At 60.6% G+C, this 57,671-nt stretch carries 53 protein-coding genes; 12 read left to right on the top strand and 41 right to left on the bottom strand.

All coding sequences use genetic code 11. The annotated features are described in order from the left end of the window. Positions 1-75: 75 nt before the first annotated feature. On the bottom strand, positions 76-2,028 hold the full coding sequence (locus ACPYOP_RS23400; protein WP_481412667.1) for an acetoacetate--CoA ligase: 1,953 nt from the start codon (positions 2,026-2,028) through the stop codon (positions 76-78). A gap of 165 nt (positions 2,029-2,193) precedes the next feature. On the opposite strand from ACPYOP_RS23400, the gene ACPYOP_RS23395 reads away from it, so the two are divergent. Beyond that, complete coding sequence (locus tag ACPYOP_RS23395; protein WP_481412666.1) at positions 2,194-4,098, top strand: AsmA family protein; 1,905 nt, start codon at positions 2,194-2,196, stop codon at positions 4,096-4,098. A gap of 30 nt (positions 4,099-4,128) precedes the next feature. Here the strand turns inward: ACPYOP_RS23395 and ACPYOP_RS23390 are convergent, their stop codons facing one another. The 5 genes from ACPYOP_RS23390 to ACPYOP_RS23370 all read right to left on the bottom strand — a co-directional run bounded on the left by ACPYOP_RS23390 (position 4,129) and on the right by ACPYOP_RS23370 (position 9,337). Further along, the gene (locus ACPYOP_RS23390; protein ID WP_481412665.1) at positions 4,129-4,944 is read right to left on the bottom strand and encodes an ABC transporter permease subunit; all 816 of its coding nucleotides are present in this window, start codon (positions 4,942-4,944) and stop codon (positions 4,129-4,131) included. A gap of 3 nt (positions 4,945-4,947) precedes the next feature. Next, positions 4,948-5,859, bottom strand: a complete 912-nt coding sequence (locus ACPYOP_RS23385; protein ID WP_481412664.1) for an ABC transporter permease subunit — start codon at positions 5,857-5,859, stop codon at positions 4,948-4,950. A 2-nt stretch (positions 5,860-5,861) separates the two neighbouring features. Next, positions 5,862-7,004, bottom strand: a complete 1,143-nt coding sequence (locus tag ACPYOP_RS23380; RefSeq protein ID WP_481412663.1) for an ABC transporter ATP-binding protein — start codon at positions 7,002-7,004, stop codon at positions 5,862-5,864. A gap of 178 nt (positions 7,005-7,182) precedes the next feature. Further along, entirely contained in the window at positions 7,183-8,271 is a 1,089-nt protein-coding gene (locus tag ACPYOP_RS23375) for a polyamine ABC transporter substrate-binding protein (protein ID WP_481412678.1), read from the bottom strand. A gap of 193 nt (positions 8,272-8,464) precedes the next feature. Further along, positions 8,465-9,337 (bottom strand): LysR family transcriptional regulator, encoded by an 873-nt coding sequence (locus ACPYOP_RS23370; RefSeq protein WP_481412662.1) that lies wholly within the window; start codon positions 9,335-9,337, stop codon positions 8,465-8,467. 88 nt (positions 9,338-9,425) lie between these two features. Here ACPYOP_RS23370 and ACPYOP_RS23365 point away from each other — a divergent pair, with 88 nt between their 5' ends. Then, on the top strand, positions 9,426-9,683 hold the full coding sequence (locus ACPYOP_RS23365) for a hypothetical protein (RefSeq protein ID WP_481412661.1): 258 nt from the start codon (positions 9,426-9,428) through the stop codon (positions 9,681-9,683). Here ACPYOP_RS23365 and ACPYOP_RS23360 read toward each other — a convergent pair. From ACPYOP_RS23360 to ACPYOP_RS23345, 4 genes are all read right to left on the bottom strand, one after another. After that, positions 9,659-12,196, bottom strand: coding sequence for a methyl-accepting chemotaxis protein (locus ACPYOP_RS23360; RefSeq protein WP_481412660.1), 2,538 nt, complete (start codon positions 12,194-12,196; stop codon positions 9,659-9,661). The genes ACPYOP_RS23365 and ACPYOP_RS23360 overlap by 25 nt on opposite strands. Before the next feature lie 328 nt (positions 12,197-12,524). Beyond that, positions 12,525-12,668 carry a hypothetical protein gene (locus ACPYOP_RS23355; protein WP_188112474.1) on the bottom strand — a complete coding sequence of 48 codons (144 nt, stop codon included), beginning with the start codon at positions 12,666-12,668 and terminating at the stop codon, positions 12,525-12,527. 168 nt (positions 12,669-12,836) lie between these two features. Beyond that, positions 12,837-13,349 (bottom strand): ankyrin repeat domain-containing protein, encoded by a 513-nt coding sequence (locus ACPYOP_RS23350; RefSeq protein ID WP_481412659.1) that lies wholly within the window; start codon positions 13,347-13,349, stop codon positions 12,837-12,839. A gap of 72 nt (positions 13,350-13,421) precedes the next feature. Continuing rightward, positions 13,422-14,603 carry a BaiN/RdsA family NAD(P)/FAD-dependent oxidoreductase gene (locus tag ACPYOP_RS23345; RefSeq protein WP_481412658.1) on the bottom strand — a complete coding sequence of 394 codons (1,182 nt, stop codon included), beginning with the start codon at positions 14,601-14,603 and terminating at the stop codon, positions 13,422-13,424. A gap of 137 nt (positions 14,604-14,740) precedes the next feature. Between ACPYOP_RS23345 and ACPYOP_RS23340 the strand changes: the two genes are divergently transcribed. The 5 genes from ACPYOP_RS23340 to edd all read left to right on the top strand — a co-directional run bounded on the left by ACPYOP_RS23340 (position 14,741) and on the right by edd (position 21,811). Further along, complete coding sequence (locus tag ACPYOP_RS23340) at positions 14,741-16,177, top strand: glutamine synthetase family protein (RefSeq protein ID WP_481412657.1); 1,437 nt, start codon at positions 14,741-14,743, stop codon at positions 16,175-16,177. Positions 16,178-16,189: 12 nt separating this feature from the next. Then, entirely contained in the window at positions 16,190-17,488 is a 1,299-nt protein-coding gene (locus ACPYOP_RS23335; RefSeq protein ID WP_481412656.1) for an NAD(P)/FAD-dependent oxidoreductase, read from the top strand. 131 nt (positions 17,489-17,619) lie between these two features. Continuing rightward, positions 17,620-19,095 carry a glucose-6-phosphate dehydrogenase gene (gene zwf, locus ACPYOP_RS23330; protein ID WP_481412655.1) on the top strand — a complete coding sequence of 492 codons (1,476 nt, stop codon included), beginning with the start codon at positions 17,620-17,622 and terminating at the stop codon, positions 19,093-19,095. Between the two features lie 15 nt (positions 19,096-19,110). Beyond that, positions 19,111-19,809 carry a 6-phosphogluconolactonase gene (gene pgl, locus ACPYOP_RS23325; protein WP_481412654.1) on the top strand — a complete coding sequence of 233 codons (699 nt, stop codon included), beginning with the start codon at positions 19,111-19,113 and terminating at the stop codon, positions 19,807-19,809. A gap of 178 nt (positions 19,810-19,987) precedes the next feature. After that, entirely contained in the window at positions 19,988-21,811 is a 1,824-nt protein-coding gene (gene edd / locus ACPYOP_RS23320) for a phosphogluconate dehydratase (protein ID WP_481412653.1), read from the top strand. A 41-nt stretch (positions 21,812-21,852) separates the two neighbouring features. Here edd and ACPYOP_RS23315 read toward each other — a convergent pair whose 3' ends face one another. Beyond that, a complete protein-coding gene (locus ACPYOP_RS23315; RefSeq protein ID WP_481412652.1) occupies positions 21,853-22,773 on the bottom strand; it encodes a DUF3313 domain-containing protein in 921 nt (306 codons plus the stop codon). Between the two features lie 206 nt (positions 22,774-22,979). Here ACPYOP_RS23315 and ACPYOP_RS23310 point away from each other — a divergent pair, with 206 nt between their 5' ends. Next, on the top strand, positions 22,980-23,576 hold the full coding sequence (locus ACPYOP_RS23310; RefSeq protein ID WP_481412651.1) for a TetR/AcrR family transcriptional regulator: 597 nt from the start codon (positions 22,980-22,982) through the stop codon (positions 23,574-23,576). 53 nt (positions 23,577-23,629) lie between these two features. Here the strand turns inward: ACPYOP_RS23310 and ACPYOP_RS23305 are convergent, their stop codons facing one another. From ACPYOP_RS23305 to ACPYOP_RS23280, 6 genes are all read right to left on the bottom strand, one after another. Next, positions 23,630-23,983, bottom strand: coding sequence for a hypothetical protein (locus ACPYOP_RS23305; RefSeq protein WP_481412650.1), 354 nt, complete (start codon positions 23,981-23,983; stop codon positions 23,630-23,632). Between the two features lie 188 nt (positions 23,984-24,171). Next, positions 24,172-25,260 carry an ABC transporter ATP-binding protein gene (locus ACPYOP_RS23300; protein ID WP_481412649.1) on the bottom strand — a complete coding sequence of 363 codons (1,089 nt, stop codon included), beginning with the start codon at positions 25,258-25,260 and terminating at the stop codon, positions 24,172-24,174. Between the two features lie 21 nt (positions 25,261-25,281). Further along, positions 25,282-26,934, bottom strand: a complete 1,653-nt coding sequence (bglA, locus tag ACPYOP_RS23295; RefSeq protein WP_481412648.1) for a beta-galactosidase BglA — start codon at positions 26,932-26,934, stop codon at positions 25,282-25,284. A gap of 34 nt (positions 26,935-26,968) precedes the next feature. After that, complete coding sequence (locus ACPYOP_RS23290; RefSeq protein WP_481412647.1) at positions 26,969-28,132, bottom strand: carbohydrate ABC transporter permease; 1,164 nt, start codon at positions 28,130-28,132, stop codon at positions 26,969-26,971. Position 28,133: 1 nt separating this feature from the next. After that, the gene (locus tag ACPYOP_RS23285) at positions 28,134-29,150 is read right to left on the bottom strand and encodes a carbohydrate ABC transporter permease (protein WP_481412646.1); all 1,017 of its coding nucleotides are present in this window, start codon (positions 29,148-29,150) and stop codon (positions 28,134-28,136) included. A 125-nt stretch (positions 29,151-29,275) separates the two neighbouring features. Next, on the bottom strand, positions 29,276-30,637 hold the full coding sequence (locus ACPYOP_RS23280) for an ABC transporter substrate-binding protein (RefSeq protein ID WP_481412645.1): 1,362 nt from the start codon (positions 30,635-30,637) through the stop codon (positions 29,276-29,278). 308 nt (positions 30,638-30,945) lie between these two features. On the opposite strand from ACPYOP_RS23280, the gene ACPYOP_RS23275 reads away from it, so the two are divergent. Continuing rightward, entirely contained in the window at positions 30,946-31,977 is a 1,032-nt protein-coding gene (locus tag ACPYOP_RS23275; protein WP_481412644.1) for a substrate-binding domain-containing protein, read from the top strand. A gap of 6 nt (positions 31,978-31,983) precedes the next feature. Here the strand turns inward: ACPYOP_RS23275 and folD are convergent, their stop codons facing one another. From folD to ACPYOP_RS23165, 22 genes are all read right to left on the bottom strand, one after another. Further along, entirely contained in the window at positions 31,984-32,883 is a 900-nt protein-coding gene (gene folD, locus ACPYOP_RS23270) for a bifunctional methylenetetrahydrofolate dehydrogenase/methenyltetrahydrofolate cyclohydrolase FolD (protein ID WP_481412643.1), read from the bottom strand. 117 nt (positions 32,884-33,000) lie between these two features. Beyond that, entirely contained in the window at positions 33,001-34,929 is a 1,929-nt protein-coding gene (locus ACPYOP_RS23265; protein ID WP_481412642.1) for a GumC family protein, read from the bottom strand. 131 nt (positions 34,930-35,060) lie between these two features. Beyond that, complete coding sequence (locus ACPYOP_RS23260; protein WP_481412677.1) at positions 35,061-35,900, bottom strand: WecB/TagA/CpsF family glycosyltransferase; 840 nt, start codon at positions 35,898-35,900, stop codon at positions 35,061-35,063. Between the two features lie 253 nt (positions 35,901-36,153). Beyond that, on the bottom strand, positions 36,154-36,681 hold the full coding sequence (locus ACPYOP_RS23255; protein ID WP_481412641.1) for a hypothetical protein: 528 nt from the start codon (positions 36,679-36,681) through the stop codon (positions 36,154-36,156). Further along, on the bottom strand, positions 36,678-37,046 hold the full coding sequence (locus ACPYOP_RS23250; protein WP_149633148.1) for a hypothetical protein: 369 nt from the start codon (positions 37,044-37,046) through the stop codon (positions 36,678-36,680). The genes ACPYOP_RS23255 and ACPYOP_RS23250 overlap by 4 nt, the downstream gene beginning before the upstream one ends. 14 nt (positions 37,047-37,060) lie before the next feature. After that, positions 37,061-37,657: a rod-binding protein gene (locus ACPYOP_RS23245; protein ID WP_481412640.1), complete on the bottom strand. Its 597-nt coding sequence runs from the start codon at positions 37,655-37,657 to the stop codon at positions 37,061-37,063. A gap of 129 nt (positions 37,658-37,786) precedes the next feature. After that, positions 37,787-38,209, bottom strand: a complete 423-nt coding sequence (locus ACPYOP_RS23240) for a hypothetical protein (RefSeq protein WP_481412639.1) — start codon at positions 38,207-38,209, stop codon at positions 37,787-37,789. Between the two features lie 101 nt (positions 38,210-38,310). Next, complete coding sequence (gene fliR / locus ACPYOP_RS23235) at positions 38,311-39,063, bottom strand: flagellar biosynthetic protein FliR (protein ID WP_481412638.1); 753 nt, start codon at positions 39,061-39,063, stop codon at positions 38,311-38,313. Then, positions 39,060-41,147, bottom strand: a complete 2,088-nt coding sequence (gene flhA / locus ACPYOP_RS23230; protein WP_481412637.1) for a flagellar biosynthesis protein FlhA — start codon at positions 41,145-41,147, stop codon at positions 39,060-39,062. Before flhA ends, fliR begins: the two co-directional genes overlap by 4 nt. Before the next feature lie 150 nt (positions 41,148-41,297). Continuing rightward, a complete protein-coding gene (gene fliQ / locus ACPYOP_RS23225) occupies positions 41,298-41,564 on the bottom strand; it encodes a flagellar biosynthesis protein FliQ (protein WP_481412636.1) in 267 nt (88 codons plus the stop codon). A 29-nt stretch (positions 41,565-41,593) separates the two neighbouring features. Further along, entirely contained in the window at positions 41,594-42,097 is a 504-nt protein-coding gene (gene flgD, locus ACPYOP_RS23220; protein WP_481412635.1) for a flagellar hook assembly protein FlgD, read from the bottom strand. Beyond that, positions 42,085-42,537, bottom strand: a complete 453-nt coding sequence (flbT, locus tag ACPYOP_RS23215; RefSeq protein ID WP_481412634.1) for a flagellar biosynthesis repressor FlbT — start codon at positions 42,535-42,537, stop codon at positions 42,085-42,087. Before flbT ends, flgD begins: the two co-directional genes overlap by 13 nt. Next, entirely contained in the window at positions 42,534-42,881 is a 348-nt protein-coding gene (gene flaF / locus ACPYOP_RS23210) for a flagellar biosynthesis regulator FlaF (protein ID WP_481412633.1), read from the bottom strand. Before flaF ends, flbT begins: the two co-directional genes overlap by 4 nt. 37 nt (positions 42,882-42,918) lie before the next feature. Next, positions 42,919-43,971 carry a flagellar hook-associated family protein gene (locus ACPYOP_RS23205; protein ID WP_481412632.1) on the bottom strand — a complete coding sequence of 351 codons (1,053 nt, stop codon included), beginning with the start codon at positions 43,969-43,971 and terminating at the stop codon, positions 42,919-42,921. Positions 43,972-43,974: 3 nt separating this feature from the next. After that, complete coding sequence (gene flgK, locus ACPYOP_RS23200) at positions 43,975-45,465, bottom strand: flagellar hook-associated protein FlgK (protein ID WP_481412631.1); 1,491 nt, start codon at positions 45,463-45,465, stop codon at positions 43,975-43,977. A 24-nt stretch (positions 45,466-45,489) separates the two neighbouring features. Next, positions 45,490-45,708, bottom strand: a complete 219-nt coding sequence (locus ACPYOP_RS23195) for a hypothetical protein (RefSeq protein ID WP_481412630.1) — start codon at positions 45,706-45,708, stop codon at positions 45,490-45,492. Between the two features lie 288 nt (positions 45,709-45,996). Next, entirely contained in the window at positions 45,997-46,668 is a 672-nt protein-coding gene (gene rem, locus ACPYOP_RS23190) for a transcriptional activator Rem (protein ID WP_149633066.1), read from the bottom strand. A gap of 280 nt (positions 46,669-46,948) precedes the next feature. Continuing rightward, the gene (locus ACPYOP_RS23185; RefSeq protein ID WP_481412676.1) at positions 46,949-47,542 is read right to left on the bottom strand and encodes a transglycosylase SLT domain-containing protein; all 594 of its coding nucleotides are present in this window, start codon (positions 47,540-47,542) and stop codon (positions 46,949-46,951) included. Further along, complete coding sequence (gene fliK, locus ACPYOP_RS23180; RefSeq protein WP_481412629.1) at positions 47,484-49,070, bottom strand: flagellar hook-length control protein FliK; 1,587 nt, start codon at positions 49,068-49,070, stop codon at positions 47,484-47,486. Before fliK ends, ACPYOP_RS23185 begins: the two co-directional genes overlap by 59 nt. 2 nt (positions 49,071-49,072) lie before the next feature. Next, positions 49,073-50,380: a chemotaxis protein MotC gene (motC, locus tag ACPYOP_RS23175; protein ID WP_481412628.1), complete on the bottom strand. Its 1,308-nt coding sequence runs from the start codon at positions 50,378-50,380 to the stop codon at positions 49,073-49,075. Between the two features lie 3 nt (positions 50,381-50,383). Continuing rightward, positions 50,384-51,814 (bottom strand): MotB family protein, encoded by a 1,431-nt coding sequence (locus ACPYOP_RS23170; protein WP_481412627.1) that lies wholly within the window; start codon positions 51,812-51,814, stop codon positions 50,384-50,386. After that, positions 51,811-52,443: a hypothetical protein gene (locus ACPYOP_RS23165; RefSeq protein WP_481412626.1), complete on the bottom strand. Its 633-nt coding sequence runs from the start codon at positions 52,441-52,443 to the stop codon at positions 51,811-51,813. The genes ACPYOP_RS23170 and ACPYOP_RS23165 overlap by 4 nt, the downstream gene beginning before the upstream one ends. Before the next feature lie 36 nt (positions 52,444-52,479). On the opposite strand from ACPYOP_RS23165, the gene ACPYOP_RS23160 reads away from it, so the two are divergent. Next, the gene (locus ACPYOP_RS23160; protein WP_481412625.1) at positions 52,480-52,713 is read left to right on the top strand and encodes a hypothetical protein; all 234 of its coding nucleotides are present in this window, start codon (positions 52,480-52,482) and stop codon (positions 52,711-52,713) included. On the opposite strand, the gene ACPYOP_RS23155 is transcribed toward ACPYOP_RS23160, so the two are convergent. Both ACPYOP_RS23155 and ACPYOP_RS23150 read right to left on the bottom strand, forming a co-directional pair. Further along, positions 52,701-53,675 (bottom strand): flagellin N-terminal helical domain-containing protein, encoded by a 975-nt coding sequence (locus tag ACPYOP_RS23155; RefSeq protein WP_481412624.1) that lies wholly within the window; start codon positions 53,673-53,675, stop codon positions 52,701-52,703. The two genes, ACPYOP_RS23160 and ACPYOP_RS23155, sit on opposite strands and share 13 nt — an antisense overlap. Before the next feature lie 256 nt (positions 53,676-53,931). After that, positions 53,932-54,849 carry a flagellin N-terminal helical domain-containing protein gene (locus ACPYOP_RS23150; protein ID WP_481412623.1) on the bottom strand — a complete coding sequence of 306 codons (918 nt, stop codon included), beginning with the start codon at positions 54,847-54,849 and terminating at the stop codon, positions 53,932-53,934. Positions 54,850-55,188: 339 nt separating this feature from the next. Between ACPYOP_RS23150 and ACPYOP_RS23145 the strand changes: the two genes are divergently transcribed. Together ACPYOP_RS23145 and ACPYOP_RS23140 are read left to right on the top strand one after the other, a co-directional pair. Beyond that, entirely contained in the window at positions 55,189-56,676 is a 1,488-nt protein-coding gene (locus ACPYOP_RS23145) for a pyridoxal phosphate-dependent decarboxylase family protein (RefSeq protein WP_481412622.1), read from the top strand. Beyond that, on the top strand, positions 56,670-57,671 hold a 1,002-nt coding region (locus ACPYOP_RS23140), incomplete at its 3' end, for an ATP-grasp domain-containing protein (protein WP_481412621.1). The genes ACPYOP_RS23145 and ACPYOP_RS23140, both read left to right, overlap by 7 nt.

The following is a 57,671-nucleotide window of genomic DNA, read 5'->3' as shown; positions in this document are numbered from 1 at the left end:
ACCTTTGACCAAGCTTTCTTAACGCGGGGTTACCAAAGAGGGGTCATCGTTTGCCCCTCAGTTTTAGGGACGGCCTCAGCTTTTAAGCTCTTCCAGCCCTGCAAAGAGATCCAGCGCCTCCGGATTGGCGAGCGCCTCCTTGTTCTTGACAGGCCGGCCATGCACCACCTCACGCACCGCAAGCTCGACGATCTTGCCGGATTTCGTGCGCGGAATATCCGTAACGGCGATGATCTTGGCTGGCACGTGACGCGGCGAAGCGCCGGTGCGGATACGGGTCTTCATCACCTTGACGAGATCCTCCGTCAGGGAAACGCCCGCGGCAAGACGGACGAAGAGCACGACGCGGACATCGTCGTCCCAATCCTGGCCAATGCAGAGCGCTTCCAGAACCTCGGGGATCTGCTCGACCTGATTGTAGATCTCGGCGGTGCCGATGCGCACGCCGCCAGGATTGAGCGTCGCATCCGAGCGGCCATGGATGATGAGGCCGCTATGCTCTGTCCATTCGGCGAAATCGCCGTGGCACCAGATATTGTCGAAGCGCTCGAAATAGGCCGCGCGATATTTGGCGCGATCCGGATCGTTCCAGAACATGACCGGCATGGAAGGGAAGGCCTTGGTGCAGACGAGTTCGCCCTTCTCGCGGCGCACCGGCTTGCCCTCGTCGTTCCAGACATCGACAGCAAGGCCGAGACCCGCCCCCTGGATCTCGCCGCGCCAGACTGGCTGCAGCGGATTGCCAAGTACGAAGCAGGAGACGATATCGGTGCCGCCGGAAATCGAGGCCAGCTGGATATCGTCCTTGATACCCTCATAGACGAAGGTGAAGCCCTCGGGCGACAGCGGCGAGCCGGTGGAGGTCATCAGCCTCAGGCTCGAAAGGTCGTGGGAGGTCTTCGGCGTCAGGCCGCTCTTGTGAACCGCGTCGATATATTTGGCAGACGTGCCGAAGACGGCGAATTTCTCTTCCTGCGCATAGTCGAACAGGATGTTGCCATCGGGCGCGAAGGGCGATCCATCGTAAAGGCAGAGCGTCGCACCGGCGGCAAGGCCCGTCACCAGCCAGTTCCACATCATCCAGCCGCAAGTGGTGAAGTAGAAGACCTTTTCGCCGGGCACGACGCCGCAATGCAGGCGGTGCTCCTTGATCAGCTGCAGCAAGGCACCGCCGGTGGAATGCACGATGCATTTCGGAACGCCCGTCGTGCCGGAGGAAAACAGGATGAACAGCGGATGGGAGAAGGATACGGGCTCGAACTCGACCGATTTCGCCGCGAAAGGCGTGACCAGATCATCAAGAGTTCGGGCATTCGGGGTGGCCGCCACGACCGCCTCGGCACTGCCGGCATAGGGCACGATGACAGTAGGCGCATTCAGGCGCTGTGCGATGGCGCTTACCTTCGCGGTGACGTCCTGCAGCTTGCCGCCATACCAATAGCCGCTGCAGGCGATGAAGAGCTTCGGCTCGATCTGGCCGAAACGATCCATGACGCCCTGCTCGCCGAAATCCGGAGAACAGGAAGACCAGATGGCGCCGATCGATGCGGCCGCCAGCATGCAGGCGATGGTTTCGGGCATGTTCGGCATCATGGCCGCCACGCGATCTCCCTTGCCGATGCCCAGGGCACGATAGGCCTGCTGCAGGCGCGATACCATCGAGGCCAGCCGGTCCCACGACCAGCGATCACGCACCTTATCCTCGCCCCAGAACACCAGCGCAACGCCCTCGCCGCTCTTCGACAGCAGGTTTTCGGCGAAATTCAGCTCGGCATCGGGAAAGAAGCGCGCCTCGAGCATAAGGTCGCCGTTGATCAGCGCCCTCTCCCCGCGCTTGCCCTTCAGGCCGCAGAAATCCCAGACTTCGGTCCAGAAGCTTTCGCGCTCGGCGATGGACCAGGCGTGAAGCCCGGGAAAATCCGACATCGAAAGGCCAAAACGCCGGTTGCATTGCTCAATGAAGACAAACATCGGGCTCTGGCGACGAAACTCCTCCGACGGCGTCCAGAGCGGCTGCTGATCCTGCATATTTCTCCTCCCGCTTTTTGCTCTTTATAGCGATGCTGCAGCGCATTATAAAATCACGGTGCTGCGGGTATTGCCAGTGTGTGATGTTTGCATCCGACAAACATTTCCTATATCCGGCAAACGCAGGCAGATTATCCCTATCAGTTCGCGAGTCCCCACGGGATCATGAGAGCTTCGAAAAACAATAAATGGTGGTTGACGATGCGATCGGCTTCTCGCTGGCTGCCTGCCGTCGTCCGCACGACCGGCATTATTCTTCTCACGATTCTCATTGTGTTCGCTGTCTTCAGAGCGACCGCGCCTTTCCTGATTTCCAGCGGGCTGGTGCGTTCCGGCATAGAGAAGGCGCTGTCGGAATGGACGGGATACCGGGCCCAGATCGACGGCGATCCGACGCTGGAATTCTGGCCGACGGCGCGCGTCACGCTCAACGGCGTGACCATCCGCGAGCCGACGCGAAACGGCAAGGTTCTGGGGCATGTCGACAGTCTTTCCGCTGATTTCTCGCTCTGGTCGGCCATTCGCGGCCATGCGCGCTTTCATGAATTTCATTTCCTGCGCCCGATCCTCTATATCCGCCGTGACGATAACGGCCTGATCGATTGGACGAATGAAGGACGTCTTTCCAAGGCGATCGCCCAGGCGGAAGCTTCTTCCGGCCAGGGCATATCGATGCGGAAGGACCAGGATGCAGCCATCGGCATGCTGACCATCGAGGATGGCAGCGTCGAAATGACCGACGCGCGCAGCGGCAACATCTATAGGCTGAATGGCGTCAATGCCGACATTTCATGGCCGCGGCTCTCGCAGGCGATGGCCGCCGTCATCCTCGCGCGCTTCAACGGCCAGGACATCAAGCTTAATTTCGATTCCTCGCAGCCGCTGCTGTTCTTCGCCGGCAAGAATGTCGACGCGAGGACGAGCTTCGCCTCGTCGCTGATCAGCGGGACCTATTCCGGCGTCACGAGCCTGTCTGACTTTTCAGCCTTTGCGGGCAATCTGGAGCTCAGCGTCCCGAATGTGCCCTCGTTCCTGGCCTGGAGCGGACAACACCTGCCGGCCGCCGATGCCCTCAAGAATGTTTCGCTCAGCGCCGATATTGCCGCGATCGAAAAAGGCCTGCGCTTCAACAATCTCAGTTTCAAGGTCAATGATTCCACGGCGTCAGGCATCATGGATCTGAATTATACGACGGCAGGCAAGCCGAAGATTTCCGGCACGCTCGCCTTCGACCAGATGAACCTCAATCCGTTCCTGGCCGCCTTCTCCATGCGCCTTGCCGCCGAGACCGCCATTGATGCGTTGCTCAACGGCAATCCGCTGCAGCGACTCGACCTCGACATGCGCCTGTCGTCGAACAAGGCGGCGCTCGGTCCCTTCCAGTTCGAAAATATCGGTGCCAGCCTGCTGGTGGCAGGCGGCAAGGCGAAGTTCGATATCGGCGACAGCGGCTTCGAGAGCGGTTCGCTGACCGCGCATCTGGAGGTCGCCCCTGGAGACTTCGACGGCGGCGGCAAATTGCAGATTTCAATCCGAAACGCGGATTTCGGCGGTCTCTTCACCCGCCTGAAGCTGATAGGCCCGCTGCCGATGCCGTCGTCGGGCTCGCTGGATCTCTCACTCAGCACCTCCAAGCCGATCTGGGTTGCAACGCTCAGCGATGTGGCCGGCACGCTGCATTTCAGTTCGTCGGCGGGCACGTTCCGCGAATTCGACATTTCCGACTTCCGGACGCTTGCAGCCGAAAAAACCTTTTTCCGGATGAGCGACATCGCCGACGCATCCTTCGACTTCGACAGCATCAATGTCGACGCAAGCTTTGCGAAGGGATCCGCTGAAGTGAAGAATGCCTCGATCGCCGGTCGCAATGAAACGATCTCGTTCAACGGTGTCGTTCCCTTCCGCACCAATGGCCTGGCACTTTCTGGCGCGATCGAAGCGACATCGCCCTCGGACGCGGACGAATTGCCGATGCTGCCTTTCTTCATCGGAGGCAGCTGGCCAAACCCGGTCGTGTCTCCGGTTGCGACGCTGCTGCAGAAGCCGGCACAGCCGCTGCAGCAGCAATAATCTCCAGGATTGTTTTTCGACCGTCGCGCCTCAGGCAGCGGCGGCTGCCTGCTCGTCCCTCTGACGCTGCACTTCACGGCGCTTCGTGACGATGGAGGCGCAGATGACGCCGACGGCGACGACACCAATCAGGATGGTGCAGATGGCGTTGATCTCAGGCGTGACACCGAGCTTGACCTGGCTATAGATCAACATCGGCAACGTCTTGGCGCCGGCACCGGATGCGAAGGTCGCGATCACCAGATCATCGAGCGAGAGCGTCAAGGCCAGCACCCAGCCCGAAAAGACGGCCGGAGCGATGATCGGTAGCGTTACCTCGAAGAAGGTGCGCACCGGCGGCGCGCCCAGATCCAGCGCCGCCTCCTCGATCGATCGATCGAAAGTCAGCAGGCGCGACTGCACGACGACGGCGACGAAGCACATGGTCAGCGTCGTATGCGCCATGACGATCGTCCAGAAGCCGCGATCGACACCAGATGTGACGAAGAGCAGCAGCAGCGACAAGCCGGTGATGACATCGGGCATGACCAGCGGCGCATAGATCATGCCGGAAAACAGAATGCGGCCGCGGAAGCGCGTATAGCGCACCAGCGTGATCGCCGCGAAGGTGCCGAGCACGGTGGCAATCGTTGCCGACAGGAGCGCGATGCGCACCGTCAGCCAGGCGGCATTCAGCATGGTGTCGTTGCTGAAGAGATGCACGTACCATTGCGTCGAGAAGCCGCCCCAGACCGTGACCAGCCGGGAGCTGTTGAAGGAATAGATGACCAGCAGCAGGATCGGCAGGTAGAGGAAGGCGAGGCCGAGCGTGACGGAGACGATGTTGAAGCGGGACCAGCGGATCATTTATTATCTCCCCTTCTCGTCGGCCTTGGCCTGGAAATGCTGGAAGAAGACGATGGGCACCACCAGCACCAGAAGCAGGATGGTCGCCACCGCCGAGGCCAGCGGCCAGTCGGTATTGCTGTAGAATTCCGTCCAGAGCACCTTGCCGATCATCAGGGTCTCGGAGCCACCGAGTAGGTCGGGAATGACGAACTCGCCGACGGCGGGGATGAAGACCAGCATGCAGCCGGCGACAACACCGGGAAGCGAGAGCGGAAAGGTGACGCGCCAGAAAGCACCGATCGGCGCGCAGCCGAGATCCTGCGCCGCCTCGATCAACGTGCCGTCCATCTTCTCCAGCGCGGCATAGAGCGGCAAAATCATGAAGGGCAGATAGGAATAGACCATGCCGATATAGACGGCGGTGTTGGTGTTGAGGATGACAAGCGGCTGGTGGATGATGCCGAGACCCATCAGCAGCTGGTTCAGGAGACCCGTCGTGCTGAGGATCGACATCCAGGAATAGACGCGGATCAGGAAGCTCGTCCAGAAGGGCAGGATGACCAGCATCAGAAGTGTCGGCCGAAGCGTGCGCGGCGCCTGCGCCATGCCATAGGCGATGGGATAGGCAATGATCAGCGTCAACAGCGTCGAAATGCCGGCGATCTGAAGGCTCTGAATGTAGGCATTCATGTAGAGCGGATCGCCGGTCAGCCATAGGTAGTTGTCGAACGACATGGTCTGCAGCTTGTCCCACCAGTCGCCGAAGCTGTCGCTCCAGGCAAACGATGGATCATAGGGCGGAACCGACAGCGCCTTCGTCGACAGCGAGATGCGGAAGACGATGAGGAAGGGCGCAAGGAAAAAGATCAGCAACCAGGCATAGGGAACGACGATGACGAGGCGCTGATAGATTAGGGAACCGAGCGCTCTCATGATCAATCCTTCAGCAAGACGCCGGCATTTTCGTCGAAGGAGACCCAGACGTTCTGGTCGTAGGCGAAAGGCTCTTCCACTGCGCGCACGGCGTTCAGTGACGAGGCCTTGACCACTTGCCCGTTCTTCAGCTTGACGTGGAAAACTGTCATGTCGCCGAGATAGGCGATATCCCATATCTCGCCTTCGGCGGCATTGAGGGATGCGTTGGCGGGCGGGCGCGGCGACACCCGAAGCTTTTCCGGACGAATGGCGAGGCTGGCGCGGCTTCCGGCCGACGGCATATCGCCGGCGGCGGTGCGCACCGCAAAGCCCGAATCGACCGATATCTCGACGATGCCTGATTGCGCCGAGGTGACGTTGCCGTCGAGGATGTTCACATCACCGATGAAGTCGGCGACGAAGCGGCAATTGGGCGCCTCGTAGATCTCGGCGGGGGTTGCCACCTGCACCACCTTGCCATGGCTCATGACCGCGATGCGGTCGGCCATGGTCATTGCTTCTTCCTGATCGTGGGTCACGACGACGAAGGTCAACCCCAGGCTCTGCTGCAGATCCATCAGTTCGAACTGGGTCTCTTCGCGCAGCTTCTTGTCGAGCGCGCCGAGCGGTTCGTCGAGCAGCAGCACCTTCGGGCGCTTGGCAAGCGAGCGGGCCAAGGCCACGCGCTGGCGCTGGCCGCCGGACAGCTGGTTGGGCTTGCGCTTGGCGAATTGCTCCAGCTTGACGAGCTTCAGCATCTGCGCGACGCGATCGTCGATCTCGGCCTTCGGCATGCCGTCCTGCCTAAGGCCGAAGGCTATGTTCTTCTCCACCGACATATGCGGAAAAAGCGCATAGGACTGGAACATCATGTTGACGGGGCGGCGATAGGGCGGCGTGCCGGCAAGATCTTGACCGTCGAGTACGATCTCGCCCGTCGTCGGCTGCTCGAAGCCAGCGAGCATGCGCAGCAGCGTGGACTTGCCGCAGCCGGAGGCGCCCAAAAGAGCAAAAAATTCACGGTTGTAGATATTCAGGGAGAGATTATCGACGGCGATGAAATCACCGAACTTCTTGGTCACGTTCTTGAAGGAAATATATGGCTTTGCCGAAGGGTCGATCCATGGAGCAAAGGAACGCCGGATATTACCGAGTGACTTCATATTTATCCCCAAATGAATGCCGGGCGGGCTTTCCTAAAGTATTTCCGCATTCCGGACGGAAAACCGCTGCGCACTTTTCCTGAAAATGCGTTGGCGCCGGCTCTTCCCCACCCCGGCACGCTCATCATTTTTGTCTTATAAGAAAAGGCCCGGACGTTGCCGTCCGGGCCGCTTCGATTTATTGGCCTGTCGTGACCTTTGTCCACAAGCGCGTCGCCACGCGCTGCGTTTTAGAGTCCCAAGGGGTCAGCGTGTACAGTTTCTCGCGAACCGCGTCGGTCGGATAAACGGACGGATCTTCCAGCACGTCCTTGCTCACGAACTGCTGCGATGCCTTGTTGCCGTTGGCATAGGCGGTGAAGTTGCTGGCCTTGGCGATGACTTCCGGCTTCATGATATAGTCGAGGAAGATATGCGCCTCTTCGACATGCGGCGCATCCGCGGGGATCGCCATGACGTCGAACCACATCTGCGCACCCTTCTTGGGGATTGCATAGCTGATATTCACGCCGTTCTTGGCCTCCGTAGCGCGGTTGCGTGCCTGCAGCACATCGCCGGAATAGCCAAACGCCAGGCAGATATCGCCGTTGGCGAGCGCGTTGATATATTCGGAAGAGTGAAACTTGCGCACGAAGGGCCGGATCGAGGTCAAAAGCGCTTCGGCCTTCTTGAAGTCTTCCTGCTTGGTCGAATTCGGATCGAGACCCAGATAGCGCAAGGCTGCCGGAATAACGTCGGTCGGAGAGTCCAGCACATAGATGCCGCAATCCTTGAACTTGGCGGCAAGTTTGGGATCGAAGATCACGTCGATGTCGGGCGCCTCGTCGGTGCCGAGGATCTGCTTCACCTTGTCGACATTGTAGCCGACGCCGCTCGTGCCCCACATATAGTCGATGGCGTACTGGTTGCCGGGGTCGTAGGTGGCGATGCGCTGCTGCACCGTATCCCACATGTTGGAGATATTAGGCAGTTTGGACTTGTCGAGCTTCTGGAAGACGCCGGCCTTGATCTGGCGCTGCAGGAAGTAGGCCGTCGGCACGACGATGTCGTAGCCTGTCTTGCCGGCAAGCAGCTTGGTTTCCAAGGTCTCGTTCTGATCGAAGGTGTCGTAGACGACCTTGATGCCGGTTTCCTTAGTGAAATCCGCGAGGATCGAATTATCTATGTAATCCGACCAGTTGTAGATATTGACGACTTTGTCTTCCGCCTGAGCGACCGTTGCCAGCGAAACGACCGCGAACGCCGTTGCTGCAAGCCGTGCGAACATGGACTTCATAGTCTCTCCTGTTTTGTTCAAGGGCATCCAGGCGACACCCAACCCTCTGTTTTTCCCGTTAGACTAGAAAGGAAATCAGAAGGCGACAAGGGGAAAAGCGTGAGCTTACACTCTTTCGCCTTTTTGCCGTCCATCGTCCGCAAGGCACGTCCGGGCACGGGAAAGCGGAGGTCGAGGCGGGCCGTCACGCATAGGTCGGGCGCTTGCCTGCAAACAGCTCAGCATGACTTTTCAAGAGCTTGGCCATCCGGTCGACCACGGTGCGGATTTCCCTGCGATGGCGGTCGGCATTGTTAATGACGATCCATTGCCGGTGACGGAGAGACGGGATTTCTTCGCCAACCCGCTCCAGCCTCGGCTCCTGATCACCGACGAAGCAGGGTAGAACCGCAATACCCGACCCCGCAAGTACGAGATCATGAAGCGAGCGCGGGCGGCTGACCGTGAAGGCGATCTCCTCCCGCCTGTTTTGATAGGGCCAGCGCAGATAGGCCGACACCGCCGCCTCCTCCGCCACCGCAATCCAGCGCTGCGGGCCGGCAAAGCGCATATTGCGGGCCTGATAGGCGGCATAGGCGACGTCACCGATCTTGATGGCGGCGAGATTGGCCTCCTCCGGCTCGAAGGCGCGGATGCCGATATCGCTTTCGCGATGGGCAAGGCTGGCGCGGCGTTCGCCGAGATGCAGATCGATGCGGAATCCGTCCCGCTCCGAACAGATCGTCGGCATGTTCTGACTGAGCAGCCAGCCGACCCATGTGCCGGCGGCGATGCGGACGACGGACATGCCCTGAGCATCACGCTGCCAGCTGTCGACCTTGCGGGCGGCGGCCTCCATCTCCAGCAGCTGATCGAACAGCGCCCGACCATCGCCGGTCAGCGTGTAGCCGGCCTGGCTGCGTTCGAAGAGCGGCCGGCCGATCTTCCCCTCCAACTCCAGCATCCGCCGGCCGATCGTTGCGGGGCTGAGGCCGCTCGAAGCGACCGCTCCCGTCAGTCCGCCGCCGCGGGCAACATCGAGAAAGAGCTGATAGGAATCCCATGTGGTGTTTTTCATAATTGAAAAACATAGGGTGAAAACGGCTCTTTATGAAGCAAATTCTCATGTGTAGTTAAGGAGATGCTCAAATCCATGGAGACATCTCATGCTTGACAGCATCGCTTTGGCCAAGGCCATCGAAATACAAAGCCGGGCACGCGAAGAGCAATGGCGCCGGAAGGAGGATCTCTTCTACCTCGACTACGGGCGCGAGACGCCGCGCCTCTTCCTGTGGATCGAACGGATGATTGCCACTTTAAGCGCCCGTCACAAACCAATAGAAAAGGCGGACCGGCCGAAAATTGGCCGATCCGCCCGTGATGGCAACAGTTGCAGCGGTCAGGCTGCCTGCTCCCGAATATAGCCGACGCTGTATCCGGCCTCGATCTTGAACTGCTGGATCAGGTGCAGCAGGGCGTCGGCTTCGGAGGCCAGCTCGCGGCTTGCTGCCGTGGTTTCCTCCACCATGCCGGCATTCTGCTGCGTCATCTGGTCCATGTGATTGACCGAGGAATTGACCTCCTGCAGGGCGCTTGCCTGATCGTGGCTGGCATGGGCGATCATTTCCACATGCTGGCTGATCGTCACGATCTGGCTGCTGATCTGCGCGAGCACCGAACCGGCCTCCTGCACGAACTGCGAACCGGAGGCGACCTCTTCGGTTGACTTGTTGATCAGCCCCTTGATTTCCTTGGCGGCAGCGGCTGAGCGCTGTGCCAGCTCGCGCACTTCCATGGCGACAACGGCGAAACCTTTGCCGGCGTCGCCAGCGCGGGCGGCTTCGATGCCGGCATTGAGCGCCAGAAGGTTGGTCTGAAAGGCGATCTCGTCGATGACGCCGATGATCTGCTCGATCCGGCGTGAAGCGTCCTCGATGCGAGACATCGCATCGATGGCGTTGCCGACGACGACGGAGCTGTCATCGGCGCTGCGCTTGGCCTCGCGCACGATCGCATCCGCATCCTTGGCGCGCTCGGCGGAGGAGCGGACCGTGTTGGTGATTTGGTCGACGGCGGCGGCGGTCTGCTCCAGCGAGGCAGCCTGCTGCTCTGTACGCTTTGACAGATCCTCGGCGGAAGCGGCCATCTGGTTGCCGTTGCTCTGGATCATCTCGACATTGTCGCGCACCTGGCTCAGCGTTTCCTGCAGACGCGAGAGCGAGCTGTTGAAGTCCTGACGGAGCTGTTCGAGACGGCCGATGAAGGGCGTTTCGATGGCCGAGGAGATATCGCCCTGGGCGAGGCGGCCGAGGCCCGCCGCAAGCTCGCTGACGGCGTAGTCGATCTGGCGGTCGAGCTCGCGCTTCTCGGCGTCGTTGCGCTGGCGCTCGTGTTCCGCGGCGGTACGCTCCTCGTCGCTCTGCTCCTCGATGCGGATCTTCGAGATGGCATTGTCCTTGAAGATGCCAAGCGCCCGGGCCATGTCGCCGATTTCGTCGCGGCGCTGCTCACCGGAAATCGCGGTCTCCAGCATGCCGTCGGCGATGCGGCGCATGGCGGCGGTGATCTGGCCGATCGGGCGCTGCAGCGTCAGGACGAGCGCGATGCCGCCGGCAACCGAAAGGATGATGCCGAGGGCGGTTGCCAGGATGGAAATGTAATTCGCCTGATTGCGTTCGGTGCCCGCGCTCTGCTTCTGCGTTTCGGCGAAGGCGGTGAGCTGGCTCCAGACCTGATCGAGCTGCTGGCGGGCGCTCGCATATTCGCCGATGCGCCGCGTGATGGTGTCGACCAGCTTGCCGCTGGCTTCGTCCATAGACTTGATCGCCGGGCGAATGGCTGCATCGATGTCGCTGGCGAAATCCATGCTCTTGGCGCTCTGGTTCAGCGTATCGATATCGCCGCCGAGCTTGGAGATTTCCTGGCGCAGGCGGACGAGATTGTCTTTATTCGTGTTGGCGTTGAAATCCGCCAGAACGAGCTGCAGCGAATAGACCGAGTCCTCGAGGCGGCGCGTGTCCTGCAGGACCGAATTGGTCTGCGCGACGCGGGCGTCGAGCGATACGAAGGTCGTGGTGGCCTGGCGCATCATCTGCGTTGCCGCCAGCTGCGTATAGGTCGAAGTCTGACGGAAGCGCGACAGCAGCCGGCTGATGCCCGCGATGGTGTCGTCTGTCGGCACATCGGTGCTTTCCGTGAAAGCAGCAAGTTCCTTGATCGTGCTCACCAGCGACTGAACCACGCTCTTCTGGTTCTGCGGCAAGGCAAGATCGATGGAGCGCTGTGCCTTGTTCAGGTCCGGCAGCCGGTCCTTCAGGAGTTTGACCTTGTCGGCCGACGTCGCCGCCTTGTTGAAGTCTTCGGCAACGGAGGCCAGCATATCGCCGCCCTTCAGCAGACGGTCGGCGGAACGCAGCGTGGAGGTCGCGTCCGCCTGGTCCTGGCGCATCCGGTCTTCCAGCTGCTGGCTGTTGAAATTGACGTTGAAGCGGGCACTGATCAATGCCCTCTGCGCATCGTCGATCGTCTTGCGCAGCGAGACTTCCTGCTCATGCAGCGTCCATAGCCGGCCGACGAGATTTGCCATATCAGCGGTCTTGGCGGTGGCTTCGGTCAGATTGTCACGGCCATCCGCATCCGCACCGAGCTGGCCGAGAGTGGTATTCAACACGCCCTGCTGCGACTTGATATCCTGGTAGAGTTTGTCGCGCTGCTGCGTATTGGTGATGCGCAGGAAGTCGTCCATGGAGCCGTAGAGATTCTTGAAGCCGGTCAGCGACTGCAACACGCTGTTGGAAATCTCCATGCGCCCCTGGAGCAGTCCCGACGCGTAAAGCCCGGTGAGGCCAACGGCGGAAATGCTGATGACGAACGGCAGGACGAATATGAGGACCTTCGTCTTGATCTTGAAACGCGACAATATCTTATCAATGAACATAGTGGCTCAGACCTCTCACATGCCGCTCCCCCGTCGACGCCACCTCGGCGCTGACCGGATGTATAACCATCGTTCTTGAAATATCCGCAGGCGGGGCTACCGAGTATAATGTCGGGAAGCAATCATTGCTTCGGCTCTATCATGCAGTAGAGCGCCCCATGAAATCGTCGGGAATTGTCGGTCTGATTAATTAATTTTCAGATAAGGGCGTTGTGTGGGCTCGCAACACACAATCAAACGCTGAAAAGCGGATGGTAAAACCTATATTTGTGCGCGAGCATAGGCCGTCGTTCCGGCGACGGCCAAGAATAACGAAGCAGCTAACGGATCAGAAGCCGCGTACCGCGAGGTAGGCGATGCAGGCGGCTGTCACGCCGGTCGCCAACATCAGAAGCCTTGCCGCCAGGAGCTTGGCATTGTCTTGGGTCTGAGCGATTGCAATGGCGCGAGCGCGACGCTTTGTTCTGTTCATGAGTATATTCCCATTTCCGCACTGACACGATAACCGCCAAAACGCCGTTTCCGCAACAGGCAATGTAGAGAATATAAATGTAGGAAAAGAAAACGCTAAAACCAGAGGTTCGTCGCGGGCGTCGCACGCATCGGTTACCGACCCGATATCGTGCGGCCGGCGCGCGCGTTACTTCAGCAATGCCGCGATGGCGGGATCGGTCGCCATTTCGGCTGCGGTCTTGCCGGAGGCGGACTTGATAGTCTTGTCGGCGCCATCCTTCAGCAAGGCCTTGACGAGAGCCGGATCATCCTGCTGGCTCGCCATGTGCAACGGCGTCCAGCCATCGTAATCGCCGCGCGCATTGACGTCGGCGCCCTTGGAAACCAGAAGATCGATCATGTCGGCGGGACCGTAATAGGCGGCGGTATGCAGCGGATACCAGCCCTCCGTCGTCTTCATGTCCAGCTTGGCGCCGCAAGCCAGCATCTTCTTGACGACGTCGCCCTTCTTGTCGCGGATCGCAAGGGCGAAATTCGTATCACCACCCGCATCCTGGCCGTTCGGATCCAGCTTCTTACATTGCGCGGAAGCAGCGCTGGCACTCGATGCCGTGACGGCAAGCATGCTGAGCGACATCGTCATGGCCGCAACGATGCCTGAAAGAACTGCGCCGCGGAATAGCAGGGCCTTAAACGTCATGATTGTCTCCATCGAGTATCTTCGCGTTGGAGATGCTCTTTGCCTGTTTCGCGGCCTGTTGGCAAGGTCGATTCACGCCGCCTCGCCAGCGACATGGCCGGAGGCCCAGGCCCATTGGAAATTATAACCGCCGAGCCAACCCGTCACATCGACGCATTCGCCGATGAAGAAGAGGCCGGGGACGGTTTTCACCTGCATCGTCCGCGAATCGAGGCAGTCCGTATCGATGCCGCCCAGCGTCACCTCCGCCGTGCGATAGCCTTCAGACCCCGACGGCTTGACCGACCAGGACTGGATTGATGATGCGAGCTGCTGTAGGCGCTTGTCGGATTGATCGGCCATATTGCCCGATATGCCTTCGCTCTCGACGAAATGCTGCGCCAGCCGTTTTGGCAGGATTTCGGCAAGGGCCGTCTGCGCGGATTGCCTGCCATTCACCTGCTTGGCCTTCTTGAGAAGCTCGAATAAGTCGATATCGGGCTCGATCACGACGGTAATGTCCTCACCTTCCCGCCAATAGGAGGAAATCTGCAGAATGGCGGGGCCGCTGAGGCCGCGATGGGTGAAGAGAAGAGCCTCGCGGAACGCTGTCTTGCCGTGGCGGATTTCGGCGGGCGCGGCAATGCCCGACAGCGGCGCCAGGTGCTGAAGCAATTGCGGATCGAGCGTCATCGGCACGAGGCCCGGCCGGGTCTCGACAACGGGCAATCCGAATTGCTCGGCGATGCGATAGGCAAAGCCGGTAGCCCCCATTTTGGGGATCGACTTGCCGCCCGTCGCGATGACCAGCGAGGACGCTTCGAGAACGCCTTCGGACGTGCTGATGCGATAGCCGCCAGCTGTTTGCTCGATGCCGCCGATCTCGGTTCGCAACCGGAGCTGCGCGCCAGCCGCCCGCATCTCGTCCGTCAACATGCGGATGACGTCCTTGGCGCTGTTATCGCAGAAGAGCTGGCCGAGCGTTTTCTCATGCCAGGCAATGCCGTGGCGCTCGACCATGGCCAGGAAATCCCTCGGCGTGAAGCGCGCCAACGCCGATTTGGCGAAATGCGGATTGGCGGACAGGAAGTTCCTCGGACCGGCATTGATATTGGTGAAGTTGCAGCGACCGCCGCCGGAAATGCGGATCTTTTCGCCGGGTGCGCCGGCATGATCGAGCACGACGACGGAGCGCCCGCGCTGGCCGGCCCGGATGGCGCACATCATGCCCGCCGCGCCCGCACCGAGGACGATCACATCATATCTGCCAACCACGCTTCAGCCCTTCATTCTTCGCCGCGCTCTCTCGTTTCCTTTTCCATCATACGGCGAAAGTCCGAGCGGTTTCCCCCTCGCCAATTGGCAAACTGCGGTTATGATGCAGTCTCCGACAAACGCAAATACGGTGTTTTATGCCCGCGAGAAAGACCCCGCTGAAAGCTTCCGTGCCTGTCTCGAAAATCCCTACGGTTCCTCCCAGTCTGAGATCGGCACGCGGCGTGGCAAATTGGAAAGAGGCAGCTCAATGGCTGCGGGCACGCGGGATCGAGGACATAGAATGCATCACGCCGGACCTTGCGGGCGTACCGCGCGGCAAGATGATGCCGACTTCGAAATTCACCTCCAATACGTCGCTGGCACTGCCCTCGGCGATCTATCGGCATACGATTTCCGGCGAATATCCGGAGGAGACGGAGAGCTTCCGCTATGAGCCGCGCGACAGCGACCTGAAGCTGGTGCCCGATCTTTCGACGCTTTCTGTCGTGCCCTGGGAGAGCGATCCGACGGCGCAGGTGATCTGCGATATCGTCAATTCCGAAGGGCACGCGGTGTCCTACACGCCGCGCAATCTCTTAAAGCGGATCATGGGCCTCTACCGCGAGCGCGGGTGGAAGCCGGTGGTCGCGCCCGAGATCGAATTCTATCTCGTCGCCAAGAATGATGATCCGGACTATCCGCTGCATCCCCCGAAGGGCCGCTCCGGCCGCTCGATCCTCGGCGGACAGGGCTATTCGATTGCCGGCATCAACGAGTTCGACGAACTGATCGACGATATCTACCATTTCTCGGAGAAGCAGGGTCTCGAGATCGATACGCTGATCCATGAAGAGGGGCCGGCGCAGCTCGAGATCAACCTGCGCCATGGCGACCCGATCGAACTTGCCGACCAGGTATTCATGTTCAAGCGCACCATTCGCGAGGCGGCGCTGAAGCACGGCATCTACGCGACCTTCATGGCCAAGCCGATGCAGAGCCAGGCAGGCTCCGCGATGCATATCCATCAGTCGGTCGTGAACATCGATACCGGCAAGAATGTCTTCACCAATCCGGATGGCAGCCCTTCGCAGGAGTTCTTTCATTTCATCGGCGGCATGCAGCGCTACGTTCCGAATGCGCTCGCCATGCTCGCGCCCTACGTGAATTCCTATCGCCGGCTGGCGCCGAACATGTCCTGTCCGGTCAACAATGCCTGGGGCTACGACAACCGCACCACGGCCTTCCGCGTGCCGGTTTCCGATCCGCAGGCACGGCGCGTCGAAAACAGGCTGCCGAGCTCCGACGCCAACCCCTATCTGGCGCTCGCCGCCTCGCTCGCCTCCGGCCTGCTCGGCATCATGAAAAAGGTGGAGCCGACGGCGCCGACCGAGGATTCGGCCAATGAAGGCTCCATCGACCTGCCGCGCGGGCTTCTCGAAGCCATTGCGCTCCTGGAAGACGAGCCGGCCTTCGAGGAGGTCCTCGGCAAGGACTTCATCGACATCTATGCCGGCGTCAAGCGCGGCGAATTCGAAACCTTCATGCAGGTGATCAGCCCGTGGGAGCGGGAATTCCTTCTGCTCAACGTGTGAGGGGAGCTGCCCATGACGCTGCAGGAAACATGGCAGAGCCCGATTGCGCCGGGCCTTTCCTTCTACCAGGCAACCGTCGGCCCGCGTGCGAGCTATCCAAGGCTCGACGGTTCGCGCCGGGCCGACGTCGCGATCATTGGCGGCGGCTATACCGGCCTGCAGGCCGCCTATTACCTCGCCAAGGGCGGTGTCGACGTCGTTCTGATCGACGCCAACCGCTTCGGCGACGGTGCCTCCGGCCGCAACGGCGGCCAGCTCGGCACCGGCCAGCGCTGGTGGCCGGAAGAGATGGAAGAGAAGATCGGCTACGAACGCTCGAAAGCCCTCTTCGACTTGGCCGAGGACGCCAAGCGCCATCTTCTAGGTTTTGCATCCGAGCACGGCATCGACATCGATTTCCTGCCCGGCCAGATGAATGTCACGCACAAGCGCGGTTACAAGCGCGACTACATGGACAATGCGGAGATCGCAGCGACCCGCTACGGCTATCCGCATGTGAAATTCATGGATCAGGCCGAGACCCAGGAGCGGCTAGGCTCGCAATTCTATCTCTACGGCGTCCGGGACATGGGCACGGGCCATATCCATCCGCTGAAACTGCTGATCGGACTTGCACGCGTCGCCGCCGAAGCCGGCGCTTCCCTCTTCGAAATGACCAAGGCGAAGACCTTCCGGCAAGCGAGCGGCAAGACGATCATCGAAACGGATGGCGGCGCGATCACGGCCGACCGGGTGCTCATCGCCTGCAACGGCTATATCGGCAACCTCGAACCGGTGACCGCGAGTCACGTCATGCCGATCCGCTCCTTTATCGGCGCCACTCAACCGCTCGATCGCTTCCCGCAGGTTCTTCCCGGCAACGAGGCCGTGGCCGATTCGCGGTTCGTCGTGCGCTATTTCCGCAAATCGAAGGATGGGCGCCTGCTGTTCGGCGGGCGCGAAGCCTATACATCGGACAATCCGCGCGACATAACGCAGCACATCCGCAGGCAGATTACGGAAATCTATCCGGCTCTCAGCGATATCAAGATCGATTATGCTTGGGGCGGCTCGGTCGGCATCACCATGCCGCGCCAGCCTTTCGTGCGCGAGGTCATGCCGGGCGTGACTTCGATCGGCGGCTATTCCGGTCATGGGGTGATGCTGTCAAACTATTGCGGTAAACTCTATGCGAAAATGGTTCTCGGGAATGCGGATGAGCTTCATCTCTTCAAGGAGCTGAACATTCCGCCCTTCCCCGGCGGTGCGCGCATGCGGGCGCCTCTGCTGTTCCTGGCGCTCTCGTGGTTTGCGTTGCGCGACAGGTTTTAAAAACCGGAAGATGATTTCTTCCACCGGCAATCCGCTCTAAAAACCGAGTCTGAATTTTGCGATGCACACTGGCCTTTTTAAATCGATTAGATTAAAAGGGGCCTCAACCAAGACCGATTGAGAGATAGCTCATGAGCAGCCAAATCATTCCCGTTGAACCATTTGATTATGTCGTTTTCGGCGGCAGTGGCGACCTTGCGGAGCGCAAGCTCCTGCCCGCCCTTTATCACCGCCAGGTCGAAGGCCAGTTTTCCGAGCCGACCCGCATTATCGGCGCTTCGCGCAGCGCGCTTTCCAATGAAGAATATCGCAAATTCGCCGACGCCGCCCTCAAGGAACACCTGAAGAAGGGCGAATATGACGAAGCCGAAGTCAAGAAGTTCCTGGCTCGCCTGTTCTATGTGCCCGTCGACGCACGCAGCGACGCCGGCTGGGATCAGCTCAAGAAGATTCTCGACGAAGGCAAGGAGCGCGTGCGCGCCTTCTATCTCGCCGTCGCTCCGGGCATCTTCGGCGACATCTCGCAGAAGATCCACGATCACAAGCTGATCACCAAGCAGACCCGCATCGTCGTCGAAAAGCCGATCGGCCGCGACCTCGCTTCCGCCCTGCAGCTGAACGACACGATCGGCAAGGTCTTCAAGGAAGAGCAGATCTTCCGCATCGACCACTATCTCGGCAAGGAAACCGTGCAGAACCTGATGGCGCTGCGCTTTGCCAATGCTCTCTACGAACCGCTGTGGAACGCCAACCATATCGACCATGTGCAGATCACGGTGGCGGAATCGGTCGGTCTCGAAGGCCGCGCCGGCTACTACGACACGGCCGGCGCCCTGCGCGACATGGTGCAGAACCATATCCTGCAGCTCCTCTGCTTGACCGCGATGGAAATCCCCTCCTCCATGGATTCGGAAGCCGTTCGCGACGAGAAGCTGAAGGTCCTGCGTGCGCTGAAGCCGATCGACGCGTCCAACGTCGAGCAGGCGACCGTTCGTGGCCAGTATCGCGCCGGTGCTTCGGCGGGCGGCCCCGTCAAAGGCTATCTCGACGAGCTGGAAGGCGGCGTCTCCAACACCGAAACCTTCGTCGCCATCAAGGCCGAGATCGGCAACTGGCGCTGGGCGGGCGTTCCCTTCTACATCCGCACCGGCAAGCGCCTTGCCGGCCGCATGTCGGAGATCGTCATCACCTTCAAGCACATCCCGCATACCATCTTCGATCAGGCCGCCGGTCGCATTGTTGCCAACCAGCTCATCATCCGCCTGCAGCCGGACGAAGGCGTCAAGCAGTCGCTGATGATCAAGGATCCGGGTCCGGGAGGCATGCGCCTGCGCAACGTCTCGCTCGACATGAGCTTCGCCTCGGCCTTCAACGTCCGCAATCCGGACGCCTACGAGCGTCTGCTGATGGACGTCATCCGCTCCAACCAGACGCTGTTCATGCGCCGCGACGAAGTGGAAGCCGCTTGGAAGTGGGTGGATCCGATCCTCAAGGGTTGGGAAGAAGCCAGCCAGCAGGTGCAGGGCTATACGGCCGGCACCTGGGGTCCGAGCCAGGCCATCGCGCTCATCGAGCGTGACGGCCGCACCTGGCACGACGATATCTAATCCGGGACGATAACGATGACAGCGAACATGCATGCTTTTGCCAATGGTGCCGAACTCGCCGGCAAGCTCGCGGACAAGGTGGCCGAGACCCTTTCGGCCGGCATCGCCGCGCGCGGCTCCGCAAGCATCGCGGTCTCCGGCGGCTCGACGCCGAAGGCCTTCTTTCAGGTGCTGTCGTCGCGCTCGATCGACTGGGACAAGGTGACGGTTACCCTCGTCGACGAACGGTTCGTGCCGGCGGACAATCCACGCTCGAACCATCTGCTCGTTCAGGAAAACCTGCTGAAGGACAAGGCGGCAGCCGCCAGCTTCCTTCCGCTCTATCAGGCCGCGGCCTCCGTCGAGGAGGCCGCCGCCATCGCCACGGAAAAGACCAATGCCGTCGGCCATCCCTTCGATGTTGCCATCCTCGGCATGGGCAATGACGGCCACACGGCTTCTTTCTTTCCGGGCGGCAGCAATCTCGCAACCGCACTTGATCCGAACACCCCGCGCGGCATCATCACGATGGAAGCGGAAGGTGCCGGCGAGCCGCGCCTGACATTCACTTTCTCCAGCCTTCAGGATGCCCGATTGCTGGTGCTCCATATCGAGGGAGAAGGCAAGAAGGATGTCCTTGCCAAGGCGGAGGCAGCAGGCGAGGAAACCGAGATGCCGATCCGCGCCATGCTGCGCCGGGCCGCTTCTCCGGTCGAGATTTATTGGGCTCCTTGATACGGCCGGCAGGCCTCGTCATCGAACCCTGAAAGACACAGCAACATGTGCTGCGCCATGCGCCCGCAAGGGTGCGCCGGCAGAGCATTGACTTATGAACCCGCGCCAAGCCCTCGACCAGGATAGATCGAAGCAGGTCTTACGGGCACCGCGCAGAACAGACGGAGGCAGATCGACCATGGCCGCTGACGCCCGCATATCAGCGATTACCGCACGCATCGTCGAGCGCTCGAAGCCGACGCGCGAGCGCTATCTGGACCGCCTGCGCAATGCCGCAACGAAGGGAGCGCAACGCTCCGTGCTCGGCTGCGCCAATCTTGCGCATGGCTTCGCCATCTGTTCCCCCTCCGAGAAGGAGGCCCTGGCGGGGGACCACGTGCCCAATCTCGGGATCATCACCTCCTACAACGACATGCTCTCGGCGCATCAGCCCTTCGAGACCTATCCGGCCATCATCCGTGAAGCCGCGGCTGAAGCGGGCGGCATCGCGCAGGTTGCCGGCGGAGTGCCGGCCATGTGCGATGGCGTCACGCAGGGCCAGCCGGGCATGGAGCTTTCGCTCTTCTCACGCGACCTGATCGCCATGTCGGCGGCTGTTGGCCTGTCGCACAATATGTTCGACGCGGCCGTCTTCCTCGGCGTCTGCGACAAGATCGTGCCCGGCCTCGTCATCGCCGCCCTTTCCTTCGGCCATCTGCCCGCCGTCTTCATTCCGGCTGGACCGATGACCTCGGGCCTGCCAAACGACGAGAAGTCGCGCGTGCGCCAGCTCTATGCCGAGGGCAAGGTCGGCCGCGCCGAACTTCTCGAAGCGGAATCGAAATCCTATCACGGCCCCGGCACCTGCACCTTCTACGGCACGGCCAATTCCAACCAGATGCTAATGGAAATCATGGGCTTCCATATGCCGGGCGCCTCCTTCGTCAATCCTGGCACGCCGCTGCGTGAAGCCCTGACGCGCGAGGCGACCAAGCGCGCGCTCGCCATCACCGCCATGGGCAACGAATTCACGCCGGCCGGCGAGATGATCGACGAGCGCTCGATCGTCAACGGCGTCGTCGGCCTGCATGCGACCGGCGGCTCGACCAATCACACGATGCACCTCGTCGCCATGGCGCGCGCGGCCGGCATCATGCTCACCTGGCAGGATATTTCAGAGCTTTCCGACATCATCCCGCTGCTCGCCCGCGTCTATCCGAACGGGCTTGCCGATGTGAACCATTTCCATGCCGCCGGCGGCATGGGCTTCCTCATCAAAGAACTCCTGAAGAAGGGGCTGCTGCATGACGACGTGCGCACCGTCTACGGCCAGGGCCTTAATGGTTACTCCATCGACGTCAAGCTCGGCGCCGACGGCAATGTCCTGCGCGAGCCGGCGCCGGAAAAGAGCCACGACCCGAAGGTGCTGGCAAGCATCGACACGCCTTTCCAGAGCAATGGCGGCCTGAAGATGCTGCGCGGCAATATCGGCAAGGCAGTCATCAAGATTTCCGCCGTCAAGCCGGAGCGCCACATCGTCGAAGCGCCGGCCGTGATCTTCCATGATCAGCTGGAGATGCAGCAGGCCTTCAAAGACGGCAAGCTGAACCGCGATTTCGTCGCTGTTGTCCGTTTCCAGGGGCCGAAGGCCAACGGCATGCCGGAACTGCACAAGCTGACACCGGCGCTCGGCGTGCTGCAGGATCGCGGTTTCCACGTAGCGCTTTTGACGGACGGACGCATGTCCGGCGCATCGGGCAAGGTTCCGGCCGCCATCCATGTGACGCCGGAAGCCATCGACGGCGGCCCGATCGCCCGCATCAGGGAAGGCGACATCATCCGCATCGACGCGATCGCCGGCACGCTGGAAGTCCTCGTCGATGCCGCCGATATGGCGGAGCGCGAGCCGGTCGTGGCCGATCTCTCGGAGAATGAATTCGGCATGGGCCGGGAGCTCTTCGTTCCGTTCCGCCATGCCGCGGGACCGGCGGATCAGGGTGCAAGCGTCCTGTTCCGCCACTGAGATTGTCCGCCGGATTTCGGTAAGACGGCGTCGAGGGTTGCTCAGAGAGCTTTCGACGCGGTTTTTTCCGCATTCGCCGGAGCCTTGTCCGTCCATTTGGGCGGCAATCCAATGCGCCCTCCAATAAAGCCGGCGACCCCGGGCGACTTGCCGAATACTTTGCAGGCTTCATACTTGGGTGCGCGGCCGACGAGTGCCGCCAGTTTCGCCCTGGACGGCATCGAAGGCGTTGTTCCGAACGGCGTCTTGCCTTTGACCAGCATCTTGCTGAAATCGCCGCCGAATTTGGCGGCGAGACTATAGGCATCTCCTTCCCTGGCGACCGTTCCCGAATCAAGGAATGCGTTTGCGCCGCGTCCCCAGATCATGACAGCCTTCTGCACGCCCTGGGGGTTGAGAGCTTCCGCCTCAAGGGACAGGCTGCCCATGCCGATCGGTATGCGGGGAACGGGCACAGGCACACCCGGCAGCAGTATGCTCTTGCCCACGGATGCGACTTTCGAGACGCCGACGACAGTCGCATTCGTTGCCTTGACTTGCGTCACGACGGCGCGAACGGTCAGATCCGCCGGCTCGGACAGGCCGACGACGACGAAGCGTTCACCCAATCCGGAGCAAAGCGCTCTGTCGACGGCATTGGTGACGAGGTTGCGTTGCTCGGGCGTGAACGCGGCGCTTTCAGCCCGCATCGAGAAAGCTGTGGGAATGATCCTCACGGTCTTCGCCGCCAGAACATCATCCCTGCTCACGCGAAGAAGCGAGTGAGCGACAAGCCCGTCCGACCGGGTCAGGCCGTCATAGGACCGCAAGGATCCCGCGCGATCCAGTGGCGCGGCGGCGCAGCCCGTCAGCAGGCTCAATAGAAGAGCCGTCGACCAGATATCGGGCCTCCGACGGTTTTCGGCGGCACATGAACCATAGGTCCTATTTCCATCATGATTTGGGATTGCATTGGCTGGCATTGATGTTTGTGCTCCTGCACCCGGTTATGAACATACAGCATCAACATTAAATATCGCACTTGGTGTAAAAATTAATGTTGGCTACTTTGCGGCAATCGGGAGGCGAAGCGAAAGAATTATTTTACCGGTAATTGAGATCTCCGAGGAGGCGTCGGAGGGCATGCCCATGATTTGAGTGGCATTGCGACTCATGCCAAAATGGCCTGATGCAAGATGCACCCCCAAAGCCGGAAGGCCTGCGCGAGCGGAAGCGGCGCCTTACATTTCAACGCATAGCGGAAGCCGGGCTGAAATCCTTTCTTGCGAAGGGATATCAGGAGACAACGATCGAGGAGATTGCGGCAGCGGCCGGTATTTCCCGCCGGACCTTCTTCTATTACTTCAAAAGCAAGGATGAGATTCTTCTGGCGCATCAGCGCCGATACATGGACGCGCTTCGGGTGGGCATCATGGAGAATGCTTCAGCCGGGCGGCCGGTCGAGGTGGTTCATCAAGCAACCCTGGGACTTGTGGCCCGCCTCGAGGCGGAAGCTCCGCAGCTTCTTGAGACGGCCAGGCTTTTACGTCAAAGCGAAATCCTGCGTGCCCGCTCGCGAGGTAACTCTCTGCAGCTCGAACAGATCGCCTATCAGGCCTTGTGCGAATTGTTTCCTACAAGGGACCAGGACGGTCTACGGCTGGTTTCGATGATCGCAGTGAGCCCGCTTCGCCTGTCGGTCGACAAATGGCTGCGGGAAAATGGGAGGCTGCCGCTGATCGATTATCTGGAGGATGCGCTCAGAAAATGGCGAACGGAAATCTGATCCGCCGGCCGCGGGGATTGTTGCTTGCACCTATTCCCGGCGGCGAGATTTGATCAACCCCTGATATCGAGCACGCGGTTCTTATGCGCCGGATGGGTGCTGTAGACGAAGATCTTGTTCATTTCCTTATCCGTGAGGAGCCGCAGGAAACGGACTTCGACCGTATTGTTGGGGAATACCTTCATGAGCACACACCCGACCTTGGTGATGCGGGCGTCGGGAATATCCAGATAGAATTGCTTCGGCAGATTATACTGGGTGAGGATCGCAAGAACCGCGCTGCTCTGCGAGATGCGGATAATATCGCAACGGCGGGACGCAAGGTTCATCACACCTTTTTCGGTGTATTCGAGCCGCGCCGCATTCATCGTGTCTTCCATGCGGAACCGCACTTCGCGGTCATACATGAAGGATTCTTCCTTGTTGAGGAAATGCTGACCTGAATTAGCCCTGCCGAAAGCTGCCATCTTAGTAAATCCCTGGGTATATTACAAAGACGAGACTATCAGCGGGTATTTAACAGAAGGTTTGGACGCGCCAGCCCAAGTTGAATTTTATTGTTCACCTTTGCTTGAGCCGGCGTCGTCCCATGAGCCTACTTGCGATAGGAATGGCCCTCGGCATCGAAGAGATGCAGCTTCTGCCGGTCGGCGGCGAAGCGCATCTTCTGGCCGCGATGGATATCGGCGATACCGGGGATCTTGACGATGATCGGCTCGCCATCGACCAGGCCCTCGATGTAGAGCTGCGTGACTTCGCCGAGCGCCTCGACGATGGAAACCTCGCCTTCGAAGAGATAGTCGTCACCGATGGCGACACGCAGGTCTTCCGGACGCACGCCGAAGCTCGCCGTCTTACCCTTCTCGGAGGCTGCCGTCGGCATGTCGAGCGTCACCGACTTGCCGCCGGTCAGCGTCACGGTCGTCGTCGCTCCGGCGTCGGTCACGGTGGCGGGGATGATGTTCATGGCCGGCGAGCCGATGAACTTGGCGACGAACAGGTTGGCCGGGCGCTCGTAGAGTTCGAGTGGCGCACCGACCTGCTCCACACGGCCGGCCGACAGCACGACGATGCGATCGGCAAGCGTCATGGCCTCCACCTGGTCGTGTGTGACGTAAATCATCGTCGTCTCGGGCATGGAATCGCTGAGCTTGGCGATCTCGATGCGGGTCGCGACACGCAGGGCGGCGTCGAGGTTCGACAGCGGCTCGTCGAACAGGAAGACCTTCGGGTTGCGGCAGATGGCGCGGCCGATGGCGACACGCTGGCGCTGACCGCCCGAAAGCGCCTTCGGCAGACGCGCGAGATACTGCGTGAGCTGCAGGCTTGCTGCCGCAGCACGCACCCGGCGGTCGATCTCCTGCTTGCTTTCGCCGGCAATGCGCATGCCGAAGGCCATGTTGTCATAGACGGTCATATGCGGATAGAGCGCGTAGGACTGGAAGACCATGGCGATGCCGCGCCGGGAGGGCGGTACCTCGTTCACCTTCTGCCCGGCAATCATCATATCGCCCGAGGTGATGCTTTCCAGCCCTGCGATCATGCGCAGCAAGGTGGACTTGCCGCAGCCGGACGGGCCAACGAAGACGATGAACTCGCCCTCGTTGATCTCCAGATCGATGCCGTGCAGCACATGCACGCTGCCGTAGGATTTCTTGATATCCTTCAGAACAAGTCCCGTCATTATGCTCCCTCCTCCCAAAGGTCAGGCAAGACGCGCGAAATAAGCGCCCCAGGCCGGAATATCGATCTTGTTGCCGTAGTTGTTGCTGGTGAAGCCGTGTCCCGTCAACGCCTGCCAGTTCCCGTCAGGCAGAGCCACCATTGCTTCGACAGGGCTCATGTTGAAGGCGCAGAGAATGGTCTCGCCGGCATACATGCGGCTGTAGACGAGCACGTCGCCCTGCGGCTCCCAGAACGCGATCTCGCCCTTGGCGAAGGCCGGATGCTGCTTGCGGAAGGCGAGGAAGCGGCGGTACTGCTCCAGCACCGACGTCTCGTCGCCCTGCTGGACGCTGACGGCGCGCAGGATGTGCTCGACCGGCACCGGCAGCCAGGGCTTGACGGTGGAAAAGCCGCCCTGCGTAACCTGGCTGTCCCAGACCATCGGCGTGCGGCAGCCATCGCGGCCCTTGAACTCCGGCCAGAACTGGATGCCGTAGGGATCCTGCAGGTCCTGATAGGCGAGATCGGCTTCCGTCAGTGCCAGTTCCTCGCCCTGGTAGAGGCAGACGGAACCGCGCAGGGTCAGCAGCAACGCCGCATAGAGCTTGGCGAAGGCATCGCGGTCGGCGACCAGATTGCCCCAGCGGCTGATATGGCGCACGACGTCATGGTTGGAGAAGGCCCAGCAGGCCCAGCCTTCCGGAGCGGCCGCCGCAAAATCCTTCATGACCTCCTCGACGCGATCCGGTGACAGCGAGTCCGGCGACAGGAATTCAAAGGCGTAACACATATGCATCTTGTCGCCGCCGGAGGTATATTCGCCGACGATCTCGAGGCCGCGCTGGCTGTCGCCGACTTCGCCGACAGCGGCAATCGCCGGATATTCATCAAGGACGGCACGGAAGCGCTTCAGGAATTCCAGGTTCTCGGGACGGTTCTTGTCGTAGAGATGCTCCTGGAAATTATAGGGATTGACCGCCGGCGCGGTGGAGGCATTGCGGCGCGCGGGCTCCAGCGCCGGATTGTCGCGCAGTTCCTTGTCGTGGAAGTAGAAGTTGATCGTATCGAGGCGGAAGCCATCGACACCGCGGTCGAGCCAGAAACGCACGACGTCAAGCAACCGCTCCTGCACTTCGGGATTGTGCAGGTTCATATCCGGCTGCGAGGTCAGGAAATTGTGCAGATAATATTGCATGCGGGTCGGATCCCACGCCCAGGCCGAACCGCCGAAGATCGACAGCCAGTTGCTGGGCGGCGTGCCATCCGGTTTGGCATCGGCCCAGACATACCAGTCGGCCTTGGGATTGTTCTTGCTCGAGCGGCTTTCAACGAACCAGGGATGACGGTCCGAACTGTGCGACAGCACCAGATCGATCATCACCTTGATGCCGAGACGATGGGCTTCCATCACCATCGCATCGAAATCGGCCAGCGAGCCGAAGATCGGGTCGACGTCCTCGTAATTGGAGACGTCGTAGCCGAAATCGCGCATCGGCGAGGTGAAGAACGGCGAAATCCAGATCGCATCGACACCGAGTGCTGCGACATGCGGCAGGCGGACGGCGATGCCCTTGAGATCGCCGATGCCGTCACCGTTGGAGTCCTGATAGGAGCGCGGATAGATCTGATAGATCACGGCGCCGCGCCACCAGTCCTTGTCAACTTCTAAAGCCGATTGAAGAGCAATGCTCATGCTGAATGGGTCCTGTGTGAATATGTGTTTTGGATCAGCCCCCCTTCACCGACCCGGCAAGCAGACCGCGCACGAGGTAGCGCTGCAGACCGAAGAAGACGAGGAGCGGAATAATGATGGTGACGAAGGCCGATGCGGTCAGGATTTCCCAATTGCCGCCGCGCGAGCCGAGCAGCGCGTTGAGAGCGGCCGTCAGGACCAGGTGGTCCTTGTCGGTGCCGAGGAACACCATCGCGATCAAGAGGTCGTTCCATACCCAGAGGAACTGGAAGATCGCGAAGGAGGCCAGCGCCGGGAACGACAGCGGCAGGATGATCTTGACGAAGATATCGAAATCGCTGGCGCCGTCGACGCGGGCGGATTCGATGATCTCCTTGGGCAGGCCGGAAATATAATTGCGCAGCAGATAGATGGCGAGCGGCAGGCCGAAGGCCGTATGCGCCATCCAGATACCTGGATAGGTCTTCGACGGCACACCGAAGATCTGGCCGATCTCGTTGTAGATGCGCAGGAGCGGGATCAGCGACATCTGCAGCGGCACGACGATGAGACCGACCACGAGCGCGATCAGGATAGCGCGTCCGGGAAACTCCATCCAGGCCAGCGCGTAGGCGGCAAAGGCGGCGATCAGGATCGGAATGACGGTCGCCGGGATGGTCACCGTCAGCGAATTGATGAAGGACTGGCCGATGCCCTCGCCGCCCAAAACGGAACGATAGTTATCGAAGGTGAATTGCGGCGGCGTGGCGATGGTCAAGTAGATGCGCTTGCTGCGGCCATCGGCCTCGAAAGGACCAGCCTTCTGGTAGCGATAGCTGCCGTCAGCATTGACTGTGAGTGTCTCGCCATTGCCGAGATCGGCTGGCGAGCCGACCTTATAAGCGGCCGGCTCCTGCACGCGCAGGCCGAAGGACTGGATTCTGCCGTTGCCGCTGTTGCCTTCACCGGCAACCGTACCGGCGATGACGTAATTGGCACCGTCCTGCTTTGCCTTGTCCGGGCCGTCGAGACGGACGGCCGCCGTCTGCGACGAGCCGGCAAACGCCGTCCACCAGCCGGAGGCGACGATCTGATCCCTGTCGCGCAGCGCCGTGACGAAGATGCCGAGCGTCGGCAGCAGCCAGAGGAGGACGATGAGAAGCACCGCGGCATGAACGAAGATGCGGGCAGGACCGATGCGACCGAGATTTCCAATCATGTCAGTGCCCCTTCGTTTCTGCGTTCGCACGGCGGATGTTCCAGATCATGATCGGCGTGACGGCGACCATGATGACCAGCGCGATGACGGCGCTTCGGCCGCTGTCGCCGCCGCCGCGGAACATCCAGTTGAACATCAAATTGGCGAGCACCATCGTGTTCCACTGGCCGTTGGTCATTGTGAGAACGATGTCGAAAACCTTGAGGACGAGGATGGTAATGGTGGTCCAGACCGTGGCGATCGTGCCCCAGACCTGCGGCACCATGATCTTCCAGAAGATCTGCCAGCCATTGGCACCGTCGATGACGGCGGCCTCGATGGTTTCCTCCGGAATGCCGCGCAGGGCCGCCGAGAGGATGACCATGGCAAAGCCGGTCTGAATCCAGATCAGCATCACCATCAGGAAGAAATTGTTCCAGAACGGAATGGTGATCCAGACCTCCGGCGTGCCGCCGAAAAGCTTGACGATCGCATTCAGGAGGCCGATCTGCGTGTCGGTGCCGCCACGATATTCGTAGATGAACTTCCAGATGACCGAGGCGCCGACGAAAGAGATCGCCATCGGCATGAAGATGACCGCCTTGGCAATATTGCCCCACCAGATGCGGTCGGTCATGACGGCGATGACCAGGCCGAAGAAGGTGCAGGCGGCCGGCACGACGGCAAGCCAGAGGATGTTGTTGAAGATCGACTGGCGGAATTCGGTGTCGTTGAGCGCCCAAAGATAGTTGGCGCCGCCGACGAATTTGCTGCCGTCCGGTCCATAGAAGGACAGGATGAACGTCGCGACGACGGGATAGACGAGATAAACGACCAGCAGGAACAGCGCCGGCCCCAGGAACAGCCAGGGGCGGATGAGACCGCGGCGTCGAAGGTTGACGGCCGCCTGATGGACCTCGTCCCCTTCCCTTGCCGGGAAGATCAAGTCCAAGAGCTTGTTGGAGAACCAGAAATAAGCGGCGCAAATGGCAACGCCGAATATCATGGCGCCAATCGCCGATACGATCTGCGAAAACATCCATTCCCTCCCCGAATTTACCTGCTTGAGTCCACCAGAGTCCGGCATCGGCCGCGCATGGAGGCGCGCCGTTCTATGTTATTTGGCGCCGCCGGCTTTGACCGGCGGCGCTGGACTATGATGTCTTACTTGATGGCGTCCCAGGACTTCTGAACACCGTCGGCAACATCCTGAGCGGACTTGCCGCCGACGAAGTCGACCATGCCGGTCCAGAACGAACCCGCGCCGATCTTGCCCGGCATCAGGTCGGAGCCGTCGAAGCGGAAGGTGGTCGCCGAAGTCAGGGTCTCGCCTTCCTTGCGCAGCGTGTCGTTGGCGTAAGCCGCGGTATTGACGGCCTTGTATGGCGTCAGGAAGCCGGACTGCGCCATCCAGACCTCCTGGGCGATCGGCGTCTGCAGGAACTGGATGAAGGCGCGGGCAGCCTTCGAATCCTTGGTAACGGCGGCCAGCGTGCCGGCGCCGAGAACCGGCTTGCCGAGTTCCGGATGCGCGGCGAAGGGCGGGAAGTAGAAGAAGTCCGCATCCTGGCCGAGCTTGGTGCCTTCCGGGAAGAAGGATGGGATGAAGGATGCCTGCTTGTGCATGTAGCACTTCGGCGGAACCGTAAAGAGACCCTTCGGGCTATCGCGGAAGTCGGTCGACGCCACGGCCGCGACGCCGCCGGCGACATATTTCGCGTTCTTGGCGAACTTGCCGAATTCCTCGATGACCGAGACGACCTTCGGATCGTTGAACTTCAGCGAGTTGTCGACCCAATGATCATAGTCCTGCGGCGCGTTCATGCGTAGCATCAGGTCTTCGACCCAGTCGGTCGCCGGCCAGCCGGTCGCACCGCCCGAACCGAGACCGATGCACCAGGGCGTTCCGCCGTCCTTGACGATCTGGTCGGAAAGCTTGAGCAGGTCCTCCATCGTTGTCGGAACCTTGTAGCCGGCTTCCTCGAAATTCTCCGGCACATACCAGACCAGCGACTTCAGGTCGGCCTTGTAAGGAAAGGCATAGAAGGCATCCTTGCCGTCCTTGCCCTTGTAAGTGCCGTAGCCGACCCAGCTGTCGCCGGCGCCGTAGTTCGTCTTGACCCAGCTCGCGAGATCATCGCCAAGCGGCGTCAGATAACCCTTGCTGGCGAGGTTGGCGAGAAGGCCGGGCTGCGGGAGGATGGCGACGTTCGGCGGCGAACCGGCCTGCGTGTCGATGACGATCTGCTGCTCGTAGTTTTCCGAGGACGAATATTTGGCGTTCACGCCGGTCGCTTCGGTGAAGTAGCTGAGGACGCTGGTGAAAAGTGCTTCGTCCTCGCCGCGCCACGGACCGAAGATGGTCAGCGTCTCGCCCTTCAGGTCGGCATGGGCCGACTTGAAGTCGTCGTAGCTTTTCCAATTGAACTTGGAGTCCTGACCGGGCTGGAACTTCAGATCGGCCGCCGTCGCCGTACCGGCCACCAAGGCGGCGGCAGCGACGGTCATCAAAAACATCTTTTTCATGCGGTTGTCCTCCCAAATAACGAAACCCATGAGCCCAAACACAATTTTGTGCTGCGCGCCCCATTCCTCAAAGCGCTTTGGCTACCTCTCTCATCCATTGAGAGCGGGAGAAAGTCAAGCGATTTTCAATTTCTGGCTAATATTCACAGCATATCTCGCGTTGCAGCATAAAATAGGCGGCGATATTTTGCTATTTATCTTGTCTCCAGCGCATCGCCTGCTACATATTAAAAGCGCTTTGGATGCTGGCGATATTCAGGAGGTTGTGCCGACAGCCGGGCGGTCGGGAATTGGAGGAGCCGAAATTCGTGAATCTGAAACAGCTATCGCAAATGCTCGGGCTGTCGCAGACGACAGTCAGCCGGGCATTGAACGGATATCCGGAGGTTAATCGCGAGACTCGCGAGCGTGTTCTCAAAGCGGTTCGGGAAACCGGCTATCGACCCAACAAGGCGGCGCAAAGACTTGCGACCGGCAAGGCTGGCTCGATCGGCTTGGTTATGCCGACCTCACCCGGCAACTCCTCGGACGTGCATTTCTCGGAGTTCCTGACCGGCCTCGGCGAAGAGGCCCTGCGGCACGACTTCCATTTCGTGCTGACGCCCGCGGATCCGAATGATGAGGTTGGCGCGCTGCGACGGCTGGCGGCCAGCGGCAATGTCGACGCACTCTTCGTCAATTACATGCGCGGCCACGATCCGCGCCTGGAAATGCTGAAGACGCTGTCCATGCCTTTTCTCGTGCATGGACGCTCGATCGGCTCCGAGCCGGACTATCCCTTTCTCGACCTCGATAACGAAGCCGCTTTCTACGACGCCACGAAACTGCTGCTGCAGCTCGGACATCGGCGCTTTGCCCTGTTGAACGGCCCGATCTATCTCGACTTCGCCATTCGCCGGAAGAACGGCATGGAAGCGGCCCTTGCCGAGCGGGGCCTGGCACTCGACGAGGATTGCACCAGCCACACGCCGATGACCGACGAACAGGGCCTGCTCGTCATGGAGCGCATCCTGCAGATGGAGAAAGATAGGCGTCCGACTGCGGTGCTCTGCTCCAGTACCGTGCTGGCGCTCGGCGCCGTTCGCGCCATCAATCAGGCCGGGCTCAAGCTAGGCGAGGATATCTCGCTCATCGCCCATGACGACGTGCTGACGCTTTTGAAGCCGGAAAGCTTCACCGTGCCGCTGACGACGACCCGCTCGTCGCTACGCGCGGCGGGCGTGCGTATCGCCGAGCGGCTGATCGGCGAAATCAAGCATACAGAGACGTTTCCGGCGCAGGAATTGTGGAAGGCCGAACTGATCGTGCGCTCCTCGACCGGCGTGGCGCCGGCCGACTGATCTGGTTCAAAACTTCGGCGGCGTTCTGCCGGCAGCACGATGGGCCGCGATGACAGTATTGGCCATCAACATGGCGATCGTCATCGGTCCGACACCGCCCGGAACCGGCGTGATCGCTGCGGCAACGTCAGAAGCCTCGGCATAGGCGACATCGCCCACCAGCCGGCTCTTGCCCTCGCCGCGCTCTGGTGCATCGATGCGGTTGATGCCGACATCGATGACCGTCGCGCCGGGCTTCACCCAGCCCGCCTTGACCATCTCCGGACGTCCCACAGCCGCCACCAGAATATCGGCGCCTCGTGCCACCGATGCGAGATCCTTCGTCCGCGAATGCGCCGTCGTGACAGTCGCATTGGCATTGAGCAGCAATTGCGCCATCGGCTTGCCGAACAGGTTGGAACGGCCGATGACCACGGCATTCAGCCCCGACAGATCCTCGCCATGGATGGAGCGCACCAAAAGCATGGCGCCGGCCGGTGTGCAGGAGATCAGCCCGGTTGCGAGATCGCCGGTTGCCAGTTTGCCGGCGTTGACGACGTGCAGACCATCGACATCCTTGTCCGGCCGGATCGACTGGATGATCGCCTCGGAATCCAGGTGCTTCGGCAACGGCAGCTGCACCAGGATGCCGTGAATGGAGGGATCGTCGTTCAGTGACGCCACCAGGCCCGCGAGCTCACCTTGCGTCGTCTCGGCCGGTAGCGTGTGCTGGATAGACTTGAAGCCGCATTCCTTGGCCATCTTGCTCTTGGAGTTCACATAGGCGTGGCTGGCCGGATCATCGCCGACGATGACGACCGCAAGCCCGGTCTTCACACTGGCCTCGGCCTCAAGCCCTGCCGCCGCAGCCTTCACAGCCTCGATCACCGAAGCCGCCGCCTTCTTCCCGTCGATCACTGTCGTCACGCTCGTCTCCCGATCATGAATTCGGTGGCAATCTACAGACCATCGGCCCGACATAATTGCCTGCTAACGCCCTATGGTGTCTGAAAGCGGTAATTGCAAGGGAAAACGATGGGGCGATCAGCCGCGGTCCTGATGCCTGCGCACCGCGTAGATCTCGACCTTGGCACGCAGCGACGCAAGTTCGCGCTGAATGCGGACCCATTCATCCGTAACGTCGGGCCGGCTTCCGATTTCGGGAACAGTCGACGACGGCTCAAGCGCGATAGCGGGCAAAAGCGGAAGCGGCATATCGCCATCCCGATGGAAAGAAGGGATGGCCGGCATGATGCCGTCGTCGGCCGGATGATCTTCCACGGTTTCGCCACCGGCCAGCCACTTGCGCAGGAATACCGCGCCAAATGCCATGCCAAGGGCGGCCAGGAAACCGATTGCCTGATTGCTCGCGAGATGATCATCCAGCGGCAGAGCCGATGCGACGGCTTGCGAAATCACCGTCAGCGGCTGTTTGGCTTCCGGCACTGACCGGGCAGCATTCTGCTGGTCTGCCTCATAGCGGCTCCGGGCGACGGCCACGGCATCCTGCAATTGCGCAAGGCGGATGACGTCGACGTCGATGTTCTTCTGGCTGAGGGCGGTCATCTCGGCCGAAAGGGCCGTTTGCTTCTCGAGAGCCGCCTTCACATCGACGTCGCTGCTGACGACAAGCCGCTGCAGTTGACTGCGGATGCTGGCGGCAAGATCGTCGGCCGTCGCCTGCTGCGCAAGCAAGCGGGGGTGGCGCGGGCCGAGCTGCGCCGAAAGCTGGGAAAGCTGGGCCTTGGCGGCACTATAGCGGCCGCGCAGGTCGTCGAGCCCGGCGGATGCGACATCGCCCGAGAAGGCGCCACTCAGCACGGAGGCCGGCGTGGCCGACCTGACCGAGGCAAGGCGAGACCGGGCCGCGCGCAAGACCAGCTCGGCCGCCTTTATCTCGCCATCCAATTGCTGGCGCTGCTGCTGTAGCGCCAGCGCCGCCGCGATCTTATCCTCGCCATAGTGCGCCTTGAACTCAGCCATGGCCGCCGTTGCACGATCGAACTCCTTGCGGCTGCGATCGGCTGCCGTTTCGACCCCGAGCGACGTGCCAGCCGCCTTTGCGACGGCGGTATCATAGAGGGTGGCGACCGCCAGGCGATTGGCAATATCGGCCGATCTGGCGGGATCGCCGCTGGTCACGCTCAAGCGCAGCAGACCTGTCTGGCCATCGATGCCGACGGCAATGTCCCTGCGAAGGGTCGCCTGGGCGCGCGAGGGCGCATCGGAGGCGTTGCCGCTGCCGGACAGGAGCTCGACGACGACGCCGAGGGCACCTGCGCGACTGCCGGTAAATTCCGGATCGCGATCGAGCTTCATCCTGGCGACGACATCGGACAGCACGGACGGCGCGACAGCACGTTTCGCCGCGACATCGAGCAATGTCTGCCGTCCGCCGCCGCCGCCCTCCACATGCAGGACGGCTTGCGACATATAAAGCGGCGGCGGTGCGAGCATCGTCGGGATGGCCGCCCCCGCCAAGGCGGTTGCAATGACGAAACCGAGAGAGCGGATACCGAGAGACCAGCGGCCGGTGCGATGCCTATGCTCGGCAAGATTGGGGATCGCAATCGGTAGGGGAAGTTCCGTCACGCCTTCAAGCAGGTCGGGCACGAATTCCAGCAGATCGGGCACAGGCTCCGATGCCGGTTCCCGCATCTGTTCGCGCTTCGCGTGGTGGAACGGCGGTGTGCCTTCGATATGCGCCAAGGCGGGCCGATAGTCCAACGGCCCCGCGCCCATCGGTTCCCTTCGCCCCGAGACCGGATAAGGATCGCCGTCCAGCGCCCTGCGCAGAATGGCGCGCAGCTCCGTATCGCGCGGGTCGTCGGAATTGGCGGCTCGCAGATGGGCTGTGCGACGCAAGCCATCTTCGCCCCGACGGGAAGAAACGTGCCCGCCCGGCACGCGCGACACCTCGAAGGTTTCCGCATCGTCTGGGTAAAATCCAGGCTTGGCTTTGCTTTCAAACATAGCGGGCAATCTCGCGCACATGGTCGGAGACCAATGCAATGGTTAACCCACTCTAAACTTTCATGCCAAAGAAAGAGTTAACGCCGCACCCGCGAATACCAGAGCGGCTCGGCATTTTTCCTGAAATTGCTCTAACTTGCCAGTTTATCGGGAGAGGCGATACGCCGCTGCGGCAGCTGTTGCAGTTCCGCGCGAAGGACACGCTCCTTGCGGCCGAACTGATGCCTGATGACCTGATAGAGGAAGAGCGGTACGCCCAGGATATAGCGCCGCCACAGCCTGCCCGGCTCAAGAGCCAGGCGGAACAACCACTCGCTGCGCATCGCACGCACGAGCCTGGGAGCCCGCGACACCGTTCCGGACGCGAAATCGAACAGGGCGCCGACGGTCAGCACCAATCGTGCATGCTGCGGCCCGACATGCTCGGCGACCCATTTCTCCTGCAGAGGCGTTCCCATGCCGACGATCAGCACATCGATCTTCTGCCGGCCGATTTCCGCGGCAACGGCGCTGCTTCTCGCGGGATCGAAGAAACCATCGGAAACGACAATGTACTCGTGCCATGGCGCATGCCGGCGAAATTTCTCCGCCGCATTTTCGACAACCGAGCGCTTGCCGCCCAGCAAGCCGATCCGCTTCGTCCGCTCCATGAAAGTCAAAAGTGCGGGCACGAAATCCGTGCCGTTCAAGTTCGCCGGAAACGGCTCGCCATGAGCGACACGCGAGGCAATATCGAGGCCAACGCCATCGGGAAGCACCAGATTTTGCTCGAGAACATTGCGATAGTTGTCGTCGCGCAGCATGACAAGCATATTATGGGCGTTGACGAAGGAGATCGAGGTCTGGCCGACCGGCAGGGATGCGAGCTCATTGACGAAGGTCAGGGCACCATCCCAATCGAGATCGCAGACCGGCAGATCGAAGATCATGCGGCGCGACGCAACGACGGCAAAATCGGCAACCTGGTTCAATCCAACAACCTCCTGCCCGAGATCGCACATGCGCATGATGCCGGGAATAACAAGCTCATGCGCCCCACCGTTCATCGATGCGGCGACTACGAGGCGTCACTGGGAGGTGTTTATAACAAGATAAATCCAACGTTCCGTTAGGATGGAAAGTGGGATTTATCGGAAACCATCAAGGATTCGTTAATATATCGCCGGCCAGGGCTTGGCCTTGCAGCCTTGGAATAGAGCGGTATCACGCAGAGCCAGGACACCACTATTCCAGCGGCACCTTATCCTTCGCCGCGTCCTGCACGATCTTGACCGGCTTGACCGTTTTCTTGCCGATGCTCTCCCCGCCATGGGTTTCTTCCTTGGAGAGATAATCGAGCTGTTCGATCAGCACGTCGGCGACATAATCGCCGCCGAGCCGCTCGTTCATCCGTTTCTTCAGGTCGCTGCGAAAGGCGGCAACATCGAAGTTCTGCGTGTGCGCGATATCGATCACCTTGTTGCCGATCAGCAGCGAAAAAAGCTCATCCGTCGTCAGTTCCGGCAAGGGCATCTGAAGGGCATTCGCCTTGCCCTTCTCCATCATGAAGGAGATGCGCGTCAGGAAGTAACCGGTCACCTGACCGTTGGCGATGACGGGAACGTTGATCGATTCGCCCTTGATCAGTTCCTGCTGCGCCCTTTTGGCGTCGTCAGGACTGATTGCGGGCGCCGTCGCCACCTGCACCGAAAAATAGACCGAGGCCAATGTCACGGCGCAGACCCAAAGGCCGGTGAGAGCGAGCTTGATCATCCGGCCTCACGGACGCGGAATTGCTCCTGCGAATAGGTGCCGTCGGCATCGGCGTTCTGCACGGCATTCTTCAGAATGTCGGCGACGGCGCGCACGGCCTCAAGGTGAGCCTCGACCCGGCGGGCGTTCAGAACCAGCTTCTTCTTCAGGTCGTGCAGCTGCCCGATATGGGTGGCGGCAAGATCGGCCGGATCGGTATCGCGAAACAGCATCGACAGTTCGTAGAGGCAACGGCTCTTGTGCGCGTTCGATACCTTGAGATCGAATTCCGGGTCTGTGCCGATCCGGTTGTTCTCATTGTCGATAATCATCTCCAGGCGGCCAAGGACAGACTTGATCCGATAGTCCTGCGACATCATTTCCATGTTTGCTACCTCGCTCATGCTTTCTGGGACGTCAAATTATTCTGATTGGTGATGCTGGCATTGCCGTCATTATCGGCATCCGCAGCGGCGAGCGTCTTGCGCTGAAAATCGGCAACCGCGCTCAGAGCCATTTTCTTGTCGTTTTCATCGGTCGCGGCATGGACGGCGCCGGTATTGCGCATCTTGTCGACCTGTTCCTGATACATCTTCTCGGCAATGCCAACGCCGCCGCTCTTGGCAAGCGTATTGCCCAGCTGCTCGGCCATCATGCCTTTCCAGATCTCGCCGGCCGACCCCTTACCGTAGAGCGTCTCACTGCTCGGCAGCATGTTCTTCACGAAATTCTGCAGCACCATGGCTTCGAACTTGCGATAAGGCTGCGGCACCTTCGTCCCGGCCACATGCGTGTTGGCATTGGCAAGGCCCGCCTGGGTAGCCGCGCTGTTCATCGCATCCACCGTCGCGCCGAAGCCGTTGCCGTTCTCGGCGAGGCTGGTGGCGGCAAAGGCGGCCCGGTTGGCGGCAAGCTTGGTCTGCGCTGCCTCGACATCGGCCGGATTGGCGGCCTTGACGACATCGAGGACCAAATCACTCGGAGGCGAAATAGCCACGTCACGTCTCCCTCTGCTATCGAACACCCTGAAGCCGCGCGGGGCGGCAATCGAATCAGGGCACCGAATCAAAACTTCAGAACAGGCCGGCAACCCAACGATGCGCATCCTGTTCCATGATCGCGGCGATTATGGTTTTTGAACCTTGCTGGAGGCTGGCGTTGCGGCGGCGAGGCGCTGATCGATGATGTCGTAGACGGCATTGTCGTCCGACTCGCGCAATTCGATCTCGCGGGCATCCTTCATGTGCTCTTCGAGCCGCTCGGCCTTGGTGCGCTCCTGCTGTACCTTCATCTGGATGAGCGTCTGGATGCTTTCCAGCTGCTGATCTCTGATCATCAGACGGCCGTAGCGCTCGGCATAGTGGATCGAGAATGCCATGTGCACGGGATCGACCGAGCCGATTGCAACCATGACCCGCTCCATCGATTCCGTGACTTCGGCGCGCTGGCGGGTCGTATCGGCAAGCTCGTTTTCCGCTATCCGCTCCAGATGGCGCTGCACCGCGACCAGGCGCTTCAGTTTTTCAGAACGGCTTTTTTTTTCCGCCATCGCCTACCTACCCACCGACTGCCCGGTCCCGGATGCGTCCGAATCGGGTCTCATCGTCTCGCCGCCCACCGGCTTGAGCTTCCGCTTTTCGCCATGATGCCCTAGTGCCCATTGAAGACCGTGAGAAACGCACTGGAAAACTGACTGACCAATGCCGCGATGCTGAGATAGAGCATGAATAGCCCTCCCATCAGCAGATACGGCGTGGAGATGAAATAGATCGGGATCTGCGGCGCCAGCTTGTTGATGAAGCCGATCGAAATCTGGAACATCAGGCCATAGAGCAGGAAGGGGCTCGCCAACCGCAGCATGATGAAGAAGGTGGTCTCCAGCGTATCCGTAATCGAGATCAAAGCGGCACGCGGCTCGATATGACCGCCCAGAGGAACGACGGAATAGGAATCGACCAGCGCCTGCAGGATATAATGGTGAAAATCGAGGATGAAGAGCATCATCAGCCCGCAAAAGCTGATGAGGCTCGTGAGCGACGTCTCGCTCGACTCCTCGACGATATCGGCACCGCCCGGCGCGTTGAAGCCGATCAGCATCGATATGCTCGCCCCGGCGAATTGCAGGCCTAGCGTATAGATCCGCGCCATCATGCCATACATCAATCCGATGACCGTTTCGGTGAAGATGAGGCCGATGAAGCTCGCGTCGCCCCTCGACACCTGGGGATAGATCGTGTTCCATAGTAACGGCAAAATCGCCAGCGACAGGGCCACGGAAAGAAGCAGCCTGATCTGCGGCGGGATGCGGCCCGATGAAAATCCCGGAAGAACCATCATGCAGCCACCGATGCGGCAGAAGGCGACGAACAGCGCCAGAATGGTCCCCTGCGGGTCTGTTATCATGAAATCGAACCTAGAATCTTGATCTCGATCCCCTTGGCCAGTTCCACATGCGATAGGACCGGAAGGGTCGCGAACAGGCGTTCGATGATCATGCGCACATAGGAGCGCGTTTCCGGCGACGTGACAAGAACGAAGGGCATGCCGCGATCCATGTATTCACGGATAACTTTGCCCGCCTGCTCGCTGAACTCTTCCAGGCTGCGCGGATCGATGTCGAATTCGACGATTTCGCCCTTCTGGTCGCGCTTCAGCGCCTGATGGAAGATCAGGTCCCATTTGCTGCCAAGACGCAGCACGCGCAGCACGCCATTGTCCGCCAGGTCGCCACAGAGCTGCTGCGCCATGCGGACGCGCACATGTTCGACGATCTGTTCGGTCTTGCGCACATGCGGCGCGAGTTCGGCGACGGCTTCAAGGATGAGATGCAGGTTGCGGATCGAGACACGCTCGGCGAGCAGCAGCTTCAGCACCGCCTGCAGGCCGGAATAGGACATGTGCGACGAGCAGATCTCGTCGGCGAGCTTCTTATATTCGGGATCGAGACGCTCGATCAGGATCTTCACGTCCTTATACGAAAGAAGTGCCGGCAGGTTGTTACGGATGACTTCGCTCATATGGGTGAGCACGACGGACACGTTGTCGATCGGCTGGAAACCTTCGCGCTTCAGATCTTCGGTGAAGGCTTCGAGAACGGAAACGGCGGGCATGCCGAAAGCGGGTTCGCGAATCTCGTCTCCCGGCACGGTCGGCTTGCGGCCCGAGCCCGTGACGACGAGCACTTCGCCGACGCGCAGCATGTTGGAGGCGATCGTCGTGCCGTGGATGCGGATCTGATACGATTTGTCGGCGATCGCCATGTCGTCGATCACCTTGATTTCAGGCACGACGAAGCCGTATTGCGTCGCGAACTTCTTGCGCATCTTGCCGACTCGGAAGGCGAGCTCCTGATGCGCGCCGAGCAGGCGGGTGGAGACGATCTTGCCGAGGGCGAGTTCGATCTCGGCGGTCTTCAGAACCGACTTGACCGAATCCTTTTCCATTTCCTTCGTCTGCATCACCTTTTGCTCCTCGGCATCACGGCGAAGCTTGTTTTCGGCCTCGATCTGGCGCGGGATGAACCAGGCGCCGGTCGCCATCAGGCCGCCGAGGAAAACGAAGGGCAGGAAGGGCATGCCGGGCATGATCGCCAGGATACCCATGAGGACTGCCGAGACGGCGAGCGCGCGCGGATAGCCGCTCAGCTGATTGACGACGGCCTGGTCGGTCGAGCCGGCCGTGCCGCCGCGCGAAACCAGGAGGCCGGCGGCGAGAGAGACGATGAGCGCCGGCATCTGCGACACCAGACCGTCACCGACGGAGAGCTTGACGAAAACGTCCGCAGCCTGGCCGATCGGCATGCTGTGGCGGAAATAGCCGATGATGATGCCGCCGAAGATGTTGATGCAGGTGATCAGAAGGCCGGCAACCGCATCGCCGCGCACGAATTTCGAGGCACCGTCCATCGCGCCAAAGAAGGAGCTTTCCTCTTCCAGCTCGCGGCGACGGCGCTGCGCCTCCTTTTCATCGATCAGGCCGGCCGAAAGATCGGCGTCGATCGCCATCTGCTTGCCGGGGATGGCATCGAGGGTGAAGCGAGCGCCGACTTCCGCGATACGCGTCGCGCCCTTGGTGATGACGATGAAGTTGATGGTGATGAGGATCAGGAAGACGATCAGACCGATGACGAAATCGCCCGACATCACCAGGCTGGAAAAGCCCGCAATGACGCCACCGGCGGCATCATGCCCTTCATAACCATGCGAAAGGATGACGCGCGTGGTCGCGATGTTGAGCGCCAGACGCGTCATGGTGGCGATCAGCAGGATCGTCGGGAAAGACGAGAATTCCAGCGGCTTCTTGATCCAGAGCGCCACCATGAGGATCAGGACCGAGAGAGCGATCGAGAAGGCCAGGCCGAGGTCGATCAGGAATGGCGGGATCGGCAGGAACAGCACGCACAGGATGACCATGATACCGAGTGCAAAGCCGATATCACGCACGCTGGGATTGGCTTTGGGAAGTGCTATTGCGGGTGGTTGTGCCATCGACCGGTTCCGTCTCTTCATGAGAGGAGGCAAACGGCTGACCCGCCTGCCCTATTGGAACCGAGATTTAAAAGCCGAAGCTTGCGCGAGCATGGCTTGTGCCGGCAAAGCTCATGATCCGAAAGCCGTTTCGGCCATCGGATCCGATGTTTAGAACCCGGACTGGATACGCGAGAAGACGAGATTGGTGAAAATCGAAATCTGTGCGCCGACGAACGGAGCCGAGACGCCGATGGTGACCATGACCGCCACGATCTTCGGCACGAAGGTCAGCGTCGCCTCCTGCACCTGGGTCAGCGCCTGGATCAGGGCAATCACCAGGCCGACGACCATCGCCGCCAGAACCGCCGGGCCGGAAGCCACCAGCACCGTCCAGATCGCCGCCTGGAAGATATCCAATGCATCGGCTTCATTCATGACATTTTCACTCCCGGTTCAGCGGCTCCTCATGAGCCGCTGGTCGAATCCGTGCCCGACGAATCGCTGCTGGTAGTATCGCTCGACGTGGCCGGCACATCAATGGTCGTGCCTGCCGGAGCGATCGTCACACCGGCCTGGATCAGGATCTTGTCGCCGGCACTGGTCTGCGCGATAACACCGTCCGAATAGACGGTTACCTCCTTGATCGTGCCCGTGGTCTTGCCATCGGCACTCATGATCTGCTTGCCGATATAGTCGGACGCCTGCGAGATCCACTGATTCTGCAACACGGTTTCCAGATGCGAGTTCGTCTGGATCTGCTGCTCGACCTGGGAGAAGCTCGCCAGCTGCGAAATCTGCTGGCTTGCATCCATCGGCGACGTCGGATCCTGGTTCTTCATCTGCGCGATGAGGAGTTGCAGGAAGTCGTTGTAATTCAGGTTGGCGCTCGCCGATGCGGTAGCCGCATTTTTCGTGGCGGTAGTGGAAGAGGTGTCTGTGCTGCTGTTGACGGCGTCTACCGCTGCCATGGAGCGATCTCCCGACGGATATGCTCGATCGTCGCCGCCGGCATTTCCTGGTTGTTCAGAATATTGTCCTCGATCGGGTAGAGGCTGCGGATCGCCTTCAACGCGTCGAAAGCGCGGCCAGTGGCGACGAGGCCATCGATACGCTTCAGCTCAGCCAGCACTTCCTCGTTGTGGAAGCACGAAAGCAGCATGACGATCGACTTGCGGAACATGGTCGTCGACTGCTCCTTGCCCTCCGGATTGATGAGGATCATCTGCGCGATGAAGTAGAGCTGACGCAGGGGCGTCGTCGCGTCTTCGGGCTGGAGCACGTGGTTCTCAAGCAGGAATGTCACATCATTCAGGAATTCCAGGGCGACCTTGCGATCGACGCGCAGGACGGCCCCGTTGATAAAGATCTTTTCCCCGGCTTTGAGCGATATGCGAAGCGTACTTTTCATTTAAGTCCATCCCTGATGATGGTGGTGACATCTATGATGCCTTGATAATTTACCGACTGGCGCCGCTGGATCCGATCGCACTCCTTCAGAATCCAGATACCGATCGAGATTAGGTTGGCACGTAGTTCGACGTTGAGCTGGTTCTCCGGACTTTTGAGGTCCTCGACAAAGCTGATCCATACGCGCCGCGTATAATAGAGAGCTTCGATCGCTTCGCGGCCGTATTTCTCCACGTCACGCGCCGTGGAGAGGAGAAATATCGACCGGTCCAGAACTTGCCGTTCTCTTTCCTTGGCGTCGGCCACTGCATCCTGCATGACTTCCGCATATGAGAACTGATACATTCATGCATCCTTCCTGGTCATTCCTTCCCTTTGATCATCAAAGGTAATTTACAAGGCTGAGCTGCTGGATCTTCGAGACAATGGTGTAAGCGGTCTGGAGCTGGGTCTGCAGGTTGTTGACCTTGGTCGAAGCTTCATAGGGATCGACCCCCGTCAGATCGCCCAGGCTGGTATTGAGAATGGTCTTCTGGGCATTCAGCGTCGTGTTCGCATCCGAGAGGCGCGACTGCGACAGACCGAGCTGGCTCGCCTGGCTGTTCAGGCCGTCGACCGCCTGACGCGAGTAGCTGATGGCCTGATCGGTCACCGCATTCAGCGCGTCCGAACTCAGGGCCGGCGTCGTCTTCATCAGCGCATTGGTGACGCTGGTTGCTAGTGCCAGATAGCGAATGCCGGAAGAATTCGAATTCGTCGACGTCTCTACCACTTCCGAATTGCTGATGCGGCTCGTCATGTTCTGGTCCGACGCGCTCGACCAGCTTGCCCAGCTGGTATTGGAGGTGAACATCGGTTCGACCTTGGTGGTGATGAAGTCCTTCATCTGAGCGCCGGTCAGATTGCTTGTCGAGGCTACCGGCGGCGTCTGAGCGGCCATATAGGCTGATAGCGCAGTCTGGATTGCCGTGTTCGTCGCGGCGGAATTGTTCGTCATCGGCTGAACATCGGTGTTGGTGCCAGCGAAGAGATATTCGCCATTGACCATGGTGTTGGCGGAAGCAATGACGCTCGAAAGGGTAGAAGTCGCGGTCGACTGCGTCAGCGCTATGCTGCTGCCATCCGTATTGCCGCGCAGGGCCACCAGCTGATCCATCAGCTTCTGCGCCTGGCTACCCATATCGCTCAACGCGGTCTGAGATGAGGTCATACGCTGATTTGCGATGGAATTGCTGCCGAGAATGGAGTCGATACGTGATGCTTCCCGCGTCAGGTTCACGCTGAGCGATGTGCTGCTGCCCAACGAAACCCCGATGTCGGCATAAACGCCCGTAGTTGCTTCCGTGGAAGCGCTGGTCATCTCATTCTGCGCCTGACGGATTGTCTGACGCATGACGTTCTGAATGGCCGTGCTCGAAATGAAAGAAAGTTTCATGGCTTAGCTCGCAATATCCAGTACCGATTGAAGCATTTCATTGACAGCGTTCAATATCTTCGTTCCAGCCTTGTAGGACTGCTCGATATCCATCATCAGCGTCAGTTCCTCGTCGAGGTTGACGCCGGTCGCATTCGAATAGGCGCCCGAAGAGCGCGATAGTGCCGCGGAGGTATTTTCGGCCGCGGTCGTCGCCGTGCTGCGCTGCCCTTCAAGCCAGCCGATGGAACTCGATGCATAGTCCATGAGGCTGGCCTTGGTATCGGAGCCGGCCGTGGCATCGAAACTCATTTTCGTATTCATGGCAGTGATAAAGGCATCCAGCTGGGTGGAATAACCGCTGCCACCGCTGGTATTCTTCGTGTAACCCGTCTCTCCAGTCGCGGCATTGTTGTTAATACCACCATCACGCAGCAATGTCGGATCGCCGCCTTGAGACGTGATTAACTTCGGATTAACGGTTATCGAGCCGGCCAGGCCCGTGACCACGGTAGCACCGGTCGGAACGCTGCCGCCGCTCCAGGTGAACAGGCCGGGTAGGGTCGGCTTTGCGGGATTGCTATTCGTTTCCGCGAACGTCGTCACCAGGCCGCGCGCGATCTCATCGAGCTGCTTCTGATAGGTCGGCGCGACATCGTCCCGGACCTGCAGCGCCGCCTGGAGGCTGCCCTGCGCGGTGGTGCTCGCACTCTGTCCGGGGGTCAGCGCGACGCCGTCGATATAGACATTGTTGCCGACCGTGCTGGCCGTATAGGAATTCGTCGGCTGAAACGTCACCGTGCGCGGAATGGTTTCGAACAGGGTCGTTCCGCTCGTGGTGTAGAGCGCCATATCGTTGTTGCCGCGCGTCACCGTCGTCACGCCGACAATCTTCGAGATCTGGTTCAGGATCGAATCGCGCTGGTCGAGGGCATCGGCAAGGGCGCTGGACGTCGGTCCGGCGGTCGTCGTGGCCGATTTCACCGTATCGTTTGCTTCCTGGAACTGCTTCAACAGGCTGTTCAGCGAATCGACGTCGGAGCTGATCTGCTTGTCGGCATCGGTTCGTGCACTCTGCACCGCGGTCGTCGCATTGTTCAGCGACGTGACCAGGCTCTGGGCCGCGTTGACCGCCGACTGCGCCGCCGTGGTGCTGGACGGAGAACCGGAATAGGTCTGCATCGCCTTCTGGAACGCTGAAAGAAGGGTCGCCGGCGCGATCTCGTTGTCGTTACCGCCGAGCGTGGCCGACTGCAGATTGCTGTAGGCGTTCAGAAGCAGCTGCTGCGCCGAATCCGACGATGAAGAGCTGAGATAGACCTTCTGCAGCGCCGGCTCGCTGCTGCGATCGATCTTCACCACCTGGGCGCCGGCCATGTCGGTGGTCACCACCGCTTGGCGACGCGAGTAATTCGTGTTGCTTGCGTTGGCGATATTGTTCGACACGACGCTGCTCTGCGTGCCGGTATTGTTGAATATTGCCTGCGCGTTATTGAGAGCTGTTGTGAGCGACATGACTGACTCGATACCCTATTCGTGTTAGCGCCGCAGAATGGCCGATGGCGCGCCGGCAGTGTCGGAATAGCCTGTCGGAGCGAGGCCGGCGAAGTTCACCAGATCAGGGCCGGTGGCCGGAACATGCAAGACGCCTGCCCCTGCCACGCCGGCGGAACGAGACGACTTCGCACGGGCAACGCCGTCGAAAGCAGCGTCCAGGCGAGCTGCCTGTGCGTCCACTTCCGCTAATGCGGTCCTCATGCTGCCGAAATTCCTCATCTGGAATCCTCGTTATCCTTCATACGACTGAGAGTAGGTGGCGGGCCTTGCGTGAAGCTGTCTGAGAGGACGAAAAGCCGATCATCGCGAAAAGCATATCCGCAAGCGCCGCATTGCAGCCTCAACGCCGGTCGACACCGGTGAAGATCGTAAGGAACAACGTACCTATCGCGTGATGACAATCCGCCATTGTGCAAAAGGATAGGCCCGAGAATCGGGTGATTCTCGGGCCTATTCATGAATTTAGCATCCTGGATGCGATCGGAGACGTTAGCTCCAGTCGATGCAGTAGCCGAGGAAGCGCTTGGAATCGACCGGATCGAAGCCGAGCTTCTTGCGCAGTTTCTTGCGCAGCTTCGAAATATGGCTTTCAACCACGTTTTCTTCGACTTCTTCGTCGAAGATGCCGTAGATGGCGTTGAAGATCTGCGTCTTCGTTACCCGGCGACCGCGATTGGCGATCAGGTATTCGAGGATGCGGCGCTCGCGGCGTGGCAAGGCGAACACGGAACCATTGATTTCCGGATCACGGCCGTCCGCGAAGACGCGAATCGGGCCGATATCGGTATAGTTGTTGATCGCCTTCAGCCTACGGCGGATCGCGGCGGCCCTGGCCAGGATCTCCCGGGGATGCACCGGCTTGCGCACGACATCGTCGACGCCGCAATCGAAGAGTGCAAGTGTGGCTTCCAGCGAGGGCTGGTCGCTGACCGCGATCACGGGTGCCGTAGTCCGATCACGAATCGCCCTGGGGAGCTCGAGCACATGCTGGCCCTGCCCGATCAGAAAGGCCTCAACAGCAGCAATATCGCCCTCTGCCGCCGTCGTTACCCATTCGCCGAATTCGCGTGGATCAAACCCTGTGGAAGGGATGCCCTCGCGTCCAAACAGTGATGTATATCCGTCCTTAACGAGCTCTCGCTCATCAACCACTACGATCATTCGTCCGCCTCCGAATCAGTGTGGTGTTTCGATGAACTATGGGTACGAATCGGGCGAATCACGAACAACTGTCGGAAATGAGTGACGGAAATTAATAATTGATTAACTTTAGAGGTGCGATTTGCACTAGATATAGTATGTGCAGTGCGTTTTACACCGATAAAAAACTTGTTAGTTAGCGTTTTATTAACAAGCGCATTTCTGGCAAATCAACGGCAGTCAACCACCTCAATTGAGTTAGTGCTGGCTAACCAGAAACGCGACACAACCTACCGGTTGTCTAGTTTTGACAGAAGGTCGCCGCATTGGGCGTCCATTTGCCGTAGCCGGTGGCGACCAGATTGGCGATCACACGGCATACATAGACCTTTTGAGCAGGGTCGTTGTTCGGGCCGGCATGGTATCTTGCTACCGCCATCGTCCAGGTCTCATGCCTGTCATGCAGATTGCGGAGAAACTTCGCGGCATACTCCACGTTACTGCGTGGATCGAACATTGCGTCGACGGAGGTAAAGTTTTCGCCGTGAAAATACTGGTTGATTTGCATGCAGCCGACGTCGATAAGCTTTGCACCGCTCTGCCTTGCCGCGGCGAAGACCTGCAAGGCAGCGCTCTCCGACGGCGGGAAGATCGGCCGTCCCTCGACATTGAGGGCGTAGGGATAGAGCGATCCCTTGCGTCCCGTTTCCGTCAAACCGACCGAATAGAGTATCCCTTCCGGTATTCCGTACTTCGCGGCGGCAGACTGGATTTCGCGCTCGCAGAGGCCAGCCGCACCATTATCCGGCGACGCCGGATTTCCCGACGCATAGGCTTCAGAGGTAAACGGCGCCAGAACGAGAGCGCTGAACGCCGCCAGCAGCGCCGTCTTCAACACCGCGCTCACCCGAACTGCGATTGCCATTGTTTCCATCTGACTGCTGTCCCGAATAGTTCTGGCCCTTGGGACGCGCGTCGCCCCCTTGTCCCTGGTTCAACAGGGATTGTTGCTGGTTCGACCCGGAATTGCGGCCGCCGTCCGACTGCTGGTCTGCATTGGAGGCGAGGGTGACGGTGATATTGTCCACCTGGTAGCCTTGGGCGCGCAGCGCATCGACCATGTGACTCTGATCGGCATGGAGCTGCCTGTAGGCCTCGCCCGTCTGCACTTTCAGGTCGACGCTCAGCTGATCTCCGGAAAGCCGCATGGTGGCCGTGACATCGCCGAGATTATCGGGACGCAGCTGGATCTTGAGCGTGTTGACGACCTTGCCTGTGCTCGACAGGTTTGCGGCATTGGAAAGCGCCGAACCCGGCTGCATCACGGCCGACCATCCGCGATCGCCCGCCAGTGCCCCGGCGACGATTGACGAGTTGGAATTGGCAGCGAGCCCCAGATAGCGGCGGGAATCCAAGACTGTGATCGTCGGAGTATCGCCGCCCGCGGAAGCCGCCACCTTGACGTCCGCCGCCTCATCTCCGCTCTTGCTGATCGACAGGTCGAGCGCGCTGCCGCGACCGTCTGACCGCGTCAGGCGGAAGGTCTGCGCGGCGTCCGGCCCCTGGCCGTCGTCGGGCAGCGTCACCGCCGCATCCGATGCATCGTCCGCGACAGCCGCGCCGCCGAGCGACATCCCCTGGACCTTCGCATCGTCGGTCGTCTTGCCCGCCTGGGCCGTGCCGGCCTGTGCGGCAACGACCGGTTGCGGAACGTTCAACAGCGATAGGGCATCGGAAATCGTAGTCACGGCCTGGCTGGCTTGCGTTGGCGTAGACTTACCATCATCCGTCGATTCCGCGTCCTTCCCGCCTTTCGCGGCCGGCGTTTTGCCATCGCCCTTCACTGGCGCGGTTTGACCGTTAGTCGTCGTGAGATCGGCCAATTGCTGCGTAAGTTCGGCAAGCTGATCAAGCGTGGTCGATTGTGCCGCTACCTTGCTCGTATCGGCAGCAGGCATTGCCGGCTCCGTGACCGCCGCCGTCTGATCGCCTTCTGCGGGAACCGTGCCGCCCTCCGTCGCCGATACCGCCTTCTGCAGTTCGATCAGCGATTTCGACAGCGCGGCCGCGCCGGCGCCTTGGGACGGCTTTGCCCCCTTGGTCAAGCCTGCGAGGTTGACGAGATCGGCTCCGGACGTATCGATCATTCCAGCTCCGGCATCGGCGCCTTCATCGATGGCTAGGGTTGTCGACGCGGGATTGCTTGCTGTCTTTACGGCATCCGCATCGTCACCGGCTGTCGTATTCGCGTTCGACGTCGCATCCGTCCCGGTACCCGGACCGGAGGATTTGCGTCCGTTGCCGAGCGAGCTGGTCAGCGCATCGATAAAGCCCTTGCCGTCGTCCTGCTTCGCGGAGCGGGTGCCCTTGGCGGCAGGAATATCCGCCCCGGATGAGGCGCTGGATACACCGATGTCGTTCATGATCAATGACTTTCCTGCTTCAACAGGCCGTCGATGGCATCCAGCTTCGAGCGGCTCGTCGTGACGAATGCGTTGAACGAAGAGCCGGCCTCCTGCCGCCCTCCCTCCGGGGCGGGGGCCGCTTTCGCCGAGGCCCCCTGCTCAACACCCGCCGTGCCGGGAGATTGACCTCCCGATTGATTCGTCACAGCAGCATCGTGTTCAGTATTCTGTTGATTAGGCAGATTAGAAACATTGGCTTGCCCGAGGCTTGCTGGATCGGGCGCGCGCAATATCTCCTGGGCGACTGCCTTTGCGGCATCGCGCAGGGCACGATCGCGCGCGTTCAGCTCGCCCGCCGGCATCTGATTGAGACCATTGATCGCCGACTTCAATTCCGGCGTGGATATGCCCGCAACGCCGCCATAGAAGTTCGCCAGCGCGCCGAAGGCGTCGCCGCCGTCGGTGGCGGAGATCGCCTGGGCGCGGCTGGCCGCCAGCGCGGCGAGATCGGCCTTACCGGCGATCGCGGCCCGGCGCGCCATGCGCAGATAGATCTCCCTTTGCCTGGGAGGATCCATGAAGGACAGGATGTCGACTATATCCTGTTGCTTGACGTCGGAATCGTGATCTACCACAAGCTGCACGAAAAGATCGGCAAACTGGCTGGCATAGGGCGAATGCAGAAAGCGCCTCGTATAGCGCCGCGCATAGTCGAGCCCGGCCGGCACCGTCCCCGCATCGGCACACAAGGCAAGCGAGCGCCGCAGCGCCGATTCCTCGACGATCGTGCCGGGCGCCATCAAACGCGCCCAATCGTAAAGCTGCAGGGCCGCCTTGGCGTTCTTGCCGGACATGACATTGCCGGCAACGAGCGAGAGGTAGGGGCCGATCGGCTTGTCGCGATATTCCCTGGCGATGTCGGCAAGCGTGTTAACGACCAGCAGGCCCTTGCCGTTCAGATATTTTCTAAGCACGTCCGCGACGCGGCTGTCGAAATTGCCGTTGAGGTCGCGCGACATCAGATATTCGAGCGTTTCCGGGTTGCCGCCGCTCATGGCGTAGATCAGGGCGGCATCGACATTGCGGCTGTCCTCGAACACGGCTTTATCCGCATTGCGCAGGCGTTCGTCGATAGTGGCGAGCAGGAAGCGCTGCATCTCTCCGGCGGAACTGTCGCCCGCCGCGACGGAATCCTGGACGAATTCGAGCGAGCGCAGCATCTTATAGAGCGGCAGACTGTCCTGCCCCTCGGCGCTCGCAGCCCCCGGCATCAACATGCCGAGGGTGAGCATGAGCGCGAGGTGACGACGATGCTGTTTGCGCGTCATGGACTAGCCCTGCTTGCCTTGGCCTGACTTGCCCTTCCCCGAAGCGGGCTTGGCCGGGCTCTGCGCATCCGGGCTGGCCCCTTGCTTCACGGCCTGGTCCGAGGGATTGGCGATCAGGATCTCGATACGGCGATTGGCATCGTTGAAAGGATCTTCGGGCATCTTCAGCCGTCGATCCGCGAAGCCGGAGACCTGCGCGACCCGCTTCTCATCCAGCCCGCCGCCGGTCAGCATATAGTAGGCGCTCTGGGCGCGATCGAGCGACAGGCGCCAGTTGTCGTTGCGGCCGCCGACCATATAGGGGCGCCCGTCGGTGTGGCCCCGGATCAGAAGCGATCCCTTGCGCTCGGCCAGGATCTTGCCGATCTTCTCCATCGCCAGCACCATCTCCCGGCGCGGAACGGCCGAGCCGATGTTGAACATCGGATCATTGCTCTGATCGGAAATCGTGACAAGCACGCCGCCTTCGGCCGCGGTCACCTGCAGCCCCTCGGCGAGCTGGCCGGCAACACCCTTGATCTCGGCTTGGATCGCCTGCTGCAGATCCTTGGCTTCCTGCTGCTGCGCCTTCGTCGGCGTCACATCCTTGCCCTGAGGCAGGGCGGCATTGTCTTCCGACATCGGCGCGTCGCTTTGCCCGGAGGCCTTGGCGATTTGCTGGACTTGCGTCTGCTTTTCCTGCTGTTTTCCGGTCGCCTGCTGATCGCTCACCGTCGGCTGCTGTTCAGGCGTCTGCAGCTGATCGGCCGGCTGGCCGGTATCGGCGGCCGTTGCCTTCGACAGGGCGATAACTTCGCCCTTGTCCTTTTGATCCGACTTGGCGGACTGTTCCTCATTCGCCTTCTTCGAGGCGCTGGAAACCCGAACCTGCTTGGTCCAAAAATCAGGATCGAAGGGATCGCGATAGGCCTGCCCGCCGTCAGCGCCCGTGGCGGGACCAGACTGGGCGGCGCCGCCCTCGCCCTTGGCGCTGACATTGGCCTGCTGGCCGACTTCCTGTGCGATTTCCGCCAGGACCGAATAGGGGTTCTCGAAGAAATCTGCCTCGGAATAATTCGTCTGATCGCCCGACGTCGATGTCAGGTCCTCGCCGGTCTTGGCGGATTTGCCGTCGTTCGGCTTGTCCTGCGGCTTATCCGATTTCTGCTGGTTCTTTTCACCCTGAGCCTGGTCGACGGGCTTCTTGAGCCCCTTTTCGGTCGGCTTTTCGTCCGCCAGCTTGATGGGATTGAAGTAGGAGGCGACGGAGGCCTTCGTCTCCTCGTTGGCGGCGTTGACCAGCCACATCACCAGGAAGAAGGCCATCATGGCCGTCATGAAGTCTGCATAGGCGATCTTCCATGCGCCACCGTGACCGGCGTCATGATCGCCGCCGCCGTGGCGTTTGACGATGATGATCTCGTGCTTGCCGTGATTTTGATCGCCGTCGCTCATTTCAGGATCTCTTTCAGACTAGCGGCCCAAGCGGACATTCGGGTCACGAGAACGCTCTCGCCGATGGTGACGGTGAGATCGACGTCCTGCGTCTCGACGTGGCGCAACAGGGCGCCGTCGGTGCCGAGATGCGCGTGAAGACCCTCGAAGAGATGGTGCGGGCCGCTAACGGAGATCGATCCCGCGCTACCGTCGAGAATGGCGCTCCTGACCAGGTCGGCGAGATCGGCAACGGCCTTGGCTGTCAGCGTTTCGGTCATGATCGGCGCAAGGATGGCCGCCGTTTCCGCGCTGATCGCCTGCCCGAGCATCGTGGCGATGCGGGTCACGCCAGCCGCGATCTTCTCGGCCGCCTGCTCTTCGTAACGCGTCCGCAAGGCCTCCATTTCGGCCCGAGACGAATCCGCCATGGCATCGAGCTCGGCCTGATGCTTCCGCGACAGTTCTTGCGTCGCGGCCTCGTGCCCTTCCGCATAAGCGGCCCGACGCTCGGCTTCGATATCGACGGGCGGCTCGATCGGGCTTTCGGGAAATTCCATCATCTCCGCAAACCCTGCGTCCTCCACAGGTGGCGGCGGGGCCTGTTCCGCGCTGAAATCCTTGAGGTATCGGGATAGTGCGAGGCTCAAGCGCGCATCTCCCCACTCGCATCGGAAAGACGCAGCATGTCCGTGCCAGCGGAGGGCAGCTCCATTCCCATTCTCAAAACGTCGATCATCACGCTTCCGGTTTCCGTCCTCGGGCTGCGCTTTCCGGAAATGACTGACGTCACCGGCACATTGCGCAACCATGCCACTGCGAAGGACCGTAGGCAGTCAAACTTGTGCGAGGATGAATGCGGCGGCCTTGCCGGCCGAAGGCCGATCGAGCCGGGCCGCCGCGCCCATCATTTCGACTGAAGGAGAATCAGCACCTTGCTCGCCATGCTGTTGGCGATCGACAATGCCTGGATACCCATCTGCTGGGCTGTCTGCAGCGCATTCTGCCGCGCCGACGCCTCTTCCATATCCGTGTCGACGAGATCGCCGACGCTGCTCTTGATGGCGTCGCTGAGCTTGGAAATATAGTCCGACTGATCGTCGATGTTCGATTTCATCAGACCGAGCGTCGAATCCGCCGACGTCGCGGATTTCAGAAGCGAATTGGTGACATTGATCATGTCGGTCAGCTCGCCATCCGTCGTGCTGCTCGAGATCGCGATCTCCGTTCCGCCCGCCGGCGTCGTGCCGGTGTCGGCAGCCAGGAGATAGTAGTTGCGGGGCGTGGTGCTGCTCGAGGTGTCGAACGTGCTCGCATCGACATTCTTCGTCAGCAATCCCCGGCTCGCATCGGTCGTGTCGATCATCAGGGTTTGGGAACTGTCATAGCCGATCGTCGTGAGGCTAATCTGGCCGCCGGCGCCGCGCGTGAAATTGCTGATCACGGATTGCTGCGTGCTGGGATGCTGGTCGGTGTTATAGAGCCAGTTTTCGCCGGAAAAGGATGCCGATTGGGTAACGGATTGCAGCTGATTCTTGAGCTGCTGAATATCGGAATTGATCGCATCCTTATTTGTGCCCGTCTCCTTTGCCGAAACCAGCTTCGACTGAATCTGCGTCAAAAGGCTGACGACCGTATCCATGGCGGTGGACGCGGTGTCGACCTTGGAGGAGCCGAGGCCGAGCGCATCCGTAATGGTAGAGAGACTGCTCCGGTCCGAGCGCATGGTGGTCGCCATCGACCAATAGGTCGGATCGTCGCTCGCCGTCTCGATGCGATAACCGGACGAGACCTGCTGCTGCACGACACCGAGATCTTTGTTGATTCCGCGTAACACGGTCAACGCCGCGGACGCAGAATGATTCGTCGTCACATTGCTCATCTGAGAATCCGTAATTCCATTGGGACTGGCAAACCGGGCCGATCCGGCAGCAACGATTGGCCTCATGCCCACCAGCGGGGATATCCCAGCGCGGCCCGTCGCTAAAGCAAAGCCCGGCTCTCGTTCTGAAGACGATCGAAGGCCGAACCCTGCACAAAAACTGCAAATCAATCAGCGGCAACGTTAACAAAAGCTGATGTGCGGCGACAAGAGGGAAATGCCGCCGCGCCATCCTAACGCAAGCTCCAGTCAAGGCTCACTTGAAGAGGGAGAGAACGTTCTGCGCGCTGGTGTTGGCGATCTGCAGTGACTGGATGGCCAGTTGCTGCTGCGTCTGCAGGGCCGACAACCTGCTCGATTCTTCTTCCATATCGGCATCGACGAGCTTGCCGACGCCGGAATCGATCGTGTCGCGCAGCGTGGAAACGAAGCTCGTCTGCAGATCGATGCGCGTCGAAAGCGAACCGAGCTGCGAGGCCGTGCTCGTCAGGGCGTTGAGGGCGCCCTGCACGAGATTCATGGCCTTGCCGATGTCGCCGCTCGTCATGTTGGTGATATCGAGGCTGAAGACCGAATAGGATGCGCCGTTGATACTCTGCTGAGTGCCGAGAATGCCCGAGCTCGTATCGATCGTGCCGCCGCTCGCGCCGAACAGCACATTGCCCTGCGAGCCGGTATCGAAACTGTAGCTGGTGCTGTTGACGGAAACAGTGCCATTGTTGTTGCGAACGAAGGAGGAGACGACGGAAGCGGAAGCGCCATTGGCCGCATACATCCAGTTCTGGCCCGAGAAGGACGCAGACTGCGCGATGCTTTCCAACTGCTGCTGCAGCTGGGTGATTTCTTCCTGAACATCCGCCTTGGAGACGCTGTTTTCGGTTGCCGCGACGAGCTTGTCCTTGATCTGCTGAACGACCTTGATGGTATTGTCCATCGCCGTATAGGCGGTATCGACCTTGGCGGCGCCCAGGCCCAATGCGTCCGACACGGCGGAAAGCGCGCTGTTGTCGGAGCGCATGGTGGTCGCGATCGACCAATAGGCGGCGTTGTCGGCTGCCTTGGCGACGCGATAGCCCGAGGATACACGGCTCTGCGTGTCCTGCAGGTTCGTGTTGATGCCGCGCAGGGTTTGAAGGGCGGACATTGCCGCGTCGTTGGTGAGAATGCTGGTCATTGGATGGTGCCCCTTGTGGCTGAATTTGGAAGGGACATTCCGGTCTGCGGCCGGGAACGGCAATCAGCCTCATGCTTGTTAACCGCCTATTAAGAGGGGTTAACCAACCGTTGCGTTAGCCGCAACTGACAGCATTAGAGTTAATAAAAGGTTAACACAGCCGGCAAAAGTTAACGAATTCGTGCTGCTGATGGCCGGCTGGTTCGCAAGTCAGCCTCGCGCCACCTTGGGCGTCGTAGCATGGAAGCGATCCGTCCGATGTCGGGCGGGAAGGCCGGTCTCCTTTCACAAGGCATTCCCAAGGCAGCGTCGATACGACCGGCCATAGACGAGGTTAAAATGTTCAATTTGCAGGACGCCGGGCGAGCGTCGGATGATCGCCGCGCGCGAACAAGCCTCGACCCGGAAGACTGGCAGGCCCTGCGCACACAGGGTCATCAAATGCTTGACGACATGTTCGATCATCTCCAGGCACTCGGCACGAAGCCGGTTTGGCAACATGCCCCCTCTTCGGCGCGCGCCTTGTTCGATGCGCCGTTGCCGGTGGAAGCCGGCGATCTGGCTGAAGTCCATGCGATCTTCCGGGAAAACATCCTGCCCTACGGCAGCGGCAACATCCATCCCGGCTTCATGGGCTGGGTCCAGGGCGGCGGCACGGTCACCGGCATGCTGGCCGAGATGCTGGCCGGCGGGCTGAACGCCAATCTCGGCGGACGCGACCACATGCCAATCGAGGTCGAGCGCCAGATCATCCGCTGGACGCGCCAGATCTTTTCCTTTCCGGAAACGGCCGGCGGCATATTCCTGACTGGCGCATCGCAGGCCAATTTCGTTGCGGTGCAGATCGCCAGATGCCGCAAGCTCGGCCGCAATGTGCGCGCAGCCGGCCTGTCCGATGAATCCCGGCTGGTCGCCTACGCGTCGAGCGAGGTACACGGCTGCGTTCCGCGCGCCTTCGAAATGTCCGGAATCGGCAGCGATCAGCTGCGGCGCATTCCGGTCGATGCCCTCGGCCGGATCGATCTCGATGCGCTGCAGCAGGCGATCCTGCGCGACAGGCGGGAAGGCTTCACGCCCTTTCTTCTCATCGGCAGCGCAGGAACGGTCAACACCGGCGCCGTCGATAATCTCGCCGCCCTGCGCGGCATTGCCGACACCTATGATCTTCATTTTCACGTCGACGGGGCCCTCGGCGCCCTCGGCGTTCTCAGCGAGAAGCTCGCACCTTTGTTTGCGGGGATCGAAACCTGCGATTCGCTCGCCTTCGATTTTCACAAGTGGGGTCAGGTACCCTACGACGCCGGCTTCCTCTTGGTACGGGACAGCGAGTGGCAGCGGCAAGCTTTTGCTTCGGACGCGGCCTATCTCAGCCGGGCAGCGACCGGGCTTGCGGGCGGAGACTGGTGGCCCTGCGACTACGGCCCGGATCTTTCGCGCGGCTTCAGGGCGCTGAAGACCTGGTTCACGCTCAAAACCCATGGCGTCAAGGCGTTGGGAGAGGCAATGAACGCCAACTGCATGCTGGCACGCGAGCTTGCGCGGCGCATCGAGCAGGAGCCTGCGCTGAAACTGCTCGCGCCCGTCGCCCTCAACATCGTCTGCTTCGCCTATGTTGGAGCCGACGGAACTGTGCCGGCATCCGTCAATTCCCAGATCGTCGAGCGTCTCCACGCCGAAGGCCGCGTCGCTCCGTCCCTCACCCATCTGAACGGTCAGCCGGCAATTCGCGCGGCGATCGTAAACCACCGTACCCGACAGACGGATATCGACACGCTCGTTCGGAACGTTTTGATAATCGGCTCCCAACAGGATCTTCCGCAATGCTGATGACCAAAGCCCCAATCGCCGATCCGGCCCCACTGAACATGCCGGTCAGCGCTCGAATTCTCGGCATGCGGAGAATAGTCTCTCTCATCTATGCCGGCCATGACGTAAACCCGCTCTGGAACGAACTCATGCAACGTGTGACGGCGGACCCTACCGCCGCCGCCGCACTTTTGGACATGGCTGTGATCCTGCAGACCCTCGGCCGCAGCGATGACGCTCGCCAGATTTTAAAGAGCGCCGTGCAAATGCGCCGCGACTATTGCGTGGTCCATGGCAACGGGACAGGTCCGCGGCTGCTCGCCTTCGTGACCGAGGGCGATTTTATGGCCAACACGCCGCTCGATTTTCTGCTGGCCGGCAGCAACTGCGTGCTGTGGCTGCACTACGTCGACCTTCAGACATCCGTCCTCACCGATCTGCCGGAGCATGACGTGGCCTTCATGGCCATCGGAGAATCGACCGAGAACGGCCCTCTTCTCGCCCATATGCAGACGCTGCTTGCCAAATTCGACGGTCCGGTGATGAACCGCAATCCGGGACTGATCGCAAGGCTGACGCGCGACGGCGTCAGCGGCATGCTAGCGAATGAGCCCTCCATCCTTTCACCCTTTACCTACCGCGTATCGCACGCCGATCTTGCGGCCGTCGCAACGCGCGCGAAGCGACTGGACGATTGCGCTCCGGGCCTCGCCTACCCGCTCGTCGTGCGCCCGATCAGCACGCATGCCGGTAACGGCATGGAACGCATCACCGACTCCGCCGAGCTTGCCGCCTTTTTGGAGACCCAGCCCGCTGCGGAACTCTACGTCGCGCCCTTTATCGATTTTCGCGGTTCCGACGGCCTCTACAACAAGCAGCGCGTCGTGTTCATCGACGGCAAGGCGTTCGCGAGCCACATGGCGCTCTCAGACCATTGGATCGTGCATTATCTGAGCGCCGGCATGGAGCAGAGCGCGGCAAAACGCGCCGTCGAACAGACATGGATGGAAAATTTC

It is taken from the genome of Rhizobium sp. KNZ2-6A (assembly GCF_056755475.1).
Note: the sequence above shows the minus strand (reverse complement) of the source record. Positions and strands in the feature narration are given on the sequence as shown.

Excerpts from the sequence above, each read along its gene's own strand:
- ACPYOP_RS23400 (WP_481412667.1), bottom strand. The coding sequence starts at position 2,028 with ATGCAGGATCAGCAGCCGCTCTGGACGCCGTCGGAGGAGTTTCGTCGC.
- ACPYOP_RS23395 (WP_481412666.1), top strand. The coding sequence starts at position 2,194 with ATGAGAGCTTCGAAAAACAATAAATGGTGGTTGACGATGCGATCGGCT.
- ACPYOP_RS23390 (WP_481412665.1), bottom strand. The coding sequence starts at position 4,944 with ATGATCCGCTGGTCCCGCTTCAACATCGTCTCCGTCACGCTCGGCCTC.
- ACPYOP_RS23385 (WP_481412664.1), bottom strand. The coding sequence starts at position 5,859 with ATGAGAGCGCTCGGTTCCCTAATCTATCAGCGCCTCGTCATCGTCGTT.
- ACPYOP_RS23380 (WP_481412663.1), bottom strand. The coding sequence starts at position 7,004 with ATGAAGTCACTCGGTAATATCCGGCGTTCCTTTGCTCCATGGATCGAC.
- ACPYOP_RS23375 (WP_481412678.1), bottom strand. The coding sequence starts at position 8,271 with ATGTTCGCACGGCTTGCAGCAACGGCGTTCGCGGTCGTTTCGCTGGCA.
- ACPYOP_RS23370 (WP_481412662.1), bottom strand. The coding sequence starts at position 9,337 with ATGAAAAACACCACATGGGATTCCTATCAGCTCTTTCTCGATGTTGCC.
- ACPYOP_RS23365 (WP_481412661.1), top strand. The coding sequence starts at position 9,426 with ATGCTTGACAGCATCGCTTTGGCCAAGGCCATCGAAATACAAAGCCGG.
- ACPYOP_RS23360 (WP_481412660.1), bottom strand. The coding sequence starts at position 12,196 with ATGTTCATTGATAAGATATTGTCGCGTTTCAAGATCAAGACGAAGGTC.
- ACPYOP_RS23355 (WP_188112474.1), bottom strand. The coding sequence starts at position 12,668 with ATGAACAGAACAAAGCGTCGCGCTCGCGCCATTGCAATCGCTCAGACC.
- ACPYOP_RS23350 (WP_481412659.1), bottom strand. The coding sequence starts at position 13,349 with ATGACGTTTAAGGCCCTGCTATTCCGCGGCGCAGTTCTTTCAGGCATC.
- ACPYOP_RS23340 (WP_481412657.1), top strand. The coding sequence starts at position 14,741 with ATGCCCGCGAGAAAGACCCCGCTGAAAGCTTCCGTGCCTGTCTCGAAA.
- ACPYOP_RS23335 (WP_481412656.1), top strand. The coding sequence starts at position 16,190 with ATGACGCTGCAGGAAACATGGCAGAGCCCGATTGCGCCGGGCCTTTCC.
- zwf (WP_481412655.1), top strand. The coding sequence starts at position 17,620 with ATGAGCAGCCAAATCATTCCCGTTGAACCATTTGATTATGTCGTTTTC.
- pgl (WP_481412654.1), top strand. The coding sequence starts at position 19,111 with ATGACAGCGAACATGCATGCTTTTGCCAATGGTGCCGAACTCGCCGGC.
- edd (WP_481412653.1), top strand. The coding sequence starts at position 19,988 with ATGGCCGCTGACGCCCGCATATCAGCGATTACCGCACGCATCGTCGAG.
- ACPYOP_RS23315 (WP_481412652.1), bottom strand. The coding sequence starts at position 22,773 with ATGCCAGCCAATGCAATCCCAAATCATGATGGAAATAGGACCTATGGT.
- ACPYOP_RS23310 (WP_481412651.1), top strand. The coding sequence starts at position 22,980 with ATGCAAGATGCACCCCCAAAGCCGGAAGGCCTGCGCGAGCGGAAGCGG.
- ACPYOP_RS23305 (WP_481412650.1), bottom strand. The coding sequence starts at position 23,983 with ATGTATGACCGCGAAGTGCGGTTCCGCATGGAAGACACGATGAATGCG.
- ACPYOP_RS23300 (WP_481412649.1), bottom strand. The coding sequence starts at position 25,260 with ATGACGGGACTTGTTCTGAAGGATATCAAGAAATCCTACGGCAGCGTG.
- bglA (WP_481412648.1), bottom strand. The coding sequence starts at position 26,934 with ATGAGCATTGCTCTTCAATCGGCTTTAGAAGTTGACAAGGACTGGTGG.
- ACPYOP_RS23290 (WP_481412647.1), bottom strand. The coding sequence starts at position 28,132 with ATGATTGGAAATCTCGGTCGCATCGGTCCTGCCCGCATCTTCGTTCAT.
- ACPYOP_RS23285 (WP_481412646.1), bottom strand. The coding sequence starts at position 29,150 with ATGTTTTCGCAGATCGTATCGGCGATTGGCGCCATGATATTCGGCGTT.
- ACPYOP_RS23280 (WP_481412645.1), bottom strand. The coding sequence starts at position 30,637 with ATGAAAAAGATGTTTTTGATGACCGTCGCTGCCGCCGCCTTGGTGGCC.
- ACPYOP_RS23265 (WP_481412642.1), bottom strand. The coding sequence starts at position 34,929 with ATGTTTGAAAGCAAAGCCAAGCCTGGATTTTACCCAGACGATGCGGAA.
- ACPYOP_RS23255 (WP_481412641.1), bottom strand. The coding sequence starts at position 36,681 with ATGATCAAGCTCGCTCTCACCGGCCTTTGGGTCTGCGCCGTGACATTG.
- ACPYOP_RS23250 (WP_149633148.1), bottom strand. The coding sequence starts at position 37,046 with ATGGAAATGATGTCGCAGGACTATCGGATCAAGTCTGTCCTTGGCCGC.
- ACPYOP_RS23240 (WP_481412639.1), bottom strand. The coding sequence starts at position 38,209 with ATGGCGGAAAAAAAAAGCCGTTCTGAAAAACTGAAGCGCCTGGTCGCG.
- fliR (WP_481412638.1), bottom strand. The coding sequence starts at position 39,063 with ATGATAACAGACCCGCAGGGGACCATTCTGGCGCTGTTCGTCGCCTTC.
- flhA (WP_481412637.1), bottom strand. The coding sequence starts at position 41,147 with ATGGCACAACCACCCGCAATAGCACTTCCCAAAGCCAATCCCAGCGTG.
- fliQ (WP_481412636.1), bottom strand. The coding sequence starts at position 41,564 with ATGAATGAAGCCGATGCATTGGATATCTTCCAGGCGGCGATCTGGACG.
- flgD (WP_481412635.1), bottom strand. The coding sequence starts at position 42,097 with ATGGCAGCGGTAGACGCCGTCAACAGCAGCACAGACACCTCTTCCACT.
- flbT (WP_481412634.1), bottom strand. The coding sequence starts at position 42,537 with ATGAAAAGTACGCTTCGCATATCGCTCAAAGCCGGGGAAAAGATCTTT.
- flaF (WP_481412633.1), bottom strand. The coding sequence starts at position 42,881 with ATGTATCAGTTCTCATATGCGGAAGTCATGCAGGATGCAGTGGCCGAC.
- ACPYOP_RS23205 (WP_481412632.1), bottom strand. The coding sequence starts at position 43,971 with ATGAAACTTTCTTTCATTTCGAGCACGGCCATTCAGAACGTCATGCGT.
- flgK (WP_481412631.1), bottom strand. The coding sequence starts at position 45,465 with ATGTCGCTCACAACAGCTCTCAATAACGCGCAGGCAATATTCAACAAT.
- ACPYOP_RS23195 (WP_481412630.1), bottom strand. The coding sequence starts at position 45,708 with ATGAGGACCGCATTAGCGGAAGTGGACGCACAGGCAGCTCGCCTGGAC.
- rem (WP_149633066.1), bottom strand. The coding sequence starts at position 46,668 with ATGATCGTAGTGGTTGATGAGCGAGAGCTCGTTAAGGACGGATATACA.
- fliK (WP_481412629.1), bottom strand. The coding sequence starts at position 49,070 with ATGAACGACATCGGTGTATCCAGCGCCTCATCCGGGGCGGATATTCCT.
- motC (WP_481412628.1), bottom strand. The coding sequence starts at position 50,380 with ATGACGCGCAAACAGCATCGTCGTCACCTCGCGCTCATGCTCACCCTC.
- ACPYOP_RS23170 (WP_481412627.1), bottom strand. The coding sequence starts at position 51,814 with ATGAGCGACGGCGATCAAAATCACGGCAAGCACGAGATCATCATCGTC.
- ACPYOP_RS23160 (WP_481412625.1), top strand. The coding sequence starts at position 52,480 with ATGTCCGTGCCAGCGGAGGGCAGCTCCATTCCCATTCTCAAAACGTCG.
- ACPYOP_RS23155 (WP_481412624.1), bottom strand. The coding sequence starts at position 53,675 with ATGAGCAATGTGACGACGAATCATTCTGCGTCCGCGGCGTTGACCGTG.
- ACPYOP_RS23150 (WP_481412623.1), bottom strand. The coding sequence starts at position 54,849 with ATGACCAGCATTCTCACCAACGACGCGGCAATGTCCGCCCTTCAAACC.
- ACPYOP_RS23145 (WP_481412622.1), top strand. The coding sequence starts at position 55,189 with ATGTTCAATTTGCAGGACGCCGGGCGAGCGTCGGATGATCGCCGCGCG.